This window comes from Mycoplasmopsis bovirhinis, assembly GCF_900660515.1.
Classification (GTDB): domain Bacteria; phylum Bacillota_I; class Bacilli_A; order Mycoplasmatales; family Metamycoplasmataceae; genus Mycoplasmopsis; species Mycoplasmopsis bovirhinis.
This window is the reverse complement of sequence record NZ_LR214972.1, coordinates 288,358-346,028: the sequence shown is the minus strand read 5'-3', so window position 1 is coordinate 346,028 and position 57,671 is coordinate 288,358. Positions and strand designations below refer to the sequence as shown.

Sequence of the window (57,671 nt, the reverse complement as noted above, 5' to 3'; positions counted from 1 at the left end):
CACCAAACATAAAAGCTTCATTTGAGGATCTTGCTATGTTATTAGTTTGTGAGTTTTGGTATTCTTGCTCAATTACTTTACGGAATTGAGCCATTAAATCTACTTCAAGACCTTTTCTTGAAGTATTTTTATAAATATTTTCTGAATCAAAGAAATGGTAAAAAGCATCATATCTAAAGCCATCAATTCCTTTTTTAGCTCAAAATTTATGAATGTTTAACATTTCTTGTAATAATTCAGGATTTTTTAAGTTTAGATCTGGCATACCAGATCAAAATTCTGCTGCTCATTTATAGTTAGTATTAGCAAAATTTTGTCCTGGAGTATTAATGTAAACAAAATTTTGTCTTATATCATCTGTTCCTTCTTTAGGTAATTTCTGAGAATTATTTTCATACATATAATAATAATTTTGGTATTTAGGATCACCTTGCAAGGCTTTTTGGAATCAAGGATGTTCATATGAAGTATGGTTTAGAACCATATCAATTACAACTCTAATTCCTTTCGCATGTGCCTGGGTTAAAAATTCATCAAAAGCAACCATGCCACCAAGCTCAGGTGCTACGTCAGTATAATCAATAACATCATAACCATGGTAAGAAGAAGCAGGGTGAATTGGTGAAAGGTATAAAGTATCAATACCTAAATTAACAAAGTAATCTAGGTTATTTTTTAAACCAATAAAATCACCTATACCATCATTATTACCATCAGCAAAAGAATAAACAGTTAATTGGTACATTACATTAGATCTTTTTGCTTCCTTATTAAAAGGTGCGATGCTTTGGACATTATTTGCTTCATCTTTGTAGCTAAGGTTAGTTAGGTTATTAGTTCTAACTAACTTAGCAAAAGATTCATCACCTCAATTAAGTTGTTTTTTGAGATTTTGGTTTTTTGTATCTTTAGTTTTTAATACTGGATTTGGATTAGTTTTGGCTGAATTTGTTGGAGGATTAACAGAAGTTTGAGGTGGATTTGAAACTATTGGTTTAGTTTCTGTTGGAGGGTTTTGTGTACAAGAAACAAGGCTAAAAAAACTAGTTGCTACTAAGCTAAAACTTAAGATTTTCTTTAATGATTTTTTCATTATTTGCTAACTTTCTTTTAAAAATTTAAACAACAAAATAATCCATATTATGATGGATTATTTTGAATTTAAGCTGATTGAGCTCCAGACTCCTGGGTATCTTTATCTAGGTTTGCTTGATCTTTAAGAAAGGTTAAAGATCATTGCACGATACGAGCTTTATTTAAATAAGTGTTAAAGTATAATTTAGTGATTTTTTCGATATCTTCATCACTTATTTTAGCTTCAGTTTTAGCATAGTTATCAACAAAGTTTTTAGCTTTAGTTTTAATGTCAGTGTACGTTTGGGTTAATTGGGTGTTTTCATGTCCTTCTGTATTTAATTTAACAGCTAAATCTTTGACAAAAGTTTTGTTTGTATCTTTACTATATTCATCACCATGTACACCAAAGATTTCTTTTTCAATTTTTCTAATATGTAATGCTTCAGAATTATCATGTTTTAAAGAAGCATAAGATGGATTTGACGCACTATCTACATTTTCTTTTAATAATTCTTTAGCTACTAACCAATCTTTATCTTCAGTATTGCTATTTTCTTTACCTTTTAAAGTTGTTACGTCAGAAATACTTAAAAGAGCTGCTACTGTATTACGTAATGGTAAGATATCTTTTGCATTAGTATCTGATAACTTTACAAAGTTATCAGTAAGGTGTTTATATAAACGATCCAACATTTTTTGGTGATTCTCTACTTTATAGTAATTAGCTTCGTTAGCTGGTTCGGTGTTAGTATTATTAGTCCAAAAATTATCTTTAAATTTTTTATCATTTTGTCCTGATATTTTCGTTTCACCTTTATAAGCAAAGATTTTTTCAAAAATTTCATCAAAATTAACATTTCAAGTACTATTAGAATTATTATTTATAGTATACAAGATACTAAAAATAGCTCTAACTTTAGCAACATTTAAATATGTATTTAAATAATCATCAACATATTTTTTGAGTTTCTCTTCTTCTAAGGTTCCATCTTTACGGTAAGTATTGACAAAACTTCGAACTTTATCTTGAATTTCTTTTTTGATTTTTTCCATACCTTCAGTAGTAGAAGATTCTGTTTTATTAATATCATTTAATAAAGCAGTTTTAAGTTTTTCTATATAGGTATTTTTATCATTGTCAGATTTATCACCATCAACACCAAGAAAATGAGATTCAAGTTTTCTTAAACTAAGTTCACCGTTATCTTTTTCATTATCATAACCACTTGCACCTTCTTTTACTAAATTTGAGTTAATTTTTCATTCAGAAGTATTATCACTACCTTTTAAAGTATTAATATTATTAATTCCCAAAATAGCTGCCATGAAGTTTCTTAGAGGTAAGACATTTTGAAGTTTTAAAGTTTCAAAATGTTGTGAACTTAATAAAGTATCTTTATATAACTCTCTAAGTTGGTCTTGGAATTTATAATAGTTAGCTTCTGCTTTAGGATCAGATTTATTTGCATCAGCTGACCAAGAAGATTCTACTTTTTTACTTTCGTTTTGGGTTACTTCATTAGTTGTCGGTTGTTGGCTGTTTGTTTGAGAATTTGTAACTTCAGAATTTTGCACAGTGTTTTGTGCTTTTTCACTCTCAGCATTCTCAGTTTGAGTGCTTTGGCCTTCAGGATTTTTTACTGATCCACTTCTACTTCTATTACTTTCTACTTCTTGTTGTTGATTTGTTTGTTGTGTATCACTAGATGGATTTGATGAAGTTTGGTCTTTGTTATTACTTGTTGAATTATCTGGACTAGTAGTTGTTTGAGTTTGAGAGGAATCACTTGTCTTGCTTGATGAACCAGATTCAGCATTAGCATCACTTTGAGTATTTTCCTTGTTTTGAGTTACTTGTGTATTTCCATCAGTATTTCCTCCTGATGTTCCTCCATTATTTTGGGTATTGTTTGCATCAGGATTTTGAGGTTCAGTACTTTTGTTCTCTTCTTCTTTTGGTTGCTCGGTTGAAGGAGTAGTTGTAGTTCCTGGCTGACTTGAGCTACCTTGTTGGTTTGTGCTGTCATTTGAAGGAGTAGTTCCTTTAGGAACCTGAGTTTCTTGGTTATTTTGCGTATCTTGAGAAGGCGCTGCAGGCTTAGCAGCAGGAATAGTTAATGAATCATAGTATTCTTTATTATCATATTTATATTTGATTTTTAACACTCTAGTTTCAGTATTAAATTCAGCTATAAATCTTTTTTTATTGTTATTTACTGCTGTTCCTTCAAGTTTTGCTACTTCAAAAGTTTCTTTTAGTTTTAAAAGAGCTGTCTCAGGTTTACCACCTGATCCTTGGATTGAAAGGTATACTTGTTGGTTTGTTTCATTATTAGGACCATAAATTTGCATTTGTTTTAATCTTTGGTCATTCTTTTGTGCATCTTTTGCTAAATATTCTTTTAATAATTTATCAAATCTAGCTCCTAAGTCATCAGCTTCACTAAATTCAAATAAATTTAATGTCACAGGATTTGCTGGATCACCACCAAATTGATCAGTACCACCAAAGTTAGGTCCTGTGTTTCTTTGTGGTTGCTCAGCTTCACCAGTTCCTTGATTATTTTGAGTTTGCTCTTTTAGATCAGCAATTTTTGCAACTAGTTGATTTAATAATGTTTTTTCACTAGTTAATTTATCTTTAACATTTTGTTCAAGATTATTAAATGCATTTAAAGCATTATTAACATTAGTTTCATCCTCTAATGCAAGAGTATCTATTGTTTTAGCTAAAACAGTAGCATGAGTATTTTTAAAATTATTAGCTGCTGCTTCAGTTTGATCAGGAGCAGGTGCTGGAGCTGGTTTGTTTTGTGCTTGTTTAAGCTCCAAAATCTTAGCATTTAAATTATCTAATAAGGTTTTTTGGCTTGTTAAATTATTTTTAACAGCTTGCTGTAATGAGTTATAGGCATTTAAAGCAGCTGTAACCTTAGCTTCATCAGGTAAAGTTATATTACTTATAGTTTTATTTAAAACTTCGGAGTGAGTTGTTTTAAAACTATTTGCAGCTGTAACATTAGGATCAGGTTGAGGCGTAGGCTCAGGATCTTTTGGTTTTTGCTGTGAAGTACAACTTACAGCCCCTAAGGTTGTAATTGTTAAAATATTTGTTGTTATAAGTGTAAATTTACGTAATTTCATTATTTGTTTCCTTAATATTTAACTAAAATATAAATTAAGGATATTGTTAAATTACTGTATGATTTAACACAATTTAGAAAGAAGGACAAAATTATTGAATTCTAATATGTGTTAAAATATTGCATTAAGAATTTAAAATATCCTTAACTTTATTTTAATATATATATATATATGGACAGAAAGTCAAAGACTTGGTATGTAGTTTGGGTGGTCAAGTAATAAGGTGGGATATTTTAAATTTAATATACTAAAATATAAATTTATTTTTAGTGCTACAAATAGTGAACGAAAGTTTAGGGTGTTACTTAGAGAAGTTGAAATAATCACCCAAGAAAGATGATTTTTAATATCTGGAAACATTTCCACATTTTTAGGTGATATTTTAGGTTTATTGCAGTATTCTGATAATGCCTTTTAAAATATTTTTAATTTTTTTATTTTTTCTTTTTAAAAAATCCATTATAATAATCCAGCAATGCATAAAGACAGCAACTGCTTTATCTTACTTTAAAGCTTAATACGTTGCCTAGTGTATGTCTTCATTTCTAGTATTGCAAGTAATATAATATTTTGAAAGGGGGCTTAAATGGCAGAATCAAAATTCAAAAAAGCTAAAAAGGAAGTTGTTTTTGAAATTTCTAAAAAAATTCAAAATGCAGTCGCTGTTGCTTTTGCTGAGTATCGTGGTTTAACAGTAGCTGAATTAGAGGAATTTAGATTAGAAGCAGCTAAAGTTGGTGTTGAAGTAAAAGTTTACAAAAACCGTTTATTTAAAATTGCTGCTGCAAACAATGGATTAGCTGATTTAAAAGAACATTTAGTTGGTCCTAATATCTTCTTGTTTTCTAACAATGATGGTATGTCTGCTGCTAAACTATTAGTTTCATTTGCTAAAAAACATAAGCTAATGGTAATTAAAGCAGGAACATTCGAAGGTAAGGTTATTGATGCACAAGGTGTTAAAGATGTTGCAACTCTTCCTACTTATGAAGAAGCGCTTGCAATTCTTGCTCGTTCAATGATGTCACCTTTACAACAATTAGGACTATCACTTAAGATGTACAGTGAAAGTCAATCAGAATAATTTTATTAATAATAATATCAGAAAGGAAATTTAATTATGGCTAAATTAACCAAAGAAACATTTATCGAATCATTAAAAGAAATGTCAATTAAAGAAGTAATGGAACTTGTTGAAGCAATGAAAGAAGAATTTGGAATTGACCCTATGGCTGCTATGGCTGTAGCAGCTGCTCCAGCTGAGGGTGCTAGTGAAGAAAAAACAAGTGTTAAAGTTGTTTTAAAAGCAGATAACGGTAAAAAAATTCCAGTTATCAAAGCAGTTCAAGCAGTTCTTGGTCTTTCATTAATGGATGCTAAAAAAGTTGTTGATGCTTTACCAGCAGTTATTAAAGAAAACATTAAACCAGAAGAAGCTGAATCAATCCGTGCTACTTTAGCTGAAGCGGGTGCTGAAGTTTCAGTTGAATAATTTACTTGACAATAATAATATATAAAACTCAAGCCTAGCTTGAGTTATTTTTTTATGAATTTTATAGATTTTGAAATACAACAATGGTAATTAATTACTAAGATATATATATATATATATATCTTTGGCTATTTTTATAAACCTTATTATATATTATAATAATTGTGTGGCCTTTTTTTAAATAAAATTAAGCTGCACAATTTAAACAAAATTACTAATATAAACCGAAAGGATATAACAAAATGTTCTTTAAGACAAGAAAAATGCTATTAATATTTTTAAGCTCGTTAGCTGCAGTTAGTATAGCTTTAGTCCCTCATAATAAAATTGTAAAAGAATATATAACTAATAATTATTGGTACAATAAATCAAAAAATGAAAAAATAGTTGTTAGGGAACAAATGGTAAGTATAGAAACCTTGGCTAACGGAGAAATCCAAGAGACACCTATTAATAATAATTTTGAATTAAAATTAATACTAAAGCCAGGATCAGATGTTGAGGATACTGATTTTTTCCAACAGATAAATAGTGAATTTGTGGGAAAAATTGTAAATAGTAAATTAAAATTTAGTAAGCATATCCAAAGTAGGATATTGCCAATTGTCTTTTTTTACTTTGAAAATGAAGATGACCGTGAAAACTTCGTAAATAAAATTAAAGATTTTGAAGAAGTTTTCCAAGTTATTGTTTTTAAAAATGAATTAAAGTTTGAAAATGTTTGAGGAAATGATCCTAGTTTTGAATATTATCGTAGAACACACTGGTACCTCAATCTTGCTCCAACAAAAAGCTTGAATAATTTTAAGGAATCAATAAGTAAGAACCTTGAAATTGTTAAGGGACAATATGGAGCATACAATACTAAAGTTGGAAAAATTGGAATTATTGAAGTAGGAAAAAATAAATATGATACTAAATATTCTGAATTTTTTAGAAACGGAATAAAAATAAATGAAAATGATATTGCTAAACAACTCGGAAGTGATCCAGATTATCATGCAACTATAGTTGCTATGATTGCAGGTAGTCAATTTGGTGCTGATAAAACTTCATCAGTTTATCTTTCTAAATTTCAAAATCATGGTGAATGGCAAACTGTAATTGAGAAAATGATTTTAGATGACGGGGTAAGAATTATTAACCACAGCTATGGCCTAGATATTCGCAAACCCGGATATTATACATTATATGATGAGGATGCGTATTATTTAGATTATATAGCACGCAAATATGGAGTTATTAACTTTATTTCAGCTGGAAATGATGGTAATAAACAACATCACCAAATGGGCAGTGGCAAATTATCATTTAACTCAATTGTTGTTGGTGCTTTATCTGATAAAGCAAAAGTTAATAATGTATCTAAAAACAAAACTGCGGGCTATACTAATTATAAATTAGAAAAAAAATTTTCAGAACTTGCAAAACCTTTATTAGTTTCTCCTGGAAGTTTTTATAACCCTTATTATGAAACATGAATGAACAAAGAAAATTATGAGTATAGAAGTGGAACCAGTTATGCAACACCGCTCGTTGTTGGAGTAGTTTCAAGTTTTTTAAAAGCATATCCAGGAATAGACACTAGTGAATTTAGAATTCCTATTATAAAAACAATTTTATCAACTTCAGCAGTAACCCCTAAATTAGACGGGTTAAAATATAAAAGAAGCGGATATGAAGAAAAATTTGGTGCAGGTACCCTTGATGGAGTTGCAATGCATGAAGCAGCTAAAAACTACAGAACAGTCAGTGTAACTTCTGATAATTTTAATGAAATTGTACTTACAAGTAGTTCAATTTTTGTTGACACTAATCAAACTCTAAAAGTTTCTAGTTCATGATTGTTTAATGCCGGTATTTTAAAGAAAAATAAATCAAAACTTGAGTTCTACGAAGCAGTTAGAAGACAAGGAGGACATTGGTTTACTAACTATGATTTAATTCTTGAGTTTCAAAACCCAAATGGACAATGGGAAGAAGTAAAGAGAGTTGATTCTATTAATAGTAATAATGAACTGTTAGAATATAAACCTACTAAATCAGGAACATATAGATATGTTATTAAAAAATATAAATCAGTTAACTTTAGCAACTCAGTTGATGACCTACTTGCAGTGACACATGTGGTAAGAAATGACTAAAATTAAAAAAATATTAATTGGATTAACAACCGTAGTTATTCCTTTTTCTCTTTTTTCTTGTTCAGATGTAAAAGAAAATAAGAAACACGAAGATATTTCACTTAAATTATTACCTGACTATAAATTAAAAACTGAAGTTTCCCAAAAGGCAAACAAAATTTACTTTGAACTTAGCAATAAATTTGACAAAATATCAAAAGTTAATCATTTATCTATAGATAGCAGAACAAAGGAAATTGCTAGAAAAATAAATCAAAAAAATGGTCAGCAATGAGAATTTACGTTTTTTGATCATGTGCAAAAGCCACTTTATGTAAAAAATTATAATGGCTTTAACAGTAAAATTATTAAAATATCTTCTAAAGAAGAATTTGACAATATTATTGTTAAAAGATACAAAGATTTAAATTCAGTAGATAACTATACTCCAGTTGAAAGCGATATTGTTAGTGAATTTGAAAAAAGGTTTTTAAATTCCCAAAAAGTTTCTAATCTTTTAGAAACAAATGATCTTTATATTTTACATGCAGATGAAAAAGAAAATTTTAGTTATTTTATAATTCCATTTATGTCAAATGATTCGCTCGAACTAAATATTATTGACGATGGATCAATTTATAGGGTTTTTGATATAACAGTTTCAGGACAACTTTGGAAATCATTCATACTACCTAAAAAGCAAAATTTCAAAATTAATACTTATTTTGCAGATAATGAATTCCCTATTACAGGGTCAGCATCAGAAGCTAAAGAATATTATGATAAATTAAATAAATGATATAACGAAGAATTTAAAAAATTTTATAAAGATTAATAGTATATTCTAAAGTATTTGTATTTAGTGCAAATACTTTTTTTATTTTTGATATTTAATTAATTTAGGATTAAAACGATATTTACGACCTTCTTTAGCTTCGGGATTGCCATTTAAAAAAGTAGCATCAGCAGAAAATGTGTGGGTTAGTTTAAAAATACTTTGACCTACTCCATAATAATCAACTGGAACATGTAGTTCTTCAAATTCTTTAATCTTAGTTTCATTAAAACCAGATGAAACTACAATTTTTCATTGCTTTGCACCAGCTTGATCTAAAACATTTCTAAGTCTAGTAATTTGTTCAGGATTAACACCATATTGAGGTTTTTGGTGATCAAACATATGGTCTGACATATTTTTTGAAGTATCGACTCGTACTCCTCAAACTTTGTTACCTAATGTATTTCAAAGTTTGAGCGAATCTTGAATTACATTATTATTATAATCAACTAAAGCAATTAATTTGCGATTTGGAAAAGTTTTTAAAAAAGCTTTTGCAGCTGCTACTACATCACCATTAAATCCTTGGATTAAGACATGAGGCATACTGCCAAATAAATTTTCATCCACAACTAAATCACTTGTTTTTTGAGCCAAAGTAGAAACTAACTTAATGCCACCAAGCCTTGCAGCTTTACCATCAATTTCTTGGTTAATATAATGATCAGCTCTATCACCCATAAAAATAATTTCTTTACCTCTTGCAGCTCTAACACACCTAGCAGCATTTGAAGCTATTGATGAATAGCGGCTTAAAATTCCATCAATTACTCCTTCTCAAAGACCAAAATCATGGTAATGGCCTTCAAGTTCTAAAACAATATCTAAATTATTTATTTTGCTTCCTTCCGGAAGATATTTAATTGAATATTTGCTAGTATCAGTATTAGCTTCAAGCAAAGCTAATACATCATTAATTCCTCCAAGGATACAATCATCTTTACGTTGGAAAAATTGCATGACGATAACATTATCTGGTTTTTCTTTGGCTAAAATTTCTTTGGTAGTCGAAAAGTAAGCCGCAGTATATTTTTCTAACTCCATAGTCTGCTCCTTTATAAAATTGTAACAAATATTATAACAGAAAAATTAAAAAACAAAATATGGAATTATTTCCATGTTTTTTAAGATAAATTACAAACTTGAAGTTATATTATAATATAATATAAATAGATACAACGAAAGGACTTATGAATATTAAATCATTATTTAAAAATAAAGATACAATTTATTTAGATCAAAACTTTATTTCTAAGGACGAAGTTTTAAAGTTTTTTGCTAATGAACTTGTATCTAAAAATTATGCAATAGATTCATCAAAAATCTATGAACTATTTTTAGCTCGTGAAAAACAAAGTTCAACTGGAATTGGTGATTTTATTGCAATGCCTCATCTTGGAGATGAGGCGATGAAGCAAAGTACATTATTATTTGCAAGGGTAAATAATTTAGACTGAAATGCTTTAGATCAAAAACCAGTTAAATATATCTTTGGAATTGCTTTATCAAAAAACCAAAGAGAATCAGGTCATATTGAAATAATGCAACAATTATCATCATTACTTTTAAAACCTGAATTTATCGCTAGTTTAGATAAAGTTAAAACTAGTGAAGAATTTTTAGACTTATTTGATGCTTTTGAAACTAAGGATGTTGCTGAAACAGAAGGACAAGAAGGAACATATGATATTGTTGCAGTTACCGCTTGCCCTACTGGAATTGCTCATACTTTTTTAGCGAAAGAAAAGTTATTTGAGCAAGCTAAAAAAATGAATTTACGTATTAAAGTTGAAACCCAAGGTGCTGAAGGGGTGAAAAATGCCTTAACCACAAAAGATATTGCTAATGCTAAAGGAATTATTTTGGCAACTGACAGGGAAATTGAAAAAAGTAAATTTGCTAATGCTACAAACGTATTAGAAATTTCAACACAAAAAGCAATTTATAAAACTAAAGAACAAATTGAACAAGTATTAGCTAATAAAGGAACTAAAGTTAAAGTAGGCAAAGCAAATGATGAATCATTTGCTGAAATGTCTTTTGATGGTTTTGTTGGAAAACTAAGACGTGCTTTAATGTCAGGTATTTCTCACATGCTTCCATTTATTGTCTTTGGTGGAATTTTATTAGCAATTGGATTTTTATTAGACATTATTATCGGAGGAATTAATAAAACTGATATTAATTCACCAGTGTTTTTAAGTAATTTTGGATTTAATGCACCAATATCCAAAATTGTGTTTGACTTAGGTAAAATTGGACTTAACTTAGCTGTACCAATTTTAGCAGCTTATATCACTTATGCTTTAGTTGGACGGCAAGGATTATTACCAGGCTTTGTTGTTGGTGCAATAGCTAGTGGCCAATTAAGTTCAACTTATGGCTTTTTAAATGGAGCTATAAAAGCTTCGAACGTTGCTAATCCAGAAGCTTTTGCTGGCACTGGATCGGGATTTATCGGAGGAATTTTAGGAGCATTTTTTGCTGCTGCAATGGTAATAGTTTTCTCAAAATATATTTTTGGCAAACTTCCTCAAACCATGCAAGGGATTAAAAATATTTTATTTATTCCATTGCTTGGAACCTTAACTATTGCAATACTATTTTGAGTTGCAAATATTGCACTAATCTTTGTTAACTTAGGATTAGTGTTATTCCTTGGATTATTTGAAGCAAATCCTAAACTTGCTTGAATTTTAGGCTTAATCCTAGGTGCTATGATGGCAATTGACTTGGGTGGGCCAGTTAATAAGGCTGCTTATATCTTTGGAACTTTAACTATTGCTGGTGGAAAATCAAGTGTCTCAATGGCCGCTGTAATGGCTGCCGGTATGGTTCCACCACTTGGAATTGCACTATCAATGTTTATAAGTAAAAAACTTTGAACTAAAGAAGAAATTAACTCAGGTAAATATTCAAATATTCTTTTTGGTATTTCATTTATTTCTGAAGGAGCAATTCCTTATACTTCAAAAAATCCTAAAGTATTAGTTCCATCAAACGTAATTGGTGGAGCAGTAGCGGGAATTTTATCAGAATCATTAGGAGTAAATATTATTGCTCCACATGGTGGAATTTTCGTAGGATTTTTAGCAAGAAGTAATTTATTTAGTGACTTTGGAACTCAAGTTGGAATGGGTATTGTCTTTTGGATTTTAGCGATTCTAGCAGGAGCAATGGCACAAGCTGGAGCAATTATTTTCTTTAGTAAACTCAACCAAAAACACCCTAATTGACTTAGATTAAAAAGAGCAAAATAAACGTGATTTATACTTTAACACTCTCTCCATCTTCAGATTTATTAATCAAATCTGAAGAATTCTCTTTAGAAAAAGTTAACCGTTACCAAAATTATCAACTTTTACCTGGTGGTAAAGGTATTAATGCTTCAATTATTTTAAAGCGCCATAATTTTGATAACATTGCTTTCAGTTTATTTGACTTAAATACTTTTAATAATTTTCAAGAATTTTTTAACAAAGAAAACTTGAAAATTGAAAATATTAATCATCCTGAATTAACTAGAATTAATATTAAGTATTATGGCAATCTAAATAGCTTTGAACTAAATGGACCTAAAACTAAGTTAACTAATGAAATTAAACAAGCAATTTTAACTAAGCTTTCAAGACTTAATAAAAACGATTTAGTTATGATTATGGGCTTAAGTGATGAAAGTTTTTTAACTGAAATTTTAACAATTTTATTTAAAAATAATACCCAATTTTTATTAGATATTGACTCAGCTAATTTAAAAGACTTTTTAGCCTTTAAACCATTTTTAATTAAACCTAATTTTGATGAATTAACAAGAAATTTCAATTTAACAATTCATAGTGAAAAAGATTTAATTAAAGCAATGGAAAATCTTCAAAGTTTTGGAGCTCAAAATATTATTGTTTCAATGGATAAGGATGGAGCTTATTTATTAACTGATAAAAAACAAATCTTTAAAGCTACTGTACTTAAACCCCTTGAAGTAGTTTCGGCTACTGGAGCTGGAGATAGCATGATCTCATTATTTAGTGCAAAATATCTAGAAACTAATGACCCAAAACTAGCTTTTAGCTTTGCTAGCGCTGGAGCAATGGGGACTGTTAATAGTTTCCATGTTGGCAATCTAGAAAAAACCAACAAGTATTTAAGTAACGTGAAAATTAAGCAAATTAAATAAAATATCTGGCATTAAAGCCAGATATTTTCAGTTTAGACTAAATAAATCACAATCCCAATTGTTAATAAAAACACTAAAAGTCCTGCGATAAAATACCATTTTAACTTACTAATAATTTGTTCTCTTTTAATTTTATCAAAAGCTAGTTTATTAATTTTTAAATCGTTATTATGGATTTGGAATTGTTGTAATTGTTTTTGTAATTTTAAAAGTAAGTCTTGGTATTTTTGTTTTTTTGCATTTAAATATTTCTTTTTGGAAAACTTTTTAAGCTCAGCTTCAATTTCTCGTAAAAAAAGCAATCTTAAGATTGCATAGTCATGTGCTTGATTGCTTTGTTTCATTAGAAAGTACCTAACAATACAACTTGGATATTTTTAGGTTTTTTAATAATTAATTTCTTAATCTGGTTTTGTAGTGAACTAACTAGTTCTTTAATTAAACTAGCTTGTGCATCAAGTTTATTTTTACTAATTTTTAAATCTAAAATAACTTGAAGCTCATTATGATCTTCATCAACTTTAATAGATGATGAAGAGAGCATTTTAAAATATTTAGTTGCTTTAATGGTATTTGTTACAACATCATTGATGGCTGATTTACTAACCATGTAAACTTGGTTAGAATGATATTTAACATTAATTCATTCTTGCATTATTTATTACTTTTCCCAACGTATTTTCCAGTTTCAGTAGAAATTATAATAAGATCACCTTCTTTGATAAACATTGGTGTGTCTAATTCAAAGCCAGTTTCTACAATAACTTTTTTTTGTGGATTAGTTGTAGTATTTCCTTTAACTGCATCTGGAGCATTAGTAACTGTTAAAGAAACGTTGGCTGAAAGTTCAATGTCTAAGACTTCGTCTTGGAACTTACGGATTTGTACTTCCATTCCTTCTTTTAGGAAATTAATTTCTCACTCAACACGTTTGAGTGAGATTTCAATTTGTTCATATGTTTCTTTATCCATTAAAATTATATTTTGTCCATCGCTATATAAATAATCCATTTTACGTTTATCAATATGAGCAGGTTTTACTTTATCACCACCAGTATAGGATTTAATGGTAGTTGATCCAGTGCGAAGGTTTTTAACCTTGGCTTTAACATTGGCTTGGCCACGACCTTGTTTTGAGTGTTGTGCTTCTAAGACTACAAAGATCTCACCTTCGTCTTGGAATGTGATTCCTGGTTTAAATTCGTTAACATTAATCATAATTCCTCGCTTTGTTTTTAATATATTATTTTTTTATTATACTACAAAATTTTCGTTTTAGATTTCAATAGTTCGTTTTTTGTTCAGAAAGATAAATTTCTTTATTAAATAAGTGAATGGAGCATTAATGCACAGAATTGAAATGTTTAGAATTTACAAACCAAAAAGAAATTTACAAGATGGTATTAAGAAATATGCTAAAAGACCTTGTGAATTATTAATTTCTTTAGTAGACTTAAAAGATGAAGTAATCTTTGGCACAATTTGTTTTGACACAACATGTCAAAATCTTATAAGACTTTTTGAATCAAAAGATTATCCGGATTTAAAACTACATTTAGATAAATTTTATAAGATTGCTAAAACCACTTTAAGCAAAAATATTAATTTATATAAATATCAAAAGAAAGTAATTGAGATTACTGAAGATAAACAAGTTGAAGTTTTAAAGAAACTGCAAGGAATATTTGAAAATAGACATTCAAAATTTAGTTTAACTTATATATACAAAAAGAACCAAAAACCAAGTTTATTTTTTTAATTAAAAAGCATAAAAAATGTTTGGAACTATCCAAACATTTTTTATATGGATTATGCTCTGCGCTAGGACTAAAGAATTTAACTTCGACAACTGCATGGTCTAAATCACCTGTTACTTTTGATTTTTTCTCTTCTGGTGCATTTGATTTAAAGTATGATTGTCATTCAGTTGAACCCATTGGAAGATTATTATTATGCGGTAAAAAATAATGATTATTATCAGTAAAACTGTTAGTTCTTGCAGTTTCACTAGTTAAAGTATTTTTTTGCGATACTCATTCAACTTTCATATATTTAGCTTTAACTGGTTTAAATTCAATGGCAAAGGCGGTGATGTTATTTGTTACCCTAATTATATTTCTAGCTTTTGACTCTTGGAAGGTAGTTGAATTTTGGTTTCCAACGGATGAATCATGAATATTAATATAACCAGAATCTTTATCAATAGCATTAGCTTGAATAAAATCAGTATCAAAGCGGTGTGTTTGATTTAATACTGGGGTTCATTGCTCTCCATCTTGAGAATAAAAAAGCTTAAATTCTTTAGGAATTGAGTGGTTAGGTTGTTTACCATTTCCGAAATTTTTATTCGACCCAGATGTTCTTACATAAAGTTCTACTTTTGATCATTCTGCTTCAACTGCTTCAGTGTCGTTGGTGGTAGATTGGCTATCTGATTGTGTTGTAACTTGTGTAGCGGCAGTTGGATTAGTTTTATAAAAGACTAATTTATTATCAAGATCTAACCCAACATGTTCTCATTGTTCGATTCTATTTTGTTGATCAAGATTATTATCTGTTAAAACATTTAGATTTTTGCTTGCTTTTGCAGTCCCTTCAAAAGTGAAATTTTTACCTGATCTTTCTTTATCTACTTTAAGGTTTTGAATCATGTCAGGATTTCGATCAACATGGTTTGAACCATTAGTTCTAGTAGAATCAGCATCAATTAAAGTCATTGTAGCAATTGCTTTAATGCGTGATTGTTCATAAGTAGCATTTGAATTTCTTTCAACTAAATGATAGGTAACAGTATTAGTGTTACTACTACTATCATTCTTACTATTACCAGTAATTTTAGTAGTAGTATCAACTTTTCACCAATCTTGTTTAGAATTATCATAAGCAGGTAAACTAGATAAAGTGGTGGCCCCTTTTTTACCAGTTACAAAATGACGCACTATTTCTTGTTTAACATCATTTTCTTTAACTAAAGTATTTTTTGAGTATTTGGTGTTTAATTATTGTGAAAAAGATAGGTCATAATTTAACCACATTAATTAACACTTTAAATTATGTTATAATTTATATATAGAATTTTTAATGCTATTTAAACAATTAAATATATTTTTAGATAAATTTAATAAGGAGATTTTATGCCAAAGAAATTAAAATCATTATTTTGACTTTTTATAAGTTTTTCAGGGATATCTGCTTTCTTTGTTCCTAAAACTTTAAAACAAATTGTTATAAAAGATTGATATGATAATTTAAGTACTAATAAGTTTGAGATTCGTGGACAAGGTATAGCAGCTGCTTTATCTGAAGATAATCAAGTAGTAAATATACCAGTTAATAATGATTATGAACTTAAATTATTATTAAATCCTGGTTTTGAAACTCAAAATGAAGATTTAATAACTAAGTTTAATCATAATTTTATAAATAAAGTTAAAATAAATGATTTGAGATATAAATCATTTGAAACTAGCGAAATATTCCCAATGGTCTGGTTCTATTTTGAAACAGAAAAGCACCGGGAAAGTTTTGTTAATTCAATAAAAAGTTGAAATGAAATTGAGAAATTTATTATTTTTGAGAATAAAGTTAATAAATTTGAAGTAAATCGACTTGATCCACCACGTGAACTTCTAGATCCAATACCATATGAATTAATGTCTCGTAACTTTGATCCAACAATTTATAAAAATAAAAATTATGAAAGTTTTATGGATTTATACTTGCAAAAATTTATTGACTCATCAAATAAAAATGCCTCAATAGTTAATGCAACTAATTATTTCAATAATAATTATGTTGGTAAAGTTGGAATTTTAGAATATTGAACTAATAACTTTGATAGAAATTACGAGAAATATTTTAAAAATGGGATAGAAATAAATGATATTAATGCTTATATTAAAGACAGAAAAAATTCTCACTCTACAATAGTTTCACTAATTACTGCAGGAGAATATGGTATAGATAGATCTTCTAAGGTATACTTATACACAAGTAACCACAGAGATGGACATTGGAATAAAACGATCCAGAAAATGATTAAAGAAGACGGCATAAGATTAATAAATCATAGTTATGGCCCACTAATGTTAGTAAATATGAATGGAAACGAAATTGATAATCCAAATTATTTTTCAAACTATAATGAAAATGCTTATTTTCTTGATTATGTATCACGTAAATATGGTGTGATAAATGTTTTTTCGTCTGGAAATTATGGTAACAACAATCGCCATTTAATTAGTGATTATAAATTATCTTTTAATTCTATAATTGTAGGGGCACTAGAAAATAATGCTACCAAGCAAAATTTAAGATCTAATAAAGTTGCAAATTATTCTAACTATCAATTATTAGATGAATTTAGCAATATATCTAAACCGTTAGTTGTTGCACCTGCATATTTCTATAACCCAGTTTATGAAAATAATAAGTATTCTTGAGGCACAAGCTATGCTGCACCAGTTGTTACAGGACTAATTTCTAATTTAATGAAATATAAATCAGATATAAGAAATTCTAACAACAGAGTTGCAATTGTAAAAGCAATTTTATCAGCATCAGCTGTTAGTCCTAAACTAACTGGGTTAAGCTATAAAACAAGTGGTTATGAGCAAAAATTTGGAGCTGGAACACCGGATTTTAAAACAATGCTTGAAGCCGCAAATAACTACCAAGTTAAAACAATTAGTCCAACTGAAGCAAGTCAAATTATTTTAAGAAGCGATGAACTTAAATTACGTAAAGGTCAAACTATTAAAATTTCTAGTTCATGAATGTTCAATGCGGGTATTTTAAAAGTAAACCCAATGTTATCATATTATTCATTGCAAAATAATAGCTATTGAGAAAATAAGTTAAATCGTTTTAGTTGGTCTATTTCTAGCGAATCTAGGCAATCTGTAGATGGCTTAGATTATTTCAATCCTAAAACTCATAAAGAAGACTTATGACTTAAACAAGAAGAAGCTAAGAAACGTCAAAATGATAGATGGTTTACTGATTATGATTTAATCTTACAAAAGAAAGATGAGAATGGTGCTTGAATTACAGTTAAAGGCGTTTATACTATTTTAACTAATGATGAGTTAATAGAACATAAGATTACCGAATCGGGAAGTTACAGATATATAGTTACTAAAGTATCGAAAAATTCTTTTGCAAATTCTGTTGATGATATAGTTGCACTGACACATGTGGTACGAAATGAAGATTATTAAGAAAATTTTGTTATGTAGCTCAATTTTAACACCTTTATTCACCTTTGCATGTAATGCAAATGAACAAGGTAGAACTAAAGAACCTACTAAACCAATAGAAATAAAGCAAGACAAAGATGAACCAGTAGCTACACAAGAACCAAATTTAAAGCAAAATATTGTGGCAGATAAAGAAAATAAAAATTCAAATCAAAATATTGCTAAACCAACATCAAATGATAAGATAGAAAAACTAAAACAATCAACTGAAGAAGAATTAATTAGTCAAATAAAAGAAATATACAAAATTATTTATCCAGCATATCAAAAGTTTACCAAAATTGCAGTCTTCGCCCCTAAAGAATGATTAAAAGAAGATCAATTATATTTAAAAGATGAATACCATTTAAAATATTTAGATACTTTCAACGATAATTTTTTAGATAAATCATTGCAACCAAAAAATCCTGAAAATTTTTTAGCTCAAGATTCATATATAATAACTTCAAAAGAGGAATTTGACACTTATATTGTCAACAGATTTAAAGAATTAAATCCTTTTGATGAGTTTTTTGATGATCAAAAAATTAAAAAACTTTTTGAAGAATTATATTTAGAAAATAAAGATGTTTATAATATTTTAGATAACTATAATGTAGTTATAACTACTGTAAGCCCTTATAAATATTTACAAGGTGCTGGCTATATAATCCCGATATACCAAAATAATAAAACAGATATAACTTCAATTAGTGGCCATGAGCTAATTCCCGAATCAGTTTGAAATATGGATGCACTTGAAATAGAACCGATAAAATGAGAAGTTTTCTTAGTTAATAAAAATTATGTTATAGAATATAAAACAATATGAAGAAAAGAAAATGAAACACTTCTTTCATTTAGAGATAAGTTTGTTAAATGATATAAAGAAGTATTTAAAAAGCAATATCAATAATTTATAATTTAAGGAAAAAATGTTTGGAACTACCCAAACATTTTTTATATGGATTATGCTCTGCGCTAGGACTAAAGAATTTAACTTCCACAAAGGCATGGTCTGAATTCAAAGGCAAAAGCTGTAATCTTGTTTGTTATCCTAATTATATTTCTATCTTTCTAATTTTAGAAGGTAGTTGAAGTTTGGTAAGTGCTGCACTTGATGCCATATTAACAAAACTTCTAGGGTTATCAACATGATTAGCTTGAGTGAAATCAATATCATAGAGGGTGTTTGATTTAATACTATGGCTCATGCATTACATCTCGAGAATAAAAAAGCTTAAATTCTTTAGGAATTGAGTGGTTAGGTTGTTTATCATTTCCAAAATTTTTATTTGAACCAGATGTTCTTACATAAAGTTCTACTTTTGATCATTCTACTTCAACTGCTTCTGTGTTGGTGGTATAATCACTTTGTGATTGTGTTATAGGAGTTTGATTAGCTTTATAAAAGACTAATTTATTCTCAAGATCTAAGGCAACTTTTTCTCATTGTTCAAGGCTATTTGCTTCATTATTAGCACCATTATCAACAACATAATTTAATTTAGTTTTATCAGCAAAATTTTTACCTGATTTATCTTTATCTATTTCAAGATTTTGATCAACGTGATTTTTATTATCTTCAGATTCATTTTCTAAAATTGTCATAGTAACAATCGCTTTTAATCTTAAAATATTATAATTCTTATTATTCTTACTTAATAAATAATAAACAGGATTACTATTTGTATTTCTATTAGAACTAATTACTTTAGTAAAAGTATTGTTGTTCTCTTGAAACCATCATTCATCTTTAGCATTCTCAAAATTGGGGAGACTTTAAAAGTCTTTGCCCCTTTTTTACCAGTTACAAAATGACGCACTATTTCTTGTTTAACATTATTTTCTTTAACTAAAGTATTTTTTGAGTATTTGGTGTTTATTTATTGTTAAAAAGATAGGTCATAATTTAACCACATTAATTAACACTTTAAATTATGTTATAATTTATATATAGAATTTTTAATGTTATTTAAACAATTAAATATATTTTAGATAAATTTAATAAGGAGATTTTTATGCCAAAGAAATTAAAATCATTATTTTGACTTTTTATAGGTTTTTCAGGGATATCTGCTTTCTTTGTTCCTAAAACTTTAAAACAAATTGTTATAAAAGATTGATATGATAATTTAAGTACTAATAAGTTTGAGATTCGTGGACAAGGTATAACAACTGCTTTAACTGAAGATAATCAAGTAGTAAATATACCAGTTAATAATGATTATGAACTTAAATTATTATTAAATCCTGGTTTTGAAACAGAAAATGAAGATTATTAAGAAAATTTTGTTATGTAGCTCAATTTTAACACCTTTATTCACCTTTGCATGTAATGCAAAGGAACAAGGTAGAACTAAAGAACCTACTAAACCAATAGAAATAAAGCAAGACAAAGATGAACCAGTAGCTACACAAGAACCAAATTTAAAGCAAAATATTGTGGCAGATAAAGAAAATAAAAATTCAAATCAAAATATTTCTAAACCAACATCAAATGATAAGATAGAAAAACCAAAACAAACAACTAAAGAAGAATTAATTAATCAAATAAAAGAAATATACAAAATTATTTATCCAGTATATCAAAACTTTACCAAAATTGCAGTCTTTGCTCCTAAAGAATGATTAAAAGAAGATCAATATACACTAAAAATAGAATATAAACAAAAAGATTTAGATACTTTCAATGAGAATTTTTTAGATAAATCATTGCAACCAAAAAATCCTGAAAATTATTTAGCTAAAGATTCATATATGATAACTTCAAAAGAGGATTTTAATATGTATATAATAAATAGATTTAAAGAGTTAAACCAATTTAGTGATTATAATGATGCTGAAAAGATTAAAAAACTTTTTGAAGAATTATATTTAGATAATAAAGATGTTTATAATATTTTAGATAACTATAATGTAGTTATAACTACTGTACGTAGGGATAGGTTTTCCGATGGAGCTGGTTATATAATCCCAATATATGATAATAATAGAACTAACATAACATTAATAACAGGTCATCATGAAACTTTTATACATTATCACCAAACTGATGTATATGATCCAGCTCCTTCTGTAAAATGAGAAGTTTACTTAGTAAAAAAGAAACATGCTGTAAAATACAGCATAATATTAAGAAAAGAAAATGAAACACTTCTTTCATTTAGAGATAAGTTTGTTAAATGATATAAAGAAGTATTTAAAAAGCAATATCAATAATTTATAATTTAGGGAAAAAATGTTTGGAACTACCCAAACATTTTTTATATGGATTATGCTCTGCGCTAGGACTAAAGAATTTAACTTCGACAAATGCATGGTCTAAATCACCTGTTACTTTTGATTTTTTCTCTTCTGGTGCATTTGATTTAAAGTATGATTGTCATTCAGTTGAACCAACTTGTAGAGTATCATTATTTTTAAAATATCTACCATTTGCATGTTGATTTTGACTAACATTTTCTTTGGTTAATTCATTTCTTGCACTAACTCATTCAACTTTCATATATTTAGCTTTAACTGGTTTAAATTCAATGGCAAAAGCTGAAACATTGTTTGCAATACGAATAAAAAATTTATCTTTATCATTATTAGTAAAGGTTCTTGAACCACTTGGTATAGAATTATCTTCTATATTTAGAAAACCACTAGGTAAATCAAATGAATTAATTTGGACAAAGTCATAGTAATGTTGATGTGATTGATTTGATACTGGGGTTCATTGTTCTCCATCTTGAGAATAAAAAAGTTTAAATTGTTTAGGAATTGTATGATTATAATTTAATCCAAAATTCTTTTGTGACCCAGATGTTCTTAAATAAAGTTCTACTTTTGATCATTCTGCTTCAACTGCTTCTGTGTTGTTGGTAGAATCACTTTGTGATTGCGTTGCATTATTAGTTTTATAAAAGACTAATTTATTATCAAGATCTAGGCCAACATGTTCTCATTGTTCGATTCTCTTAGCTTCACCTATATCACCATCTGTCAAATATGTTCCAAGTTTTTCTTTATCAAAATTTTTACCTGATCTTTCTTTATCTACTTTAAGGTTTTGAATCATGTAAGGATTTCGATCAACATGGTTTGAACCATTAGTGCTAGTAGAATCAGCATCAATTAAAGTCATTGTAGCAATAGCTTTAATGCGTGATTGTTCATAAGTAGCATTTGAAGCACTTTGACCAGAACTTCTTTCAACTAAATGATAGGTAACAGTATTAGTGTTACTACTACTATCATTCTTACTATTACCAGTAATTTTAGTAGGATTAGTAGTATCAACTTTTCACCAATCTTGTTTAGAATTATCATAAGCAGGTAAACTAGATAAAGTGGTGGCCCCTTTTTTACCAGTTACAAAATGGCGCACTATTTCTTGTTTAACATCATTTTCTTTAACTAAAGTATTTTTTGAGTATTTGGTGTTTAATTAAATTAAAGCTATTGAAATAAATATGGACAGAAAAATTTAACATTTTAATCAGTTATAACGTTATAACAAATTAAACTGGGAAATTTTTTCCGGACGGTTTTACCTTACCCAACCGTACCATTTAGCTAAGCCAAATGGTACGGTTGGGTAAGGTTTTTTATCTTATTTTTTTATAGTTATATCAGTTTATAAATTCTTTAATTTTTTGATATTTCAATAAAAGTAAATCTTTTACATGTTTGTTCAAAATTTGGGAAAATCTCGCTTTTAAGAATGGAAAAGAAATACTCAATTTCCCGATTATCAAGAATATTGCCAATTCTTGATATCTATATTCTAGGGGGTTCTATTTTTTAGTATATTCAACTGATGAGTAAGCTGAACCATGGTCAAATCTAAAATAAAATGATTTTTAAATTTTGTATTACTGATATTATTCAAAACTAGTTCGCTATCATTTTTAAGTGATAATTCATAGGTCACAAACTTAGTTTTGTGATCAATAATTGCTGATAAATAAATGTGATTCTGTTTAATATCTTTTGTTGTTGGTATGTAGGTTACGACTGTTGCATATATATTATCGTTGCATGAATTATAATCTCTTTTTACTAAATCAGGCACTTTAACACATGTATTTTTAGACTCTTTTGTTTTACGTTTTTGTCTAACAAATGTTTCAATTTAAGCTTTTTCATATAATTTCCTAGGGTTCTAGGATTTATGTGAATGTTGTATTCTTGGAAAATATATTTAGCAAGTTTTCTAGGTTCATGCCTTTTTTATTTTAAACAAAACTTTGGAAAATTATTTCTTTATGTTTAACCTTACTCTTTAGCTTTATGATTGTCTTTCAATTTCTCATAATATGTAGATCTTGCTATTAAAAAAATGTTTGCTTTCTTTTTTTGATGAAAGATTATCGATTTCTTTAATGTCTGCATCAATATTATTTTCATTAAAGATTCGATAGTAGTATTTTATAACTGCATCTTTTTCATCATCTTTAAGCGTATCAATTCATGTATAATCAAGAACTTTCTTTTTCTTTCTTAGGTGATTTACCACTTTGAGATTCTATGTTCATATTTAAATTATATAATTTTCTTTTCTTTAACATATTTCTCAGTGATTCTTTATTTCAGTATGCTTTTCTAATATCAAAACAGTAATTTTCAAATTCTGCTTTAGTTATAGTTAAGCTCAAATATTTATCCTATGAGTCAAAAATTTTGACTCATTCTTTAGTCTTTAAATGTCTCATAAATACCTCTTTTTCACTATATTAAAAATATTCGGATTTTATCCGAATATTTTTTCCATGTCTAAAAACTTCGTTTATTCTTTTAACAAATGCAATATAAGAGCAAAATCTTCTTGTTTTAAAACTTTTTATAATAAAATAATTTTTAGATAAAAAGACATAAAAGTAAACATAAATGGGATAACTTTTGTGTCTTTTTTAAAGAGTTTACTTAAATTCATGTATAGAAACACCTAATCTATCATCAATAATTTTATATATTTTTTCACTTAAGTCTGTGCCAAGATTTTTAAGGATTAAATCATTAAATATTTCATAACTACATTCTTGTTTATTTTTATATATATTAAATATATATTTAGTTATTAAATCTGCAAAGCAATATGAAGTAATTATGCAAGTTTTAGTTCCTTTTATATCTTCAACAGCACTTGGTACATACCCAGGAGTAATGACAATTGTATATTTAGCATTATATAGTTTTCTATGTTGTTTTAATCGTCCATCATTTATACTAGTTAGTTTTTTATTTGTTGATTTACCATCGGCACAAAATACAATATTTTCTTTTAAATAATGACATAATGAATCTGGTTGCCCTGGTCCAGATATTGTTTCTGCTTTAACATCAGTAAACAAGTTAAAAGATTTTGTGATATATTCTTCAAATAATAATCATTTAGTGGAGTCTACAGAGGCTTCAACCAGTAATTTAGGAATTTGTAAAAATTCTTTATACATTTGATCTTTTTCCTGAATTTCTTCGAGCAAGATTGGTGGAACACTATTATAGATATCTCTAATTCAATCACTTCTTAAACCTTGAGGTTGTTTAATATTTGCATAAATTGATTCATTTTTCAAATACCTGTTTAGGAAAGCTCCGTATATTGAATCTAATTTTAAGAATTTTGTCGTTATTGCGGTTGGTAATTTTCTGAATTGTGATTGTAATTTAAAGTTTATTTTCTCCTTAACTTGATTGGTTATTGTAAGTTCACAAAGCATATTAAAAAGATAATTACAACTAACATAATTTCTGATAAATTGAGATGCATTAGGTAGTAATTTTTGTAACTTATTTTTATTGTCTAATTTTCGAAATTTTATAATTTTTTTAATAAGATTAATATAATCTTTTGGTGTGGATAGTTTTTTTACATAATATAAAATGTGTGCAACTTCTATATTACTTAATTTATAATCAATTCTAGGTTCAGTTAATAATTTAAATATAAGCCTCATTGGATATATATTAAAATCATTTAATTTTTTATATGGATTGTTAAATTGTATTGTAAAAAGCATTCCTATAAATACTTTATTTCTTGTTTTTATATCTTCTTTGTATTTTAACAATAATTCACCATATGAACTAAGGTGAATTTTTCTATTAGAAGTTTCATAAATAGCCCCGTAAAATCTTGGTTCATCTATTTTATGATTGGCCGAAGATAAATCGTAATGGTCTTTTTTAATATATGGTTTATAAGTTCCTTTTAATGAGTGCTCTTTCATTAAAAGTTGTTGAATATTATTATTTCTTTTTATTCCATTTAGTTTGCTAAACAAATTTAAAGTAATAAAAAATTGATTAATATTACATGAATTTTGGGGAAAGAGCCATACATTTTTATTTTGCATCATTATCCTCCACATGAATATTTTTAACAATTTTTTCAATTAATAAAGGTGGAACTCCTTCACCGATTACGTTTCTAATAAAGTTATCACTTGCTCAATTTGGAATATCTCAATCATCTTTTATAGTAAATAATTTCATGATTTCATAAATTGTTAAAACTCTGGCATCGCTATAAGTTCCATCGTGTTTTAATCTCCCAGGATGAACATTGCATTGAGATGAAATAGATCCATTAGCCATTGTAATTGTTGGGGCAGGTTTATCCCAATCCATTCTTTTGTATGTGGTGTTATATCCCTTAATTCTAGTACCATCTGGTTTTTTAGGGTAATAAAATAAGTTTTGAAAAGCAGAACGACCTGTAGGGGTATACATCATTGCCTCTACGTGTCTATATAAATGATTTTTTGGAACATGCCATTTGTTAATTTCTTGGCATTTTTTTATTTTTAAACTATTATCTTTAAAAAAGTTTGTATTTCCTTCAACAATTGCTTCTACTGAAGGTAAATTTCCAATTGCTTCTTTAACAGTTATTAACTTTGCCTCCTTATTAGGGAAATTTCATGGTTTTATTTTGCTTAATAAAATAACTGCTCTTTTTCTGTTTTGTGGTACACCATAATCTTGAGCATTAATTAATTTTTCTTTATTTATATAATATTTTTGCCCGAATTCTCTTTCAATTGTTTTTTCCACTGTATCAATAATATTGTTATATTTAATTTTTAATTTTAATAACTGTGGAACATTTTCTATTATTACATAATCTGGATTTAAATCATTTATAGCATTTAAAACAGGTATTATTAATGTGTTTCTTTTGTCGCTGTAATCTCTTTTTCCTGCAACACTCATTCCTTGGCATGGTGGAGTTGCAATTAGAAAGTTACAATTTTCTTTTCTTGCTTGCGAAATTATTTGATTATATTTATCATAAATATCACCTACAATCATTTTACAATCAGGGAAAATATGTTGATAAAATTTAGCCCTATCTTTTTTTAATTCGTTTGCTATAACTATATCTACACCAACTTTTTTTAAATTTAATTCACCAATGCCAACATTTGAAAATAATGATAAACCTTTAATCATTTTCTTCCTCCTCATATATATTTCTAAAAATATTTTCCAATACGTTAACAACAATTGAGTTACCACATAACCTTATTATGGTGTTATCTGATAACTTTCCTTGTTTCATATTATGGTAGTCTTGATCATTATATCCCATTAATCTACAACATTCTAGTGCACTTAATTTTCTTTCATATAAAGTACCATTTTCACATTTAATTAATTTAAGGCCAGATCTTCCGGCTCTTTGAGTAGAAGATACTTTATCAATCATAACACCATTTATTTTTCAATCTCGATCATCTAAAAAAAGTACTTCACCTTCTTTTACTTCTCCTTTGACCTTAGCTTTTGGATTAAATATTGTTCATTTTTTTCCTTTATCATCAATAATATCATTAAGACTTTTATGGATAAATTGGTTATCTTTGATTAAGTTTATTTTACTTTTGCCTAATTTTGAAACAACAATCACCCTTGGGCGCCGTTGTGGAATGCCATAATGCTGAGCATCAAAGATTTTCCAATAATTTTCATAGCCCAAAGATTCTAGATATCTTAATCATGTTTCAAAGTTTTGCTTGTTTTTGCCAGTAGTAAGGCTTTTTACATTTTCTAAAACTAAATATTTTGGTTTTTTATTTTCGATGATTTTTTTACATTCTCAAAGCAAAGAACTTCTCGTTCCGCTATTTTGATCTAAGCCTTTTTTTGTCCCGATTGATGAGATATCTTGACAAGGAAAAGAATATGTAAATAAATTATGCTCTGGAATATTTTCAATACTTATTTTAGTTATATCGCCAAGATTATTTGTTTTAACACATGCTATATATAACTCAGTAAGTTTTTCATTGCTCAATTTTTTGAGATCTTTTTCAGATTTAATAAGTATCTTTGATAAATAATTAATTATTTCTTGTTTTGGTAATATATTATAACTATTATCATTTTTTTTATGTATATAGTAATAAGCCAAAGTGGCAGCGGGATCAATATCTGATGTTGCAACAATTTTAAACTTTTTATTAATATTTCTTAATGCCATATGTTGTGAACCAACACCGGAAAAAGCCTCAAAGACATTTAATTTTACATCTTGATTCATTAATTACTCCTAAATTACAAACCTATATTTTTTTATTTTGTTATTTATTACAATATTAATATAAAATATTATCTTTAATTAATTATATAAGAATCTATTATTCTGCACAAAAATAGTATAAATAATTGTTTTAAACTGAGAAATTTCCCAGACTATTTTACCTTCCCCAACCATACCATTTGGCATAGCCAAATGGTATGGTTGGGGAAGGTTTTTATCTTATTTTTTTATAGTTATATCAGTTTATAAATTCTTTAATTTTTTGTGATACTTCAATAAAACCAAGTCTTTTGCTTGTTTTTCGAAATTTGGTAAAAGCTTGCTTTTAAGAATTAAAAGAAATATACAATTTCACAATTATCAAGACTATTACCAATTCTTGACATTGATATTCTACCTTTTAGTAATTATATTTTTTAGTATATTGAATCGATCTCTTTTTATTATAGTAGTGGATAATTTTCTTAAATGTTATCTTGATTTTAAATACCTTTTTGTTTTATTTGTGTAGTTTTTTTAAATTAAATAAGCAATTACTAATAATATAATTTTTAATATATTAACTGAATTTAAGTTTAATTTATTTTAACTCTTGTCTTAGTTAGTAATTTAAAGATTAACCTTAATATATAAAAACTGAAATCTTTCATTTTTTATATGTATTATAAGAACCTTGCTTGGAATAAACATCAATTAATAATTGCTATTATTGGACAAATAATAACAGCACAAAAATTATTGTGCTGTTTTTCATTATTTATTTTATAATTAAAATAATTATGATTAAAGTTGATAATATCGTATTTAGTTATAAACCTGGGACCCAAGCCCCAGCTTTACAAAATGTAAGCTTTGAAATAGCTAAAGGTGAATATATTGCTATCTTAGGACACAATGGTAGTGGCAAAAGTACTTTGTCCAAAGTGCTTGTTGCCTTACTTAAACCACAAGAAGGAAGTCTATCAGTTGACGGAATAGTTTATAACCGCCAAAATTTATTTCAAATTCGTAAAAAAATTGGAATTATCTTTCAAAACCCTGATAACCAATTTATTGGTTCATCAGTCGAAGATGATATTGCCTTTGGTTTAGAAAACCGTAATGTGCCACATGAAAAGATGCAAGATATTGTTCATTACTATGCCAAAAAAGTTGATATGTTTGATCATTTAGCAAGAGAACCAGAAAATCTTTCTGGAGGACAAAAGCAACGAGTTGCTATTGCCTCAATTTTAGCCTTAGACCCGGATGTAATTATCTTTGATGAAGTAACCTCAATGCTTGATCCTAAAGGAAAAAGTAGTGTTTTAGATATTATTAAAGAAATTAAAGCTAATAAAGAAAAGACTTTAATTTCGATTACGCATGATATGGATGAAGCAATTTTAGCCGATCGCTTATTAGTCTTTTCAAAAGGGCAATTAATTGCCCAAGGCAATCCAAAAGAAATTTTAAATAATCCAAAAATTATTGAGATAGCTAAAATTGATTCACCATTTATTTATAAATTAAGTAGTATGCTTAAAAATCTTGAACCAACTTATGATAAAGAGGAGTTAATTGAAAAATTATGCAAATTAAAATTCAAAACTTAAAACAAATTTTTAATAAAAATTCTCCATGGGAATTTGTTGCTTTAGAAGATGTTAGTTTAGAAATTAAAAGTGGGGAATATATTGGAATAATTGGATCAACTGGTTCAGGTAAAACTACCTTAATTGAACATTTTAATGCATTATTAAAACCTACCAAAGGAATAATATCGTGGGAAATTAACAAAGATAATCAAATAGTTAACTGGTCTTATGGTGAGAAGACTAGTAAATTTAAATTTAAGGAATTACGTAAGCAAATTGGAATTGTTTTCCAATTTGCTGAATACCAATTGTTTAAAAATACTATTAAAGAAGATATTGCTTTTGCACCAATTGCCTTTGGTATGCCTAAAGAACAAGCATATAAAATAGCAGAACAATGTTTATTAGAAGTAGGTTTAGGACTTGAATATTTAGAGCGCAGTCCTTTTGAACTTTCTGGTGGGCAAAAAAGAAGGGTAGCAATTGCTGGAGTTTTGGCTATGAATCCGGATTTCTTAGTTTTTGATGAGCCAACTGCAGGGCTTGATCCACAAGGGACAGTTGAAATTTTAGACATTTTATCTAAATTACATGCAAATGGTAAAACCATTATTAATGTAACTCATGATTTAGATAAAGTTTTAGAAAGAACCCAAAGAACCATCATGTTAAGAAAAGGAAAAGTCGTAGCTGATGGAGTAACTTATGATGTATTAAATGATTTAAAACTTTTAAAAGATAATTATTTAGAACCACCAAGACTCTTAGAATTTATTTATCAATTAAGGGCTAAAGGAATTGATGTTCCAAAGGTTAAAAGTTTACAAGAATTAGCTGATTATTTAAATAATTCAATTTGTGGTAAAAAGGAGGTTAGTTAAGATGCAACAAAGTGCTTTTGGTCGCTATATTCCTGGTAATAGTTTTATTTATAAAATAGACCCACGTGTTAAAGTATTGTTAAGTATTTTAATGATTGTACTGATTTTTATTGCTAGTAGTTTTATTGAACTATTTTTACTTGCTTTCTTGATTACTGGCATTTTTATTTTTTCAACTAAGCGTATTATACCAGTAATCAAGACTTTAAAATTACCATTAATAATTTCAGTTGTTTTATTCTTAGTTAATTTATATACTGTTAATAACGAAACAGTATATAAAAACGATTATTATGTCAGTTACTTTTGACCAATTTTTACTTCATCAAGTAAAGATTTAGAAATTAACGGTAAAAAGGTTTTATGAACTGAATTTTACAATGCAAAAGTAGTAGGGCAAGAGATGCTTGATTATTACATTAAAGCTTATGGACCTAATGTTAAAATACAATATGGTGTTTCAATTAATTCAATTAACCGAATTATAGCTTTAGTAATTAGATTATATGTAATGGTTTTAACAACAAGTTTATTAACTAATACTACTAGGCCAATTTTATTAAATAAATCAATTGAGAGTTTGTTATTCCCTCTAAAATTTCTTTTTATTCCAACTCATATTATTGCTATGATTATTTCAATTGCTTTGCGCTTTATTCCAACTTTAGTTAATGAATCATTTCGTATCATTAAAGCACAAAGCTCGCGGGGAGTTGATTTTAAACATGGCAATACTAAAGAAAAAATAATTGCTTTCACAACTTTGATTATTCCACTATTTGTTTCATCATTTCAAAAGGCAGAAGATCTAGCTAATTCAATGGAAACAAGAGGCTATGATCCATATGAAAAAAGAACAAAGTATCGGGTGTTTAAATTAAAAGTTAGTGACCTTTTAATTTTAACTTTGTTCTTTGGCATTTTAACAATTTTTATTTTAAATAATTTAGTAATTAAATATTCGAATTTTAATCCAACTGAAGGGGTGTATAATTTACATAAAATAGGTCATTATTCACTCTTTAAATTTTTCTTAATTACAAAAGTTGTTTCATAAAAGCAAGCAAAAAGCTTGCTTTTATTTCTTTTATCACTTGCCTATAGACTTAAAAAAGTTTAAAATATTTTTGAAATTGTTTAGTTATATATGTATATATATTATAATAATAATGTGGCATTTTGGATAAACCCAAATTAAGCCGCACTTAATAAAATAATATTAATACATTTTTCGAGGAGAAACTATTGAAAAAGAAATTACTTTACTTGCTTAGTGCAACTAGTGTCTTAGCTCCATTAGTAGCTGTTTCATGTGGTCAAAAAACCCCTGAAAAACCAGTAGACCCTGTTGATGCTAATGCAAATGTTTTTAAACAAACTCATGCTATTGTTTTATCTAAAAACGAGAGCAATATTGCTGCAACTGATGAAGCAAGAGTAAATGCAGCTTTAAGTGCATATGGCAATTTATCAGACGCAGTTAAAGCTAAATTAACAAGTCAAAAAACCTTGTTAGATAAATTAAGTGCTAAAATTGCACAACTTAAACAAGCTAATGCTAAAGGTCAAACTACACCAACTCCTAACCCAACACCTGGAAAAGTAGACCCAGGTACTCGTGGTGGACAAGATAATACTAGTTCTAATGAACCTGCCGCTGTTACAAGCTTAAAAAATGAAGTAAGAACCTTACTAGGTGAACTTCCTACAAGAAACCCAAAAAGAGTTGAAGTAGAAAGAACTTTAAATCAAACTAATAATCAAGCAAGTTTAGAAGCTTTAAAAACTGAACTTACTACCTTAAAAACTGAACTTAATGAAGCTTATACTAAACTTCAACAAGCTTTAAATGCTAAATTACCTAATGGTAATGGCTTTAAAACTAGAACCTTAAATTTAGTTACTCTAAAATCTTCTGAAGCTGATGAAGTTAGTGAATTAGAAATTTTAACTTCTGATGTAGAAAAAGAAGTAGCTAAATTAAAACAAGGTGTTGAAACCTTAAAATCAGAACTTAAATATTTCCATAAAGATTCACAGTTTAAAAAAGATAAAGAAACTGAATTTGAAAAAGAATTAAGTACTCAAACTTATTTAACTGATACATCTCAATTAAATGATAAATTAACTGAGATTAGAAATACTTATGTTAGTGAAAATAATAATAAGTTAACTGAATACTTTAATGAAGGACCAGAAAACACCAAATACTCAAAAAATACTTTAGTTAAAGAAAATGATGTTAAACAAGAAATAGTGCGCCATTTTGTAACTGGTAAAAAAGGGGCCACCACTTTATCTAGTTTACCTGCTTATGATAATTCTAAACAAGATTGGTGAAAAGTTGATACTACTAATCCTACTAAAATTATTGGTAATAGTAAGAATGATAGTAGTAGTAACACTAATACTGTTACCTATCATTTAGTTGAAAGAAGTTCTGGTCAAAGTGCTTCAAATGCTACTTATGAACAATCACGCATTAAAGCTATTGCTACAATGACTTTAATTGATGCTGATTCTACTAGCACTAATGGTTCAAACCATGTTGATCGAAATCCTTACATGATTCAAAACCTTAAAGTAGATAAAGAAAGATCAGGTAAAAATTTCACTTTTGAAGGGACTGCAAAAGCAAGCAAAAATCTAAATGTTTTAACAGATAATAATCTTGATCAACAAAATAGAATCGAACAATGAGAACATGTTGGGTTAGATCTTGATAATAAATTAGTCTTTTATAAAACTAATCCAACTGCCGCTACACAAGTTACAACACAATCAGATAGCCAATCTACCACCAACGACACTGAAGCAGTTGAAGCAGAATGATCAAAAGTAGAACTTTATGTAAGAACATCTGGGTCGAATAAAAATTTCGGAAATGGTAAATAACCTAACCACTCAATTCCTAAAGAATTTAAGCTTTTTTATTCTCAAGATGGAGAGCAATGAACCCCAGTATTAAATCAAACACACCGCTTTGATACTGATTTTATTCAAGCTAATGCTATTGATAAAGATTCTGGTTATATTAATATTAGTGATTCATCCGTTGGAAATCAAAATTCAACTACCTTCCAAGAGTCAAAAGCTAGAAATATAATTAGGGTAACAAACAACATCACCGCCTTTGCCATTGAATTTAAACCAGTTAAAGCTAAATATATGAAAGTTGAATGAGTATCGCAAAAAAATACTTTAACTAGTGAAACTGCAAGAACTAACAGTTTTACTGATAATAATCATTATTTTTTACCGCATAATGATAATCTTCCAATGGGTTCAACTGAATGACAATCATACTTTAAATCAAATGCACCAAAAGAGAAAAAATCAAAAGTAACAGGTGATTTAGATTATGGTTTTGTCGAAGTTAAATTCTTTAGTCCTAGCGCAGAGCATAATCCATATAAAAAAGCTGAAAAACAAGGTGCAGCAGGACAAGGTAGAGGATTAGATAAAACACCTAATGTTTTAGTTACATCTAAAAAACCTAATACAACAACAAATAATGTATCTGGTGGTTCTCAAAATACTACTCAAGAAGGAGATAAAGTTCTTTTAACTGTTAACCAAACAACTACTATCCCAGATTATGATTTATCTTCTTGAGATATAAAGAATTTTAAACTATCATTCCAAGAAGAAGATAAATTAGATATTACTTCACCAAGACTAAAAGTAAATGTTAAAGAAGTTAATAAATATTATGCACAAACTAACACTACTTCACAAGTATCATCTACCTCTTCAACTACAAATTCTAATCCAGTAGCTGTTGAACTTGAAATTAAGGATGAAAGTGATGGAGATAGTAAGGTTTGAAGAGTTGTGTTAGGTCAAGTTCCTACCCATAATATTTTTAAAGAAGAAGAAAAACAAAAACAAGCTCTTACAGATGAAAATAATTTCCTTAGCTTTTTATTAAAAGCTGACATTGAAAGATGATCTAAAGTAGAAATTACTGAGTTTAATAAGAAAACTATTATTGATAAAATAGAAGCTTTCAAAAACTCTTTAACTGGAGCTAATGATCTTATTACTGAAGAGCACTTAAAAACTTGAGCAGAAATTAAGAATAATATCTTAGATTTTAAGAAATACTCAGAACCAGTAGCAACACAAGAAAATGGAACTACAGGACAACAAGCAAATTCTGGATCAGGAAGTGTTAGCTCTTAATTAACAAAAAAATCAAAGCTAAAGCTTTGATTTTTTCTTTTACTCTTGAATTAATTTTTTAGCTTCTGCTAACTCAACACTAAAGAAGCTGGTTACACCTCTTTTTTGCATTGTAGCCCCAAATAAAGCATCCACCCTAGTCATAGTACCAGTACGGTGAGTTATAACTAAAAACTGGGTTTTATGTTTTAATTCTTGTAAGTATTCAGCATATCTAACCACGTTAGATTCATCTAATGCTGCTTCAACTTCATCTAAAATACATAAAGGTAGAGGCCTTGCTCTTAAAATAGCAAAAAGCAAGGAAATAGCAATTAACGCTTTTTCACCACCAGAGAAAAGTTTGAGGTTTTTAACTTTTTTTCCTGGTGGTTGAGCATAGATGCTAATACCACTTTCTAAAATATTATTTGGATCTAAAAATCGCACTTTAGCAGTGCCTCCTCCAAATAATGAAGAAAAGACATTATGCATCTGTTCATTAACATCATCAACAATTGATGTTAATCTTTGAATAATTTTTTTATCTAATTCACTAATAGCTTCCAGGCAAAGGTTCTTTGCCTGGGTTACTTCTTCTTTGTTAGCTAGATCGATTTTATACCTATCATTTAATTCTTCAAATTCTTGAATCGAATCTAAATTAACATTACCTAAAGTTTTGATTTGAGATTTTAAGTTTTCAATAGTTTCTTTTGCTTCTTCAAAAGCAAAAGAAAGTTTATTAAAATTAGCTTTAGCATACTCAAAAGTCATATCATAATGTTCATGTAACCTAAGCGTATCAGCTTCAAGTTGATTTTTAGCTAAAGTTAAATTAGCATTTTTTTGACTAAAAGAACTATAAAGTTTTTTCAGTAAATTATTTAATTCATTGATTTTTTTATTGTTAACTGCTAAGTCTGTTTCAATTGAATTATTCTCTTGCATTGAAACTTGCAAGTTATATTCAATTTGGCTTAGCTCATATTTTAGTTTTAAAATCTCGCTTTGAGTTTGATTTAAAGCATCATAGCTTTGATCATTAACATTATTTAAATCATTAATTGATAAACTAGTTTTATGTTTATCAATTATTTTTTGTTTTTCATTAATTTGATACTGTAAAGCATTAAGATTAGTAATTTGCATTTGCAAATTATTTTGATATTTTCTTAAAGTATCATTATGAACTTTTAGATTTTGAGTTAGTTTTTGGTTAATTACTTCATTGCCAGTAACTAATTCTTGCAATGAAGTAATTTTATCGTCTAAATTAAGCAAATTCTCACTTGCTTGCTGCGATCCTCCAACTAAAATTCCCCCAGGGCGCACTAAATCTCCTTGCATGGAAACAATAGTATATTTCTTTTGCACAATGTTTGAAATTTCTGTGGCAAAAGAAATATCTCTAGCAACAATAATATTTCCAAGTAAAAATTGATTTAAAACTTTAAATTGCTCTTGTACAATTGCTAAATTGCTAGCTACTTCAACAAAACCTTGATGGTTGCGTAAAGCAAATAAATAATGTTCTTGAACTTCCTTAGCTTCAATTGAAGCTAAGGGAATAAAGGTAGCTCTACCGCCATTATTTTTTTTCAAAAAATCAATGGCTTTAATTGCAGTTTGCGAATTATCTACAACCAAATGTTGCATGGCTTGTTTTAAAATTGTTTCAAAAGCTAATGTATATTCGCTTGGTACTTTGATTAAATCACTTACCATGCCTTTTAAACCTTTAAAAAAGGCTTTATTATCTAAAATGGTCTTAACCCCTTGGTAAAGATTATTTTTTGATTTTTGCATGTTTTTCAAGTGATTTAACTCAGCTTTTAATTCGTTGTTTTTAGTCTCTTTAGCTTTGTAAGTTAAATTTAACTCATTAATGAGCAAAGTTTGCTCATTAATCTTTTGTTCTAACTCAGTTTTTAAGCTAAAAGTTTGATCATAACTTGATTTAAAACTTACTAGTTCTAATTCTAAGCTTTTAACTTGTGAAACTAAAGCAGCAGCTTGTTCTGCTGCATTAGTTTGCAATGCTCCTTCAGCAAGTAATTTACGTTTAGCTAAAGCTTCGGTAATGCTTGTTTCAAGGGATGATATTTTAGTTTGTAATACTTGTTTTTGGTTTGAATAGTTAGCAATTTCAGCTTTTAAATCTTTCAAAAGTTTTGATTTTTCGAAGTTTTCATTTTCTAAAAGTTTTAAATCTTCATTATATGAACTAACTGTTTCTTCAAAACCTTCTAATTCTTTTGAAAGCTCTTGATAAATAGTTTGATTTTGCTCAATTTGTTGAGCTAAGTAAGGAATTTCTAAATCACTTAATTCCTTACTTAGCTCTTTATATTTATAGGCTTTAGAAGCTTGAGTTTCTAAAGCTGTTAATCTTTTTTGCATTTCAGCGAGCTTTGCTTCCATGATTTTGAGATTTTGAGTTGCTTGTTCTAATTTTTTTAAAGATTCAGTTTTACGGAATTTATACTTGGAAACTCCAGCTGCTTCTTCAAAGATTAACCTTCTTTGCTCATCAGAAGATTGGGCAATGTCTGAAACCGTTCCTTGGGAAATAATCGCAAGCGAACTTTTCCCAATTCCTGTTTCCATGGCTAAAATCTTAATTTCTTTTAAGCGAGCTTTTTGCCCATTAATGAAATATTCATTAATACCTTTATCGCGCTCAATGACTCTGGAGATACTAACTGTATCAGAGTCAATTGAGCTTAAACGTTCTTTATTGTCAAAAGTTAAGGTAACTTGTGCTTTATTCATTGGCTCGCTAGTTTTTGAACCAGCGAAAATAACATCAGCCATCGAATCACCACGTAACTCTTTAGAGCTTTGTTCACCTAAAACTCAGCGAATAGCATCATTAATGTTGCTTTTACCTGAACCATTTGGTCCAACAATCCCAACAACTCCGCCATCAAAACGTAAAACAATTGGATCAGCAAATGATTTAAAGCCATGGGCTTCAAGTTTAATTAATTTCATTTAATTATGCTCCTAGTAATTACTTTATTCTTTAAACTTATCTAATGCATCTTGAGCTGCATTAGATTCTGCTTCTTTCTTACTTTTTCCTGTACCAACTCCAAAGACTTTTTTCTCATGAACAGCTTTTGCTTGGAAAAGCTTGTTCATGACTTCTTCAGTTTTATAAGTAATATTTTCTTTTGTCATACTTTGAAATAATTCTTGTAACTTAGTTTTAGGATCTTTTAAATCAGTGATGTTGACAATATTTTTATCTTTAACTTCAGCTAAAATATATTTTTTGATAAAAAACATTGCTTGGTCAATGCCTTGGTCTAAATAGATTGCTCCAATTAATGCTTCTAAAATGTCGGCTTGGACTTTTGGCGAAGCAATAACATCAACATGCATATTACCTGGACCTGTGCGTAATAAATCAACTAAACCAAGTTTTTGGCTAATATTTGAAAGCATTTTAGTTTCAACAATAGAAGCCCTGTATCTAGTCATAGTTCCTTGATCAATTTTAGGGTTATTTTTGAAAATATATGATGAAACAACAAATCCTAAAGTTGAATCACCTAAAAATTCAAGTTTTTCATAATTAATATCACTTAAATTTTGGTTACTAAATGATTTATGGGTAGTTGCCTGGATATATAAACTAATATCATCAGGTTTAATATCTATTTTCTTTAAAAATTGTAATAAGTTATTTTTATATCTTTCCATTTTGTACTCCTTGTAAATCTGTAATTAAATTAGTATCTAAAGCCTTATGCATTTGATCTAATGCATATAAAATGGCTAATTTATCACTTGAGCCATGAATCTTCAAAGCAGGCTTTGCTACACCGAGAATTCAAGCCGCTCCTGAATTACGGTAGTCTAGTTTTTGCATAATTTCTTTAAATGTTGGTTTTAATAACAAAGCTCCTAGCTTTGTTCGTATACGCTTTAAAGCGCTTTCTTTTATTGCATCTTTAAAAGATAAGATTGCTCCTTCATAGCTTTTGAGAATCAAGTTTCCTCCATAGCCATCAACTAAAGCTATATCATAATTAGCTCTTAACAATTCTCTTGATTCACTAAAACCAACATAATTTAGTGAATCATCTGCTAGAAGCAGTTTGGCTGCTTCTTTAGTATGTTCAAGGCCTTTATATTCTTCAGTGCCAATGTTTAAAAGTGTAATTTTTGGGCTTTGAACTTTAAACATTTTTTGGCTAAAAATTTGAGCTAATTTAGCTCACTGGTATAAATATTCAGCTTTAACTTCTAAGTTTGCTCCTACGTCTAGCAAAAGAACTTTTTTACCATTTAAGGCGCTAATAATTGGCATAAAGGCAGGGCGCAAGGTGCCTTGTAATCTGCCAGCTTTTAAGGTTAAAGCTGAAATATACATCCCACTATCACCACCAGAAATTATTCCATCAGCTTTGCCTTCAACAAGCATTTGAATTGCTTGGTTCATGCTTGTTGGCTCTTTTAAATTTTGACGGATGTTTTTTGGGTCAAAAACCTTATAAGAATTATCAATTAAAATAAGATTTTTAACTTGGTTTTTAATTGGTAGTTTACTTATCTCACCTACTAAGGTGATAGAAGTATCTTGATGCTTTATTAAAAACTCGCTGCAAGCTTCATAGTAAGCTTGAGGGCCATGATCTAATCCATTAATATCAATGACAATTTGTTTCATTTTTATTCAACTCCTATAAGATAATGGTAATTTGGTTGATTACCATTATCTATTTGCACTTCAATATCATAACGAGATTCAAGGTAATTAGCCAATTCTTGGGCATTTTGTTCTGAACCATCTTCGCCATAAAAAATACTAATTATCTCACTTGAGCCTTTAATCATTTTAGTAGTTAAATTACGTAAAGCTTGTTTCTCGGTTTTTGAAGCTGCAATTATCTTACCATTTAAAATTGAAAGATAATTGCCTATTTCAATATTAATACCATTAATTGTGGTATTTCTAACGGCAATTGTTATCTCACCTCAAGCTACTTCATTTATTGCATCGTGCATCATTTCTTGGTTATCTTCAAAGTCTAATTCTGGGCTAAAATTCATAACAGCACTTAAGCCTTGAATTTGACTCTTAGTTGGGATAACTACAACATTTTTATCATCAACGACTTGCGCAGCTTGCTGTGCTACTAAAATAGCATTTGATGAATTAGGTAAAACAAAGACAGTATTAGCATTAACGCTATCAATAGCGTTAATGATTTCTTGTGCTGAAGGGTTCTTAGTTTCACCTGCTTCAATGACAAAATTAGCACCTAGTTCATGCATTTTATCGATTAAACCTTGACCAATATTACATGAAACTAAACCACATTTTTGGCGATCTTCCTGGTTTTGAGCTGATTTAAGTTTTTGTGAATTAGCTTTAGAATTATTAGCTTGGATGCTCATATTCTCTGATTTAATTTTAATAAATTCCCCGTAAGTTTGTAATAAGTTTAAAAAATTACCTGGGGTTTTGGTATGACCATGAACTTTTAAAATATTTTCATCATTAACTATAACTAATGATGAAGCTAAAACTTCTAAAGCTGGAGTTAATGATGTTTTATCAAATTGCTCTGGGTTATTTAAATCAACTAAAACTTCGGTACAATACCCAAATTCACCTTCGTACACTTCACTATCACTAATAAACAATTCAATATCTTCAGCTTCTGAAGATATTTCAACAAAACGATCATTTAAAGCTTCATTGAATCCATAAAAGATCTGGTATAAACCTTCTCCTCCTGAATCAGTTACTCCTACTTCTCTTAAGATTTTAAGTTTATTAGGGGTCTCATCACAAGCCTTACGGCAAAATCTTAAAATTGTGCCAAAGACTTCTTGAATATTGATACTATGATCTTCAAGTTTTGTTTTATATTCTTTAGTAATAGCTTCAACAGTTTCACGAATAACTGTTAAAATTGTTCCTTCAACTGGTTTAAAAACTGATTTATAAGCTCTATCTACTGCGGCTTGTAATGCTGCAAGAAAATCAGCTAAACTTAAAAATTCTTTGCCCTCTGAGCCTAAAGCAAATCCTTTAAAGATTTGACTTAAAATAACTCCTGAATTCCCCCTTGCTTCGTAAACCATAGCAAGTGAAATTTGTTTAGTTACTTCAGAAATTGAAGTCATTTGATCAACTAACTTCATTTTAGGAACAATTGCTGCAATTGTCGAAGCCATATTAGTTCCTGTGTCACCATCAGGAACGGGAAAAACATTTAAAGCATCAATTTTATTTTTAGTATTTTGCAAGGCATTAGATCCACTGATCATTGCCCTTGCAAAAGTTTGGGCATCTAAAAAGACGGGTTTATTCATAAATTACCCCCTTAATGGTAATGGTAAGATTTTTGAGTTTTTGTTTTTGTAATTTAAATTGGTAAGTTAATTTCTGATGAATTTCAGAAATTAATTCAGCAGCATTAATACCAGCTAAAATGGAAATGCAAGCTTGAAAGCTTCAAATATTATCTAATTGATATACAACAATTAGATCACTTATTTCCATACGGGCTACTACATTAATGGTATGTTGTACTGGATGAATTTCCTTGATACCAGGAGTGGAAGTTAGGATATTAATAAATAATTCTTTGACTTGGTCTATGTGCATAAATCCTCTTAATAAATTTATCTTTTAAAAATTACATATTTATAAAATATGCTTATAATTTAATATTATAAATTATAATTATTTTTTAACAAATATATTAAGGGGATTTTATTGTGCCACTAACTAGTATTAAAGCGATTGTTTTAAGTATTAAAATAACTAATGATAATAATCATGTAGTTAGTTTTTTTACAAACTATGGAGTTTTAAAACTAGTAGCTAGTGGCATAAATAAACCTTTGTCAAAAAATAGGGCTAATTTACTTTTAGGTAGCATTGTTGAATTAGAATATTTTCCAGCTAGATTAAAAAATAAAACGGGCAGGTTGAAAAAAGCTGTTTTATTAGAAACATTAGATATTAAACCAATTCAAAATATTTATTTTTTTAATGCAATTAAAAAAATCTTTTTAAATATTTTTGAAATTAATCATTTATTTGATTTATACTTAAAAATTTTTAAATATTTAAACAAAAAAAATAATTATAAAATTTTAACATTTTTTTATGCTCAAAGTTTATTTTATTTTGGGATTAAACCAAACTTTGAGGCATGTGCTATTTGTGATTCGCAAAGAAACTTAGTTAGTTTTGATTTTTATGAGGGTGGGTTTATGTGTGCTTTACATGGTCAAGGTCAACATATGAGGGTAGAATATTTAAATGCTATATGAGCATCATATCATGATTTAAAAAAATATTTAATGATTGTTGATGATAATTTAGATTATAACTTGCGAGCTTTATATAAATCTTTAATTATTGAAGCCGGGTATTATATTTAAAAAAGGATTTAAGTTGCAGAGGAAACTTTTAATAAGTTTTAAAATTAATAAAACAAACATCCATAATGTGGATGTTTGCTTAACTTACCTTATTAAAACTTAAAAGTTTATTTCGGTAATATTCATATTGTTTTTGCCGAAGGTTTATTTTAGCTGGCAGAGCTTGAAAAATTGTCTAAGATTGCAGCTATTTTATTTTGGAGTGATAGAGGTGGGATAGGGATATTTAGGTTATTAACAACATCCATAGATAATGCAGGGATTGTTGTACCATGTTTTTGCTCCATTAAATATTCTTAATTACATAGTATAAATATTTGTAATCAAGAATATCATTACATTCACTTATAACGTATTATATAGTTTAATAATACTCATACTAATTTTTACATCTTCAACCATTTCTTGATTTTCATTACTAATATTGGTGTTTTTAATATTTTTAATTAAAAACTTGTTCTTAAACTCACAATAAATTAATGTTCCTTTTTTAGTGATTTGGTGGTTTTACAAGATAAATCAATTGTGTTTTGATTAATAAATTGTTCTAATGGTTCTTTATCTTTTGTTTGATAATAGTGTAATAAAACTAATTTAAAATCTTTATTATTTGATAAAGTAAGATTAAATAATTTATTTTCTTGTAATAATGCTTTTTGAATAAGCATAGTTGCTGTGCGTTTATTACCATCATTAAATAATTGCTCTCTGGCGATTAGTAATGGCAAAGTTAATAAATCATCTTGTTTAATAGTGTCTTTTAACATTTCTTTATATTGATATTGCGATAATAATGGTGGAATATATTTACTCCCTGAAACATAAATGTTTCTAGTGCGATAATAACCATTTCCATCAATTAAAGCATTCATTAAGATTTCATGTAATTTTAAAATTGTACCTTTGTTAATTTTTAAATTTTGATATTTGCTATTAATGTACTCAATTACTTCTTTGAAATTAATAATTTCATATATTTCACACATATCTTTTAATGAACTAATATCATTAAAAGCATCTTTAAATATTTACTCTGTTTCTTTTAGCGTAAAAGTATTACCTTCAATAGCACACGATGAATACTTTAGCAAAATAGCGATCTCATCAAATTGTTTTTTATTCATTTTTGTTAGTTTCATAAGTTTTAAACTTCAGTTTAATACTTGTATATAATTTATCATAAATTATCTTAAATAATTAAAAAACAAGATTTTTTTGATTATTTTTCTAAATCTTGTTTAATTAATAATCTAATATATTGTGAGCGACTTAATGAAAGTGTATTTGATCTTTTAATTAGCTTTTGAAATAACTCATCATTAATTTCAATTTTCATTGTTTTATTTTGTAGGATAACTTGTTTGCGAACTAAAGTAGCCATATCAAACCATTCAATTGCATAATAAAGAAATCTGCTATTGATAAATTTCACATTTGAAATAATACTGCTAAATGAGAAACTACATAAGAATCATTGGTATTAAAATTGTTTTAAACCTTTAATACCTTCTTGATCTAGATAGTCATTTATACACTAAAATCTACTGACTTTTTAACTTGCCCTACACCAGCAGTGCTGCAAAAAAGATATTTTCCATTTGTATAATATTGTTTTTTCTGTGGTGCTGAATTACCAGCTGTTACAACTGCAACTTCATTTAATTTTTTATACGTAAGATCATTAGGACATAACTCATTAATAAGCTTTTCTATTTTATTCATATTCCTTACTTAATAAATTATTTAATATTATAACAATGTTTTGTAAATATTTAAGAGCAAAAAGATAAGTAATAACTCAGGAACTTTTTTCCTGAGTTATAATTATTGGTCTTCTTGTTTTTTAGTATGGTTGTAAATTAAGTTAGCTAATTCTTCTTTGGTCATTTGTTCAAAACCAAAGATATTTAATTTTTCAGCCATTCGATTTAATTGCTCTTTTGGCAATTCTAGAATTTTTTCAATCGCTAAATCTTTCTGGGTTTTTTGAGTTGGTTTTGTTTCTTTTGTTGCATCATTATAATCTTGATTAGAATTTTGTTCTTTATTTTTAAAAACTTCTTGATTCATCATGCCAAAAGGATTATTGTTAAAATTTCCATCTTGCATGTTTTTGTTAATTTGTTCTAAGAATACTGCACTATCTTTTCTAAGTTTTTCAAGTACAAAAAATCTTTTGATTGATGTAACATTTCTTGCGATAAAGAGAAGTTGAAAAGTACTTAAAACTAAAACACAAATTCTAACTACTAAATCAACGACGTTAAATTCGCTATTTAAAGTAAAACTTTGAGTTGTTAAAAGCAAAATTAAACCAATAAGCGAAAGAACTCCGTGAAATTTTGAAAAAAATAAAGCACCACTTGAAAGATGGATAAAGTTATTTTTTTTATAAGATTTTTTAACTGAACTTAAGGTAAAAGAAATTGTTAAAGCTGGTAAGAGTGCTGTAATTAACATTGATAAAAAGACGCTAGTGATTCAAACTCTATCATAATTAGTACCAGTTGGTGGGTTAGGTAAGCCTTTTTCATATTCTTTATAAATTTCAGTTCATTGAGTTTTATTAGCTAAAATATGTAGCGAAGGCACAATTGCTAAAATAGTAATTAGTGATCAAAAGATAATAAAAAGTATGATTCAAATTCTAAAATGTTTTTTTTCATTACTTCAAAGGTTATTTAAATCTAATTCTTTTTCATTAATTCTAAACATTATTCTCCTTTAATAAATTCCTCATAATTATACTCTGCTAAATTAAATTCAGAAGGGGGAAAGGAATAAAATTTCATTTCTTTCTTTGTTATAGGATGCTCAAATTCTAATTTATAAGCATGTAAGTATTGTCCAAATTCACTGATTTTTTTGTTATACATTGGATCTCCATAAATTGGATTTCCAATGTATTGTAAATGAACCCTAATTTGGTGGGTTCTTCCAGTTTCTAATTCACATTTTACTAATGATTTAGGTTTATTATCAAGATAAAAACTTTTAAGAAGTGTAACATTAGTAATTGCAGCTTTTGAATTAATATTTGTCACTGTATGTTTTTGTCTATCTACATGATGCCTACCAATAGGCAAATTCAATCTTAAACGTTTATCTTCTAAAATTCCATCGCATATTGCAATATATTTACGGTTAACTTGGTGTTGAGCAAATTTTTCCGATAAAATGCGGTGCACTTCATTAGTTTTTGCAATTAATAATAAACCACTAGTATCTTTATCAATCCGGTGCACAATACCAGGGCGCAATAACCCATTTTCATTTGATAAATTATTTTTAAAATGGTATAAAAGACCATTAACTAACGTACCTGAATCATGGCCTGGGGATGGGTGAACAACTAGTCCACTAGGTTTTTCAATTACTGAAAGATATTGATCATCATAAATAATTTTTAAATCCATTTTTTCAGGTTTAATATCAACAACTCGATCAATTAGTTTTATAATTTTAATTTGTTGTCCTTCACGGACTTCAAATTTTGGCTTTAAAACTTTCATTTGGTCAACAAAGACTAAACCTTCTTGAATTAAAGCTTTTATATCTCTGCGCGAAATTTTTGAGTTATTTGAAATATATTTATCGATACGTTCTCTATATTCTACTACTAATTCTATCATTAATGATATTATAACAAATTTATTATAGTTATGGTAAAATTAAACTATGTTAGGTTTTTTAGAAAAAAGAATGCAAAAGACACTTGAGAAAGTGTCTAAAAAAATCCAATTAAATGAAGCAGATATCCTTGAAATTACAAGAGATATTAAATTAGCTCTTTTAGAAGCTGATGTTAATTTAAAAGTTGTTAAAGATTTTATCAACAATGTTAAAGAAAAAGCTTTAAGCGATCCAAATTTAAAGAAGTTAAATCCTTCACAATATTTTATTAAGATTTTACATACCGAATTAGTTAAAATTTTAGGTCATGAAGGTAGTGAATTCAAAATAACAAAAAAACCATACATCATTATGATGTGTGGTTTACAAGGTTCTGGAAAAACTACTTCTAGTGCAAAATTAGCTTATTATTTAAGAAAGAAAAAATTTGTTGAAAAGCCTTTAGTTGTAGCAGCTGATATTTATCGTCCAGCTGCTGTTGATCAGTTAGTAACCTTAGCTAAAAGTATTCAAGTTGATTATTATGAGCAAGGTGTCAATGTTCCAGTTGATGAAATTGTTGAAAATGCTTTAATAAAAGCAAAAGAAAATAATAATGATTTAATTATCATTGATACAGCTGGTAGACTTTCAATTGATGAACCATTAATGGATGAATTATTTAGAGTTAAAAAAATAGCTAACCCTAGTGAAATATTTTTTGTAGCTGATGCAATGTCTGGGCAAGATATTATTAATGTTGCAACTAAATTTAATGAGAAATTAAAGTTAACTGGAACTATTATTAACAAACTTGATTCTGATGCTCGTGGCGGAGCATCACTAAGTTTAAGATATATTTTAAACATCCCAATTTGCTTTATTGGTACTGGTGAGAAAGTTTCTAATTTAGATTTATTCCATGCTGACCGTATGGCTGATCGAATCTTAGGTATGGGTGATGTGCTTAGTTTAATTGAAAAAGCACAAGATGTTATTGATCAAGATAAAGCTACCCAAATGGTTTATAAAATGTTTTCGGGTGAATATACTTTAGATGACTTATTAGAACAAATTCAGCAATTCCAAAATTTAGGTAAATTTGGCAAGATCTTAAAAATGCTACCAGGCAATTTAGCTGATAAAATTAACAATGATCAAATTGACAAAGCAGAATCAAAGATGCATTATTTTAAAATCTTAATGTCATCAATGACTAAAAAAGAGCGTAAAAATCCAAAATTATTGCGCCAAGCATCACGTAAAGAAAGAATTTTGAAAGGAAGTGGACGAAGTGCCCAAGAATTTAATAAATTAATGTCAGATTATGATGCAATGGTGAAACGAATGAGTGAAATGGGTAAAAAACTTAAAGCAAATGGCGGAGGGTTTGATCCAAAGATATTTGGATTTTAACTTTAATTAAAAAACAAGAAATATGATCATTTGTTGTTTATACAAGAGAGAAATATTCAGATTTTGTCTGAATATTTGTGAGTCATCAAACCCTATTAGGCGAATTTTTAAGACAAATTTTAAATTTTAGTTTAAAACTTTAAAATGATGGTATAATATTATTACCTTATTTTAAATTTATATTAAAAACTATTTATTTGTCAGTAAGATTAAAAAACTAGATATATTCTAGTTTTTTAATTTATATATATAATAAATATCCCTCAATTAATATATAATATTAATATTATTTACATTATAGATGGAGGAACAGTGGGCAAAAGAACAAGAAAGCAAAAAACTATGCGCCAAAAGCGCATTGATGTTATTTCTGAAATTTACACTTGTGAACTATTAGAACAAAAATTAGACTACCAAAAAATATCTTTAGAAAATTTATCACTTGATATTTTAGAACTTAGAAGATTAAAAGAAATAGAACAAAGATATGATTTTATTGTAACAGTCTTTAAAAAAATAATTAATACCGAATGAGACTGACAAAGAGTTAGTCCCTTAGTTAAAGCTATTTTAATTAATGCTGCTAATGAATTTTGAACTATTGAACCAAAGATTGTAATTAATGAAGCTGTTGAAATTACAAAGTTATTTTTTAATACCCCTGAAGAAGACGGAATTGAGCGTATTGAAAATCGAATTTATAAATTTGTTAATGGTCTTTTGGAAAACTTTTATAAATTCTTAATTAAACTAGAAGCACAAGTACAAACCCAAGCAAAGTAAATGAATATTTTTCAAGTATTTTATTTTAGGAAATTAAAAAAACGACTTTGCAATATTTTAGATGCTTTTATTGAATTAAAAGTTTTTAATTCAGCAGTTAGAAATGTAACTTTTGATTTAGATCCAAAAGTGCATTTTAAATTAAATAGTTTTATTAACCATCTTTTTTCTTTATTTGAAAAATTTATCGTTCAAAATATCAATAAAGAGCTATTTTATAATTTTATTACTTTTTTTATTTACCACCAAGTTGCCAATAATAATATCTTTTGAAACAGGATTGAAACAGAAGTTGATTTAACAAATAAAAAAACTTTAATTGACTTTAATAGCCAAAAAAGAGATTATTACTACTTATTTTTAGATGAATTAAAGAAACTTGATAATTATAACTTTCATTTAAGAACTATTTTAAGGAATACTTTATAATGAATAAAGAAATAAGAGCGCAATTTCCAATTTTAAAAGATATTATTTATTTTGATAGCGCAGCTTTAGTTTTAAAACCATTAATTGCAATTAATGCAATTAATGAATTTTATTTAACTAAATCAATTTCATCTCGCACTGTTGATACACCACTTGGAAGTTTTATTAATCAAAAAATTACCGAAGTTAGGCAAAAAGTAGCAACTTTAGTTGATGCTAAATTAACTGAAGTTATCTTTACTAGCGGGACAACTGAATCAATTAATTTATTTGCTCGAATGTTTGGAAGACTTTTAAGTTCTGAAGATGTTATCTTATTACATGCTTATAATCATTCTTCAAATATTATTCCATGGATTGAAATAGCTAAAGAAACTAATTCAAAAGTTATTATGAGCAATGATTTAATTAATGATTTAGAGCAACATTCAAATGTTAAAATAGTTTGCTTTAGCCAAGAAACAAACAATTTTGCACAAGATTTTGATTTGGCATTAATTTATCAAAAAGCTAAAGAAAAAGGGGCATATGTATTAAATGATGCAGCGCAAGCAATAAGTCATTATAAAGTATCATTAAAGTTTAGTGATGTAATTGTTTTTAGTACTAATAAATTTTACGGACCTACTGGTCTTGGACTTTTAATTATTAAACAAGAGTTATTAAGTCAACTTTCTCCTGTTAAATATGGTGGAGGAAGTGTTGATGAAGTCAAAGGTACCTTAGAATGAAAGTTAAAAAAACATATTAATGCCTTTGAACCAGGAACTCCAGATTTAGCAGGAATTTATATGTTTGATAAATCGCTTGATTTTTTTAATAGTATTGGATATCAAAAAACACAAGAAATTTTACTTAATTTATCATATTACTTACATGATAAATTAAGTAAACTTGATAATATCGAAATTTTTTCAAAACCAGGTGATTATATTTGTTTAATAAATGTAAAAAAAATTAATCCCCAAGATGTTGCAACATATTTAGGTTCGAAAAATATTTATACAATTTCAGGGATTTTTTGTGCTCAATATTTACGCAATTTACATTCCACATATTCATATTTAAGAATTTCTTTAGGGATTTATAACACTTACCAAGATATAGATAAATTAGTTGCTGAATTGGAAAAAGGAGGTGATTTTTATGCATTTTAATCCTAATCAAGCTCGCGAGATCATTATGGCTCATTATAAAGAGCCAAAATTTAAAGCTAAGCTAGAAGCTAATTTTCAAACTTACTTTTCAACAACTTGTTCTGATAAATTACAGCTTAGTTTAAAGTTTGAAAACAATTACTTAACTAAGGCTAAATTTGATGGTCATGGGTGTGCTATTTTTGTGGCTTCAACTGATATTTTGTTAGATATATTATTAAATAAATCTAAAACAGAAATTTTAGAAATTATTAGTTTATATACAGAATTTTTAAATGATCCTTCAAAATATACTCAAGAAACAATTAAAGACCTTGCAGGTCTATGAGTGTTTTTTAATGTTAAAAAACACTTAAGTAGACTTAATTGTGCTTTATTAAGTGCAAACTCAATTAAGGAAGAAATTGAAAAAACCTTATAGTTTTATTTTTCATATTGACTTTGATAGTTTTTTTGTAAGTGCGCTAAGAACAATTTATCCAGAATTAAATAATAAACCTGTTGCTATTGCTAAAAGTTCAGTTCATGCCGTTGCTGAATCAATTAGTTATGAATTACGTAAGCTTGGTTTTAAAGCAGGACAAAAAATTTATGAAATTAAAAAACTTGAACCTAAAACTATTGTAGTTGAGTCACGGTATGATGTTTATAACACAATTTCAACTGAAATATTTAACTATCTTAAAACTAAGTATTCAAGTAATTTAGAAATAGCTTCAATTGATGAATGTTATATCTTTTTTAATTATAAAACTTTGCAAAGTGAGCAACAAGCTTTAGATTTAGCAAAACAAATCCAAAGCCAAGTATTAAAAAAATTCAAAATACCAATTTCAATTGGAATTTCAACTACCAAATTTTATGCTAAAATGACTACTAATATTTCTAAACCTTTTGGCATTGGATTAACTAATAAAGATAATTATAAAGAGCGCTTTTTTGATTTAGATATTATTAAATTTCATGGTATTGGCGATAAATTAGCTCAAAAATTAAATAAAATTGGAATTTATAAAATTAAAGATTTTTATAACTTCGATTTATCTAATTTTTTATTAAAATCTGTTTTAGGTACAACAGCATATAAGTATTATGATGCTTTAAATATTGATTTTCAAGACAAAATAAACCAAGAAGATCAGCTAAAAGGAATTGGCAATGAAGTAAGCTTTGCAAATGCTTCTAATGATGAAAATCTTATTTATAATGCACTTGATGAAATGGTTAAAAAAGTTGCTAGTAGACTTAAACACTATGAAAAAGTTGGAAATAATATTAGCCTTGTAATTAGAATTCCAACTAAAAATTGGGTTTCTAAGAACATGCAACTTGATTATAATTTAAGTTCATATCAAGATATTAAAAAACATGCATATTATCTTTATCAGCAACATTTTGCTGATAAAGAAATTTTAGGTATTGGTGTGAGAATTTCAGGTTTATTAGAAAGTTATAATAATTATCAAAAAATTAGTTTGTTTGATAAAAACTCAAAAAAACTTTCGCAAGTAGATATGATTATTTCAAAACTAAAACACAAAACTAAGACAAACAAAATTTACACATTAAGTGATTACCAAAAGGTTAAAAACCGTAAAAATAGATTTGGCAATGATCCTTTAGGTAGTGTAATTTTTAAAAAATAGAGGTAAAGATGAAAATAGGGATTTACGGTGGTTCTTTTGATCCAATTCATAAAGGTCACATAAAATTAGCCAACTATGTAATTAACGAATTACAGTTAGATAAATTATTAATTGTGCCTAATTATAGTTCTCCATTTAAACATAAAACTATTTCACCACAAGACAAAGTTAATATGATTAACTTAGTTTTAGAAGTTAAAATGGAGCTTTGTGATTTTGAAATTAAACGTAATAGTACAAGTTATACTATTGATACAGTAAAATATTTAAAAAATAAATATCCTAATGATGAATTATATTTAATTATTGGTTCAGATAATTTAGTTAAATTAGATAAATGAAAAGATATTGATTTAATTAGTAAATTGACAAAAATAGTTTGTTTAAAAAGAACAAATAAAATTAATAAATTAAATCTTAAAAAATATCAAGGGATACTTTTAAATAATCCTATTTATGATTATTCATCAACAGATTATAAAAAAGGATATTTAGATTTAGTCGATTTAAAAGTTGCAAATTATATTCAAGCTAATGGTTTATACCTTGAAAAAATTATTCATAATTCACTTACTGCTTTAAGAGCAAAGCACTCTATGGCTTGTGGTGCTTTTGCTGCTGAGTTAGCTAAAGCCCACGGTTATGATGCTAAAAAGGCATATTTGGCGGGTATTATGCATGATATTGCTAAAGAATGAAGCGAGCAAGCATCAAGAGAATTTTTAGCTGAATATGCCCCAGAATATGCAAATGTGCCAAAACATTTTTTACACCAACATTGCTCTGCAATGTGAGCAAAACATGGTTATTTATTAAAAGATCAAGAAATTATTGATGCAATAAATTGTCATACTGAAATGAAAGAGGAAATGAAAGCCTTAGATAAAATTTTATTTATTGCTGATAAAATATGCCAAGGCAGAAAATTCCCAGGGATTCAAAAAGTTCGCCAGCTTTGTTTTGAAGATTTAGAACAAGGTTTTGCTAAAGTTGTTAAAATAACTTATCAATTAAATATATCCAAAGGGGTTATATTTAGCAATGAATCTTTAAAACTTTACCAAAAACATATGGAGAAATAATGCAAAAGCAAAGATTACAAAAAATCCTTTCTTTAGCTGGAGTAGCTTCAAGGCGTGAAGCTGAAAGCTTAATTTTACAAAAAAGAATTAAAGTTAATGGTCTTGTAGCCAAACTTGGTGATAAAGCATCTTTTAATGATGAAATTTTATTAGATAATAAACCAATTACTCACCCGCAAGAAAAAGTGTATTATGTCTTAAATAAACCTCCTAAAACTATATGCACTTTAAAAGATAACTTTCAGCGAACTTTAGTTACAGACCTAATTGATTCTCCATACAAAGTTTTTCCTGTTGGAAGATTAGATTATGATACAACTGGGGTATTATTAATTACTAATGATGGAGAATTATCAAATAAGTTATTACACCCTAAATATCAAATCTTTAGGGTGTATCCAGCAAGGTTAAATGAGCCATTATCTAGACAAGAATTAAAAGAATTAAATAAGCCTGTTTATATTAATAAAACTTTAAGTAAGCAAGATGTTTTAGCCATTGCTGATGCACCTAAATCATATTTAGTAGTTTTATCACAAGGAACTTATCACCATGTCAAAGAATTATTTAAAATAGTGAATAAAACAGTGCTTAATTTAAAACGAATTGAATATGCAGGAATAACTGTTGATAAAATGCCTCTTGGCACATTTCGTAAATTAACCTTAAAAGAAATAAAAGATTTAAAAAATTTAGTTCGCATACAAGAAGAAAAACTCAATAAGGAGTCTAAATATGATTAAAAAACACTTAAGTAAAAAAACTTTTAAAAATGCTTTTGATTTTATTAAAAAAGGAAATATCTTATTTTTAGCAGTTGCCTTTTTATCTGGGGTTGTGTTTAATGCTGTTATTTCATCTTTAGCTAATGATATTATCATGAGCGCAATTTCAGAATTAATTGGTAAAAAAGAACTTGAAAATTGAAAAGTTGGTGGAATGCTAATAGGTAAGTTTTTAGGGACTTTAATTAACTTTGTTATTGTCACTGGTGTTTTATTTGTGATCTTATTTTTATATTTTTATGTTAAAAACTATCGAGAATATAAAAAACCACCAGTGATAAAACCTCAAAGTCAACCAGCTCCAACTGTTGATGAAATGATCTTAGAACAACTACGTGAAATAAATAAAAAACTTTCAAACCAACCTGAAAATAATCAAAATAACGAAGCAAAACAAGAGTAAAAACAAACCAAAAATTTGGTTTGTTTTTCTTTATAATTTAAAGAACTGAAATTTAAAAAGTGTTATAATTAAAGCATCATTAAAATTTAGCAATAATGTTTTTATTTAGGAAGGAAATATGAAAAAAATATTTTTAAATTTAGAAAATGCGATTTGTCAAAAAGAAATTTTAAAATACCAAGACAAAGTTACCAAAATCAATGCTGCAATGGATTCATTTACTTCAGTGGGAGCAGACTTTTTAGGTTGAAAAGATTTACCTGAAAATATCAATCAAGCTGAATTAAAAACAATGAAAGAAGCAGCTCAAAAATTACATCAGCAAAATATTGAACTTTTAGTAGTTATTGGAATTGGAGGCTCATACTTAGGTTCTAAAGCTGCTTTGGATTTTATTCAAGGTTTATACCCAGGTAAATCAAGAAAAATGGAAGTTATTTTTGCTGGAACTTCAATTAGCTCAAGTTCCTTAAGCCAACTTTTAAAATATGCTGAAGGTAAAAAGTTTGCCATAAATGTTATTTCTAAATCAGGAACAACAACTGAGCCAGCAATTGCTTTTAGATTCTTTAAAAATTTATTAGAAAAACAAGTAGGAGCATTAAAAGCTTCAGAATTAATTTTTGCAACTACTGATGCTAAAAAAGGAACCTTATTTGAATTAGCAACTCAAAAGAATTACCAAAAATTTGTTATTTTAGATTCAATTGGAGGGAGATTTAGTGTCCTTTCACCAGTAGGATTATTCCCATTAGCTTGTGCTGGAATTAACATTGATGAAATTTTAGCAGGAGCTAAAGAAGCTAATGAATTATATAAAGATAGCTCATTAGAAACTAACGATGCATACAGATATGCAGTTGCAAGATATTTACTTGGAGAAAAATTCCAAGCTGAAATGTTAGTAGCATATGAACCAAACTTTGCTTATTTTAATGAGTGATGAAAACAATTATTTGGAGAAAGTGAAGGAAAAGAGCAAAAAGGATTATTACCTACTTCAGCAGTATTTTCAACAGATTTACACTCACTTGGTCAATTCATTCAAGAAGGCTCAAAAGTGTTATTTGAAACAGTTTTAAGTGTTAAAAATCCTCAAGTTGATTTAACAATTCCTCATGACCAAGAAGATTTAGATAAACTAAATTACCTTGAAGGAAAAACTGTGCATTTTGTTAATAATGCAGCTTTCCAAGCTACAATGGATGCACATGTACAAGTTGGGAATGTGCCTAATATTCACATTTTACTTGAAGATTCAGCAGAACGTAGCTTTGGTTGACTTGTAATGTTCTTTGAAAGAGCTTGCGCTATTTCGGCTTATTTATTAGGAGTTAATCCATTTAATCAACCTGGTGTTGAAGTATATAAAGCTAATATGTTCAAAATCTTAGGTAAAAAATAATTAAAATTAAACTCCATTTTCTGGAGTTTATTATTACTTATTTTTAGAAAATAAAAGGAGGAAAATGAAAAAAATCCGTACTAGATATGCACCAAGTCCAACAGGATATTTACATATAGGAGGTGCTAGAACTGCATTATTTTCATATTTATTTGCCAAACACTATAATGGTGATTTTATCTTTAGATTAGAAGATACTGATATAAAACGAAATGTTGAAGGTGGTGAAGCTTCGCAATTAGATAATTTAGCTTGATTAGGAATTGTTCCTGATGAATCACCACTTAAACCAAATAAAGAATATGGCCCATACCGCCAAAGTGAAAAATTAGAACGTTATAAAGAAATAGCACAGCTTTTATTAGATAAAAACTTAGCATACAAAGCTTACGATACAAACGATGAATTACAAGCACAAAAAGACGAAAGTGAAGCTAAAGGAATTCCAAGTTTTAGATATGACCGTAATTGACTAAAAATTTCAGAGCAAGAAAAAACAAGAAGAGATCAAGCTGGTGAATATTCAATTCGTTTTGCAATGCCTGAAAATCAAGAATATACATGAACTGATATTGTTAGAGGAGTTATTTCATTTAATTCCTTAGATATAGGAGATTGAGTAATTATTAAATCTGATGGCTATCCTACGTATAATTTTGCTGTTGTTATTGATGACTATGATATGCAAATTACTCATATTTTAAGAGGAGAAGAGCATATTGGTAATACTCCTAAGCAAATAGCTATTTATAATGCTTTAGGATGAAGTAAGCCAACTTTTGGTCATTTAACTATTATTACTAATATGGAAGGTAAAAAACTGTCAAAACGTGATACATCTTTAAAACAATTTATTGAAGATTATAAAAATGAAGGTTATGTTCCAGCTGCTATTTTCAACTTTTTAACCTTACTTGGTTGAACTGCTGAAGATGCTAAAGAATTAATGTCTAAAGAAGAAATTATTGCTAACTTTGATGAAAATAGATTAAGTAAGAGTCCTACAAAATTTGATATTAATAAAATGCTTTGATTTTCAAAGCAATATTTTAAAAATCAAAGCAATGAACTAATTTTAGCTCAGCTTAATTTAACTAATTTTTCAAAATCAAAAGAATGAATTGAACTATTTTTAGATACTTATAAACAAAGCTGTGCTACTTTAAATGAACTTAAAGATAATTTAAATAATTTACTCGTTAATAAAATTGAGAAATTTGATTTTGAACCTGAAGAACTTAATGTTATTAAAAAATTTAAAAACTTGCTTTTAGCTTGTGATTTTAATATTGAAAATATTCAAAATTGTATTGATAATACAGCGCAATTATTAAATGTTAAAGGTAAAAAACTTTTTCTGCCAATTAGGAAAGCTACAACATCGCTTGAACATGGGCCAGAGCTTGCCAAAGCAATTTATTTATATGGAAAAGAGCTAGTATTTAAATCGCTAGAACAATATTAATGAAATTAAATTTTAAATCTTTAATTAATCAAAATGATGAACTAAAAACAATTCAATTTACTGTCCCAGTTGAAACACACCATAATGATACATTTAAAGTATTTGTTTTTGATGAACCAAATACAAATACTAAAAGCATGATTGAAGTTTCTGAGCAAGAAATTAATATTCACACTAGCACTTCTTCAATTTTTTTAAAGTATAATCAAGAATTTGAATTTAACTATGTAGTTAATGATCAAGGTAAAGAATTTTTATTACCTTGTATTACTAATTGAACAGAAAAAGAATTTAGTGATAATAAATTTGTCTTTAAATATTTTTTAAAGACAAAAGATACCCATATTGGTGAATTTGAAATAACTTTAGAACTAACAGATAATTAAAAGTACCATCAGGGTACTTTTTATAAACTGTTAATTTAAAGGTATTAATTTTTGTAATCGTGATATAATACAAAATAACAAAGTTAGTAAATTAATTTTTGTAGATACTATTTATATTACAATAATAATTTAAACATAGGAGACTAATGGAAAATGTTAGAATATTTGCCCTTGGAGGGCAAGATGAAAATGGCAAAAACAGCTATGTTTTTGCTTATAACGAAGATTTATATTTAATTAATTGTGGCGTTAAAATACCAGTTAATTCTGAAAATGGAGTTGATACTTTAATTCCTAATTTTGAATATTTAGAAAAAAATAAAAAAAATTTTAAAGGTGTTTTCATTAGTGATATAAGAAATGAAAGTTTTTCAGCTTTACCATGACTTTTAATGAAAATACCTGGTTTAAAAATTTATACTTCAGAATTTAGTAAAGATATTATTATTGAACGTTTATCAAAATATAATATTAAACCAACTAGTTATAAAATTATTGTTTTAACTAAGAAAAAGAAAATTGGTGATATTTATATCCAACCAATTTCTTTATCAGGAAGTGTCCCTGGAAATTTAGGATTTAGTTTTATCACTAAAACTGGAGATTATGTTTTTATGTTTAATTACATTGAAGGGGATTTAGGGATTTTTGGTAGATCATGGTTTTTACATCTTCCAAAATTATTTTCTAAACGGAAAGTTAAAGCTTTAATATCTGATGCTGGAAAAACTAATTTTGCGGGAAAAGCAAATGAACGAGCAAAGTTACCAGAAAGTATTTTGAATAGTTTTAGAAAAGCAAAAAAGAACGAAAGAATTATCTTTGGATCTTTTAGTGAAGATATGTTTTCGTTGCAATTAGTTTTGGAACTAGCTTTAAAACATAACCGACCTGTTGCAATTTATGGTAAAAGCTATTGAGATTTACTTGAAACAACTCAAAAAATTTTGGTAAAGCAAAAAATTATTTTAGCTTTACCAAAATTAATTTATTATAAAGATATTTCTAAATATGAAAATGCAGTTGTTTTAGTAACAGGAAGTGCCGAAAGATTATACAACCGATTATTAAGAATAGTAGTTGGAGAAGATGTTTATTTAAAATTTAAACCAAGTGATCATTTTATTATGAATACACCTTTAGTAAATGGTCTTGAGTCACTTGTTAGTTACACTTTAGATGAAATTGCAAGAATTACTACCAATGTCACTGAAGTATCAGATTCACATTATTTTTATGCTCGACCTTTTCGAGATGATATTTTTAGCTTAGTAAAAAACTTAGCGCCTGAATACTTTTTACCAGCTCAAGGATTATTTAGATATTTAACTGACTGTGCTAATTGAGTTGACAGTATTGGGGAGAGTAAAACTAAATCAATTGTACTTTTAAATGGAAAAATTTTGCATTTTGTAGACGGTGTTAAATTCTCTCAAAATGCGAA

Annotated in this window: 56 protein-coding genes (2 of these 56 only partly in view); 31 read left to right on the top strand and 25 right to left on the bottom strand. The window is 27.7% G+C overall.

Annotation, left to right across the window (positions count from 1 at the left end; all coding sequences use genetic code 4):
- Together EXC44_RS01445 and EXC44_RS01440 are read right to left on the bottom strand one after the other, a co-directional pair.
- Positions 1–1,093, bottom strand: the 5' portion of a protein-coding gene (locus EXC44_RS01445) for an alpha-amylase family glycosyl hydrolase (RefSeq protein WP_129621293.1). It extends 905 nt beyond the left edge of the window; only the first 1,093 of its 1,998 coding nucleotides appear in the window; the start codon lies at positions 1,091–1,093; its stop codon lies beyond the left edge, outside the window.
- A gap of 68 nt (positions 1,094–1,161) precedes the next feature.
- A complete protein-coding gene (locus tag EXC44_RS01440; protein WP_129621290.1) occupies positions 1,162–4,221 on the bottom strand; it encodes a hypothetical protein in 3,060 nt (1,019 codons plus the stop codon).
- A gap of 223 nt (positions 4,222–4,444) precedes the next feature.
- On the opposite strand from EXC44_RS01440, the gene EXC44_RS01435 reads away from it, so the two are divergent.
- The 5 genes from EXC44_RS01435 to EXC44_RS01415 all read left to right on the top strand — a co-directional run bounded on the left by EXC44_RS01435 (position 4,445) and on the right by EXC44_RS01415 (position 8,671).
- Positions 4,445–4,639: a hypothetical protein gene (locus tag EXC44_RS01435; protein WP_129621287.1), complete on the top strand. Its 195-nt coding sequence runs from the start codon at positions 4,445–4,447 to the stop codon at positions 4,637–4,639.
- Between the two features lie 168 nt (positions 4,640–4,807).
- The gene (gene rplJ, locus EXC44_RS01430) at positions 4,808–5,305 is read left to right on the top strand and encodes a 50S ribosomal protein L10 (protein ID WP_129621284.1); all 498 of its coding nucleotides are present in this window, start codon (positions 4,808–4,810) and stop codon (positions 5,303–5,305) included.
- Positions 5,306–5,341: 36 nt separating this feature from the next.
- Complete coding sequence (gene rplL, locus EXC44_RS01425; RefSeq protein ID WP_099309194.1) at positions 5,342–5,713, top strand: 50S ribosomal protein L7/L12; 372 nt, start codon at positions 5,342–5,344, stop codon at positions 5,711–5,713.
- A 263-nt stretch (positions 5,714–5,976) separates the two neighbouring features.
- Positions 5,977–7,857 carry a S8 family serine peptidase gene (locus tag EXC44_RS01420; RefSeq protein ID WP_165001836.1) on the top strand — a complete coding sequence of 627 codons (1,881 nt, stop codon included), beginning with the start codon at positions 5,977–5,979 and terminating at the stop codon, positions 7,855–7,857.
- A complete protein-coding gene (locus tag EXC44_RS01415; RefSeq protein ID WP_129621278.1) occupies positions 7,850–8,671 on the top strand; it encodes a hypothetical protein in 822 nt (273 codons plus the stop codon). The genes EXC44_RS01420 and EXC44_RS01415 overlap by 8 nt, the downstream gene beginning before the upstream one ends.
- A 42-nt stretch (positions 8,672–8,713) precedes the next feature.
- Here the strand turns inward: EXC44_RS01415 and EXC44_RS01410 are convergent, their stop codons facing one another.
- Complete coding sequence (locus tag EXC44_RS01410; RefSeq protein ID WP_268811786.1) at positions 8,714–9,733, bottom strand: nicotinate phosphoribosyltransferase; 1,020 nt, start codon at positions 9,731–9,733, stop codon at positions 8,714–8,716.
- A gap of 131 nt (positions 9,734–9,864) precedes the next feature.
- Here EXC44_RS01410 and EXC44_RS01405 point away from each other — a divergent pair, with 131 nt between their 5' ends.
- Positions 9,865–11,934, top strand: a complete 2,070-nt coding sequence (locus tag EXC44_RS01405) for a PTS fructose transporter subunit IIABC (RefSeq protein ID WP_129621275.1) — start codon at positions 9,865–9,867, stop codon at positions 11,932–11,934.
- A gap of 2 nt (positions 11,935–11,936) precedes the next feature.
- Positions 11,937–12,848 (top strand): 1-phosphofructokinase, encoded by a 912-nt coding sequence (locus EXC44_RS01400; protein WP_129621272.1) that lies wholly within the window; start codon positions 11,937–11,939, stop codon positions 12,846–12,848.
- A gap of 32 nt (positions 12,849–12,880) precedes the next feature.
- Here EXC44_RS01400 and EXC44_RS01395 read toward each other — a convergent pair whose 3' ends face one another.
- The 3 genes from EXC44_RS01395 to efp are packed head-to-tail and all read right to left on the bottom strand — an operon-like array spanning position 12,881 to position 14,066.
- On the bottom strand, positions 12,881–13,192 hold the full coding sequence (locus EXC44_RS01395; RefSeq protein ID WP_129621269.1) for a hypothetical protein: 312 nt from the start codon (positions 13,190–13,192) through the stop codon (positions 12,881–12,883).
- Positions 13,192–13,503 carry an MMB_0454 family protein gene (locus tag EXC44_RS01390; protein ID WP_129621266.1) on the bottom strand — a complete coding sequence of 104 codons (312 nt, stop codon included), beginning with the start codon at positions 13,501–13,503 and terminating at the stop codon, positions 13,192–13,194. The genes EXC44_RS01395 and EXC44_RS01390 overlap by 1 nt, the downstream gene beginning before the upstream one ends.
- Positions 13,503–14,066: an elongation factor P gene (efp, locus tag EXC44_RS01385; protein ID WP_120160862.1), complete on the bottom strand. Its 564-nt coding sequence runs from the start codon at positions 14,064–14,066 to the stop codon at positions 13,503–13,505. Before efp ends, EXC44_RS01390 begins: the two co-directional genes overlap by 1 nt.
- 127 nt (positions 14,067–14,193) lie before the next feature.
- On the opposite strand from efp, the gene EXC44_RS01380 reads away from it, so the two are divergent.
- Positions 14,194–14,607, top strand: a complete 414-nt coding sequence (locus EXC44_RS01380; RefSeq protein WP_120160864.1) for a hypothetical protein — start codon at positions 14,194–14,196, stop codon at positions 14,605–14,607.
- Here the strand turns inward: EXC44_RS01380 and EXC44_RS01375 are convergent.
- Positions 14,555–15,787 (bottom strand): hypothetical protein, encoded by a 1,233-nt coding sequence (locus EXC44_RS01375; RefSeq protein WP_129621263.1) that lies wholly within the window; start codon positions 15,785–15,787, stop codon positions 14,555–14,557. The genes EXC44_RS01380 and EXC44_RS01375 overlap by 53 nt on opposite strands.
- A 195-nt stretch (positions 15,788–15,982) precedes the next feature.
- Here EXC44_RS01375 and EXC44_RS01370 point away from each other — a divergent pair, with 195 nt between their 5' ends.
- Together EXC44_RS01370 and EXC44_RS01365 are read left to right on the top strand one after the other, a co-directional pair.
- Positions 15,983–18,067 (top strand): S8 family serine peptidase, encoded by a 2,085-nt coding sequence (locus tag EXC44_RS01370; RefSeq protein ID WP_129621260.1) that lies wholly within the window; start codon positions 15,983–15,985, stop codon positions 18,065–18,067.
- A complete protein-coding gene (locus EXC44_RS01365) occupies positions 18,054–19,001 on the top strand; it encodes a hypothetical protein (RefSeq protein WP_129621257.1) in 948 nt (315 codons plus the stop codon). Before EXC44_RS01370 ends, EXC44_RS01365 begins: the two co-directional genes overlap by 14 nt.
- 145 nt (positions 19,002–19,146) lie before the next feature.
- On the opposite strand, the gene EXC44_RS03900 is transcribed toward EXC44_RS01365, so the two are convergent.
- Complete coding sequence (locus tag EXC44_RS03900) at positions 19,147–19,299, bottom strand: hypothetical protein (protein WP_165001835.1); 153 nt, start codon at positions 19,297–19,299, stop codon at positions 19,147–19,149.
- On the bottom strand, positions 19,289–19,696 hold the full coding sequence (locus tag EXC44_RS01360; protein ID WP_129621254.1) for a hypothetical protein: 408 nt from the start codon (positions 19,694–19,696) through the stop codon (positions 19,289–19,291). The genes EXC44_RS03900 and EXC44_RS01360 overlap by 11 nt, the downstream gene beginning before the upstream one ends.
- A 410-nt stretch (positions 19,697–20,106) precedes the next feature.
- On the opposite strand from EXC44_RS01360, the gene EXC44_RS01355 reads away from it, so the two are divergent.
- Together EXC44_RS01355 and EXC44_RS01350 are read left to right on the top strand one after the other, a co-directional pair.
- Entirely contained in the window at positions 20,107–20,370 is a 264-nt protein-coding gene (locus tag EXC44_RS01355; protein ID WP_129621251.1) for a hypothetical protein, read from the top strand.
- On the top strand, positions 20,357–21,307 hold the full coding sequence (locus tag EXC44_RS01350) for a hypothetical protein (protein WP_129621248.1): 951 nt from the start codon (positions 20,357–20,359) through the stop codon (positions 21,305–21,307). The genes EXC44_RS01355 and EXC44_RS01350 overlap by 14 nt, the downstream gene beginning before the upstream one ends.
- A 1-nt stretch (position 21,308) precedes the next feature.
- Here the strand turns inward: EXC44_RS01350 and EXC44_RS01345 are convergent, their stop codons facing one another.
- From EXC44_RS01345 to dcm, 5 genes are all read right to left on the bottom strand, one after another.
- Entirely contained in the window at positions 21,309–22,460 is a 1,152-nt protein-coding gene (locus EXC44_RS01345; protein ID WP_129621245.1) for a hypothetical protein, read from the bottom strand.
- A 903-nt stretch (positions 22,461–23,363) separates the two neighbouring features.
- Positions 23,364–23,591 carry a hypothetical protein gene (locus EXC44_RS03985; protein ID WP_223213748.1) on the bottom strand — a complete coding sequence of 76 codons (228 nt, stop codon included), beginning with the start codon at positions 23,589–23,591 and terminating at the stop codon, positions 23,364–23,366.
- A 403-nt stretch (positions 23,592–23,994) separates the two neighbouring features.
- Positions 23,995–25,434, bottom strand: coding sequence for a hypothetical protein (locus tag EXC44_RS01335; protein ID WP_165001834.1), 1,440 nt, complete (start codon positions 25,432–25,434; stop codon positions 23,995–23,997).
- Positions 25,421–26,530, bottom strand: a complete 1,110-nt coding sequence (locus tag EXC44_RS01330) for a DNA cytosine methyltransferase (protein WP_129621239.1) — start codon at positions 26,528–26,530, stop codon at positions 25,421–25,423. Before EXC44_RS01330 ends, EXC44_RS01335 begins: the two co-directional genes overlap by 14 nt.
- A complete protein-coding gene (gene dcm / locus EXC44_RS01325) occupies positions 26,523–27,620 on the bottom strand; it encodes a DNA (cytosine-5-)-methyltransferase (protein ID WP_129621237.1) in 1,098 nt (365 codons plus the stop codon). The genes EXC44_RS01330 and dcm overlap by 8 nt, the downstream gene beginning before the upstream one ends.
- A 779-nt stretch (positions 27,621–28,399) precedes the next feature.
- Between dcm and EXC44_RS01320 the strand changes: the two genes are divergently transcribed.
- From EXC44_RS01320 to EXC44_RS01300, 5 genes are all read left to right on the top strand, one after another.
- Positions 28,400–29,215, top strand: coding sequence for an energy-coupling factor transporter ATPase (locus EXC44_RS01320; protein WP_120160888.1), 816 nt, complete (start codon positions 28,400–28,402; stop codon positions 29,213–29,215).
- Entirely contained in the window at positions 29,191–30,078 is an 888-nt protein-coding gene (locus tag EXC44_RS01315) for an energy-coupling factor transporter ATPase (protein WP_129621234.1), read from the top strand. The genes EXC44_RS01320 and EXC44_RS01315 overlap by 25 nt, the downstream gene beginning before the upstream one ends.
- Before the next feature lies 1 nt (position 30,079).
- Positions 30,080–31,135: an energy-coupling factor transporter transmembrane component T family protein gene (locus EXC44_RS01310; RefSeq protein WP_099309211.1), complete on the top strand. Its 1,056-nt coding sequence runs from the start codon at positions 30,080–30,082 to the stop codon at positions 31,133–31,135.
- Positions 31,136–31,323: 188 nt separating this feature from the next.
- Positions 31,324–32,973: a hypothetical protein gene (locus tag EXC44_RS01305; protein WP_129621231.1), complete on the top strand. Its 1,650-nt coding sequence runs from the start codon at positions 31,324–31,326 to the stop codon at positions 32,971–32,973.
- A 273-nt stretch (positions 32,974–33,246) separates the two neighbouring features.
- Positions 33,247–34,263 (top strand): hypothetical protein, encoded by a 1,017-nt coding sequence (locus EXC44_RS01300; RefSeq protein ID WP_129621229.1) that lies wholly within the window; start codon positions 33,247–33,249, stop codon positions 34,261–34,263.
- 39 nt (positions 34,264–34,302) lie between these two features.
- Here EXC44_RS01300 and EXC44_RS01295 read toward each other — a convergent pair whose 3' ends face one another.
- Genes EXC44_RS01295 through EXC44_RS01275 form a run of 5 tightly spaced genes read right to left on the bottom strand, consistent with a single transcriptional unit; the run spans position 34,303 to position 40,873 of the window.
- Positions 34,303–37,239: an AAA family ATPase gene (locus tag EXC44_RS01295; protein WP_129621226.1), complete on the bottom strand. Its 2,937-nt coding sequence runs from the start codon at positions 37,237–37,239 to the stop codon at positions 34,303–34,305.
- Positions 37,240–37,263: 24 nt separating this feature from the next.
- Positions 37,264–37,953, bottom strand: a complete 690-nt coding sequence (gene rnc / locus EXC44_RS01290; protein WP_099309214.1) for a ribonuclease III — start codon at positions 37,951–37,953, stop codon at positions 37,264–37,266.
- Positions 37,940–38,923, bottom strand: coding sequence for a phosphate acyltransferase PlsX (gene plsX / locus EXC44_RS01285; RefSeq protein ID WP_129621223.1), 984 nt, complete (start codon positions 38,921–38,923; stop codon positions 37,940–37,942). The genes rnc and plsX overlap by 14 nt, the downstream gene beginning before the upstream one ends.
- A 2-nt stretch (positions 38,924–38,925) precedes the next feature.
- Positions 38,926–40,578, bottom strand: coding sequence for a DAK2 domain-containing protein (locus EXC44_RS01280; protein WP_129621220.1), 1,653 nt, complete (start codon positions 40,576–40,578; stop codon positions 38,926–38,928).
- Positions 40,571–40,873, bottom strand: a complete 303-nt coding sequence (locus EXC44_RS01275; RefSeq protein WP_129621217.1) for a hypothetical protein — start codon at positions 40,871–40,873, stop codon at positions 40,571–40,573. The genes EXC44_RS01280 and EXC44_RS01275 overlap by 8 nt, the downstream gene beginning before the upstream one ends.
- 113 nt (positions 40,874–40,986) lie before the next feature.
- Between EXC44_RS01275 and recO the strand changes: the two genes are divergently transcribed.
- Positions 40,987–41,658 (top strand): DNA repair protein RecO, encoded by a 672-nt coding sequence (recO, locus tag EXC44_RS01270; RefSeq protein ID WP_129621214.1) that lies wholly within the window; start codon positions 40,987–40,989, stop codon positions 41,656–41,658.
- A gap of 149 nt (positions 41,659–41,807) precedes the next feature.
- Here the strand turns inward: recO and EXC44_RS01265 are convergent, their stop codons facing one another.
- The 6 genes from EXC44_RS01265 to EXC44_RS01240 form a co-directional block, all read right to left on the bottom strand.
- Positions 41,808–41,945 carry a restriction endonuclease subunit S gene (locus EXC44_RS01265; protein ID WP_223213747.1) on the bottom strand — a complete coding sequence of 46 codons (138 nt, stop codon included), beginning with the start codon at positions 41,943–41,945 and terminating at the stop codon, positions 41,808–41,810.
- 189 nt (positions 41,946–42,134) lie between these two features.
- Entirely contained in the window at positions 42,135–42,644 is a 510-nt protein-coding gene (locus EXC44_RS01260) for a Fic family protein (RefSeq protein ID WP_129621211.1), read from the bottom strand.
- A 233-nt stretch (positions 42,645–42,877) separates the two neighbouring features.
- Positions 42,878–43,090, bottom strand: coding sequence for a hypothetical protein (locus EXC44_RS01255; protein ID WP_129621208.1), 213 nt, complete (start codon positions 43,088–43,090; stop codon positions 42,878–42,880).
- Between the two features lie 95 nt (positions 43,091–43,185).
- Entirely contained in the window at positions 43,186–43,380 is a 195-nt protein-coding gene (locus EXC44_RS01250) for a restriction endonuclease subunit S domain-containing protein (RefSeq protein WP_129621205.1), read from the bottom strand.
- A 102-nt stretch (positions 43,381–43,482) separates the two neighbouring features.
- On the bottom strand, positions 43,483–44,373 hold the full coding sequence (locus EXC44_RS01245; RefSeq protein WP_129621202.1) for a hypothetical protein: 891 nt from the start codon (positions 44,371–44,373) through the stop codon (positions 43,483–43,485).
- The gene (locus EXC44_RS01240) at positions 44,373–45,290 is read right to left on the bottom strand and encodes an RluA family pseudouridine synthase (protein WP_129621199.1); all 918 of its coding nucleotides are present in this window, start codon (positions 45,288–45,290) and stop codon (positions 44,373–44,375) included. The genes EXC44_RS01245 and EXC44_RS01240 overlap by 1 nt, the downstream gene beginning before the upstream one ends.
- A gap of 46 nt (positions 45,291–45,336) precedes the next feature.
- Between EXC44_RS01240 and ffh the strand changes: the two genes are divergently transcribed.
- From ffh to EXC44_RS01175, 13 genes are all read left to right on the top strand, one after another.
- Positions 45,337–46,686: a signal recognition particle protein gene (ffh, locus tag EXC44_RS01235; protein ID WP_129621196.1), complete on the top strand. Its 1,350-nt coding sequence runs from the start codon at positions 45,337–45,339 to the stop codon at positions 46,684–46,686.
- A 312-nt stretch (positions 46,687–46,998) separates the two neighbouring features.
- Positions 46,999–47,469: a transcription antitermination factor NusB gene (locus EXC44_RS01230; protein ID WP_223213443.1), complete on the top strand. Its 471-nt coding sequence runs from the start codon at positions 46,999–47,001 to the stop codon at positions 47,467–47,469.
- On the top strand, positions 47,470–47,898 hold the full coding sequence (locus EXC44_RS01225) for a hypothetical protein (RefSeq protein ID WP_120160918.1): 429 nt from the start codon (positions 47,470–47,472) through the stop codon (positions 47,896–47,898).
- Positions 47,898–49,055 carry an aminotransferase class V-fold PLP-dependent enzyme gene (locus EXC44_RS01220; protein WP_120160920.1) on the top strand — a complete coding sequence of 386 codons (1,158 nt, stop codon included), beginning with the start codon at positions 47,898–47,900 and terminating at the stop codon, positions 49,053–49,055. Before EXC44_RS01225 ends, EXC44_RS01220 begins: the two co-directional genes overlap by 1 nt.
- Complete coding sequence (locus EXC44_RS01215) at positions 49,045–49,476, top strand: iron-sulfur cluster assembly scaffold protein (protein ID WP_129621193.1); 432 nt, start codon at positions 49,045–49,047, stop codon at positions 49,474–49,476. The genes EXC44_RS01220 and EXC44_RS01215 overlap by 11 nt, the downstream gene beginning before the upstream one ends.
- On the top strand, positions 49,460–50,701 hold the full coding sequence (locus tag EXC44_RS01210) for a Y-family DNA polymerase (RefSeq protein WP_129621190.1): 1,242 nt from the start codon (positions 49,460–49,462) through the stop codon (positions 50,699–50,701). Before EXC44_RS01215 ends, EXC44_RS01210 begins: the two co-directional genes overlap by 17 nt.
- 8 nt (positions 50,702–50,709) lie before the next feature.
- Entirely contained in the window at positions 50,710–51,783 is a 1,074-nt protein-coding gene (locus EXC44_RS01205; protein WP_120160927.1) for a nicotinate-nucleotide adenylyltransferase, read from the top strand.
- On the top strand, positions 51,783–52,526 hold the full coding sequence (locus EXC44_RS01200; protein ID WP_129621187.1) for a pseudouridine synthase: 744 nt from the start codon (positions 51,783–51,785) through the stop codon (positions 52,524–52,526). The genes EXC44_RS01205 and EXC44_RS01200 overlap by 1 nt, the downstream gene beginning before the upstream one ends.
- Positions 52,519–52,971 carry a large conductance mechanosensitive channel protein MscL gene (locus EXC44_RS01195; protein WP_129621184.1) on the top strand — a complete coding sequence of 151 codons (453 nt, stop codon included), beginning with the start codon at positions 52,519–52,521 and terminating at the stop codon, positions 52,969–52,971. Before EXC44_RS01200 ends, EXC44_RS01195 begins: the two co-directional genes overlap by 8 nt.
- Positions 52,972–53,089: 118 nt before the next feature.
- Positions 53,090–54,376: a glucose-6-phosphate isomerase gene (locus tag EXC44_RS01190; RefSeq protein WP_129621181.1), complete on the top strand. Its 1,287-nt coding sequence runs from the start codon at positions 53,090–53,092 to the stop codon at positions 54,374–54,376.
- A gap of 64 nt (positions 54,377–54,440) precedes the next feature.
- On the top strand, positions 54,441–55,841 hold the full coding sequence (gene gltX, locus EXC44_RS01185) for a glutamate--tRNA ligase (RefSeq protein ID WP_129621178.1): 1,401 nt from the start codon (positions 54,441–54,443) through the stop codon (positions 55,839–55,841).
- On the top strand, positions 55,841–56,227 hold the full coding sequence (locus EXC44_RS01180) for a DUF1934 family protein (RefSeq protein WP_120160939.1): 387 nt from the start codon (positions 55,841–55,843) through the stop codon (positions 56,225–56,227). The genes gltX and EXC44_RS01180 overlap by 1 nt, the downstream gene beginning before the upstream one ends.
- 146 nt (positions 56,228–56,373) lie before the next feature.
- Positions 56,374–57,671: the 5' portion of a ribonuclease J gene (locus tag EXC44_RS01175; RefSeq protein ID WP_129621175.1), read on the top strand. The gene runs 361 nt beyond the window's last position; 1,298 of the gene's 1,659 nt are visible here — the first part of the coding sequence; it begins with the start codon at positions 56,374–56,376; its stop codon lies beyond the right edge, outside the window.